55 protein-coding genes and 1 tRNA gene (1 of these 56 only partly in view) are annotated in these 56,673 nt (G+C 70.0%); 36 read left to right on the plus strand and 20 right to left on the minus strand.

Features of this window, described 5'->3' with window-relative positions; all coding sequences use genetic code 11:
* The 6 genes from VGB75_14200 to VGB75_14225 form a co-directional block, all read left to right on the plus strand.
* A partial coding sequence (locus VGB75_14200) for a ring-opening amidohydrolase (GenBank protein ID HEY0168190.1) occupies nucleotides 1-926 on the plus strand: 926 nt, incomplete at its 5' end.
* A gap of 53 nt (nucleotides 927-979) precedes the next feature.
* Complete coding sequence (locus VGB75_14205) at nucleotides 980-1,216, plus strand: type II toxin-antitoxin system prevent-host-death family antitoxin (protein ID HEY0168191.1); 237 nt, start codon at nucleotides 980-982, stop codon at nucleotides 1,214-1,216.
* A complete protein-coding gene (locus tag VGB75_14210) occupies nucleotides 1,213-1,635 on the plus strand; it encodes a type II toxin-antitoxin system VapC family toxin (GenBank protein HEY0168192.1) in 423 nt (140 codons plus the stop codon). The genes VGB75_14205 and VGB75_14210 overlap by 4 nt, the downstream gene beginning before the upstream one ends.
* 249 nt (nucleotides 1,636-1,884) lie before the next feature.
* Nucleotides 1,885-2,154 (plus strand): phosphoribosyl-ATP diphosphatase, encoded by a 270-nt coding sequence (locus VGB75_14215; GenBank protein HEY0168193.1) that lies wholly within the window; start codon nucleotides 1,885-1,887, stop codon nucleotides 2,152-2,154.
* Nucleotides 2,155-2,163: 9 nt separating this feature from the next.
* Complete coding sequence (gene hisG / locus VGB75_14220; GenBank protein ID HEY0168194.1) at nucleotides 2,164-3,036, plus strand: ATP phosphoribosyltransferase; 873 nt, start codon at nucleotides 2,164-2,166, stop codon at nucleotides 3,034-3,036.
* 79 nt (nucleotides 3,037-3,115) lie between these two features.
* Entirely contained in the window at nucleotides 3,116-3,583 is a 468-nt protein-coding gene (locus tag VGB75_14225) for a PH domain-containing protein (GenBank protein ID HEY0168195.1), read from the plus strand.
* Nucleotides 3,584-3,637: 54 nt separating this feature from the next.
* Here the strand turns inward: VGB75_14225 and VGB75_14230 are convergent, their stop codons facing one another.
* Both VGB75_14230 and VGB75_14235 read right to left on the minus strand, forming a co-directional pair.
* Nucleotides 3,638-5,182, minus strand: coding sequence for a C40 family peptidase (locus tag VGB75_14230; GenBank protein HEY0168196.1), 1,545 nt, complete (start codon nucleotides 5,180-5,182; stop codon nucleotides 3,638-3,640).
* A gap of 128 nt (nucleotides 5,183-5,310) precedes the next feature.
* Entirely contained in the window at nucleotides 5,311-5,601 is a 291-nt protein-coding gene (locus tag VGB75_14235; GenBank protein HEY0168197.1) for a DUF1844 domain-containing protein, read from the minus strand.
* A 444-nt stretch (nucleotides 5,602-6,045) separates the two neighbouring features.
* Between VGB75_14235 and infC the strand changes: the two genes are divergently transcribed.
* The 6 genes from infC (at nucleotide 6,046) to pheT (ending at nucleotide 11,848) form a co-directional block, all read left to right on the plus strand.
* Nucleotides 6,046-6,612, plus strand: a complete 567-nt coding sequence (gene infC / locus VGB75_14240; protein ID HEY0168198.1) for a translation initiation factor IF-3 — start codon at nucleotides 6,046-6,048, stop codon at nucleotides 6,610-6,612.
* An 80-nt stretch (nucleotides 6,613-6,692) separates the two neighbouring features.
* Nucleotides 6,693-6,887, plus strand: coding sequence for a 50S ribosomal protein L35 (gene rpmI / locus VGB75_14245; GenBank protein ID HEY0168199.1), 195 nt, complete (start codon nucleotides 6,693-6,695; stop codon nucleotides 6,885-6,887).
* A gap of 81 nt (nucleotides 6,888-6,968) precedes the next feature.
* A complete protein-coding gene (rplT, locus tag VGB75_14250) occupies nucleotides 6,969-7,367 on the plus strand; it encodes a 50S ribosomal protein L20 (protein HEY0168200.1) in 399 nt (132 codons plus the stop codon).
* Between the two features lie 11 nt (nucleotides 7,368-7,378).
* Entirely contained in the window at nucleotides 7,379-8,182 is an 804-nt protein-coding gene (locus VGB75_14255; GenBank protein HEY0168201.1) for an RNA methyltransferase, read from the plus strand.
* A gap of 56 nt (nucleotides 8,183-8,238) precedes the next feature.
* Entirely contained in the window at nucleotides 8,239-9,360 is a 1,122-nt protein-coding gene (gene pheS, locus VGB75_14260; GenBank protein ID HEY0168202.1) for a phenylalanine--tRNA ligase subunit alpha, read from the plus strand.
* Nucleotide 9,361: 1 nt separating this feature from the next.
* Nucleotides 9,362-11,848, plus strand: coding sequence for a phenylalanine--tRNA ligase subunit beta (gene pheT / locus VGB75_14265; protein HEY0168203.1), 2,487 nt, complete (start codon nucleotides 9,362-9,364; stop codon nucleotides 11,846-11,848).
* A gap of 68 nt (nucleotides 11,849-11,916) precedes the next feature.
* Here pheT and VGB75_14270 read toward each other — a convergent pair whose 3' ends face one another.
* The gene (locus VGB75_14270; GenBank protein ID HEY0168204.1) at nucleotides 11,917-12,756 is read right to left on the minus strand and encodes a class II fructose-bisphosphate aldolase; all 840 of its coding nucleotides are present in this window, start codon (nucleotides 12,754-12,756) and stop codon (nucleotides 11,917-11,919) included.
* A 153-nt stretch (nucleotides 12,757-12,909) separates the two neighbouring features.
* Between VGB75_14270 and VGB75_14275 the strand changes: the two genes are divergently transcribed.
* The 3 genes from VGB75_14275 to VGB75_14285 are packed head-to-tail and all read left to right on the plus strand — an operon-like array spanning nucleotide 12,910 to nucleotide 15,980.
* Complete coding sequence (locus VGB75_14275) at nucleotides 12,910-14,250, plus strand: FGGY family carbohydrate kinase (protein ID HEY0168205.1); 1,341 nt, start codon at nucleotides 12,910-12,912, stop codon at nucleotides 14,248-14,250.
* Between the two features lie 3 nt (nucleotides 14,251-14,253).
* Nucleotides 14,254-15,024 (plus strand): DeoR/GlpR family DNA-binding transcription regulator, encoded by a 771-nt coding sequence (locus tag VGB75_14280; protein HEY0168206.1) that lies wholly within the window; start codon nucleotides 14,254-14,256, stop codon nucleotides 15,022-15,024.
* Nucleotides 15,021-15,980: a 1-phosphofructokinase family hexose kinase gene (locus VGB75_14285; protein ID HEY0168207.1), complete on the plus strand. Its 960-nt coding sequence runs from the start codon at nucleotides 15,021-15,023 to the stop codon at nucleotides 15,978-15,980. Before VGB75_14280 ends, VGB75_14285 begins: the two co-directional genes overlap by 4 nt.
* A 13-nt stretch (nucleotides 15,981-15,993) precedes the next feature.
* Here VGB75_14285 and VGB75_14290 read toward each other — a convergent pair whose 3' ends face one another.
* Nucleotides 15,994-16,614: a hypothetical protein gene (locus VGB75_14290; GenBank protein HEY0168208.1), complete on the minus strand. Its 621-nt coding sequence runs from the start codon at nucleotides 16,612-16,614 to the stop codon at nucleotides 15,994-15,996.
* A gap of 257 nt (nucleotides 16,615-16,871) precedes the next feature.
* On the opposite strand from VGB75_14290, the gene VGB75_14295 reads away from it, so the two are divergent.
* The 14 genes from VGB75_14295 (at nucleotide 16,872) to VGB75_14360 (ending at nucleotide 32,546) form a co-directional block, all read left to right on the plus strand.
* Nucleotides 16,872-18,134, plus strand: a complete 1,263-nt coding sequence (locus tag VGB75_14295) for an AGE family epimerase/isomerase (GenBank protein HEY0168209.1) — start codon at nucleotides 16,872-16,874, stop codon at nucleotides 18,132-18,134.
* A 45-nt stretch (nucleotides 18,135-18,179) separates the two neighbouring features.
* The gene (locus VGB75_14300; protein ID HEY0168210.1) at nucleotides 18,180-18,788 is read left to right on the plus strand and encodes an AAA family ATPase; all 609 of its coding nucleotides are present in this window, start codon (nucleotides 18,180-18,182) and stop codon (nucleotides 18,786-18,788) included.
* Nucleotides 18,789-18,970: 182 nt separating this feature from the next.
* The gene (locus tag VGB75_14305) at nucleotides 18,971-19,963 is read left to right on the plus strand and encodes a LacI family DNA-binding transcriptional regulator (GenBank protein HEY0168211.1); all 993 of its coding nucleotides are present in this window, start codon (nucleotides 18,971-18,973) and stop codon (nucleotides 19,961-19,963) included.
* Nucleotides 19,960-21,381: an FGGY family carbohydrate kinase gene (locus VGB75_14310; GenBank protein ID HEY0168212.1), complete on the plus strand. Its 1,422-nt coding sequence runs from the start codon at nucleotides 19,960-19,962 to the stop codon at nucleotides 21,379-21,381. Before VGB75_14305 ends, VGB75_14310 begins: the two co-directional genes overlap by 4 nt.
* A gap of 12 nt (nucleotides 21,382-21,393) precedes the next feature.
* On the plus strand, nucleotides 21,394-22,314 hold the full coding sequence (locus VGB75_14315; GenBank protein ID HEY0168213.1) for a hypothetical protein: 921 nt from the start codon (nucleotides 21,394-21,396) through the stop codon (nucleotides 22,312-22,314).
* Between the two features lie 568 nt (nucleotides 22,315-22,882).
* On the plus strand, nucleotides 22,883-23,905 hold the full coding sequence (locus VGB75_14320) for a zinc-dependent alcohol dehydrogenase family protein (protein HEY0168214.1): 1,023 nt from the start codon (nucleotides 22,883-22,885) through the stop codon (nucleotides 23,903-23,905).
* A 62-nt stretch (nucleotides 23,906-23,967) separates the two neighbouring features.
* Nucleotides 23,968-25,500, plus strand: coding sequence for an FGGY family carbohydrate kinase (locus VGB75_14325; GenBank protein HEY0168215.1), 1,533 nt, complete (start codon nucleotides 23,968-23,970; stop codon nucleotides 25,498-25,500).
* Nucleotides 25,501-25,667: 167 nt separating this feature from the next.
* Nucleotides 25,668-26,438 (plus strand): ATP-binding cassette domain-containing protein, encoded by a 771-nt coding sequence (locus VGB75_14330; GenBank protein ID HEY0168216.1) that lies wholly within the window; start codon nucleotides 25,668-25,670, stop codon nucleotides 26,436-26,438.
* A complete protein-coding gene (locus VGB75_14335) occupies nucleotides 26,435-27,520 on the plus strand; it encodes an ABC transporter permease (protein ID HEY0168217.1) in 1,086 nt (361 codons plus the stop codon). Before VGB75_14330 ends, VGB75_14335 begins: the two co-directional genes overlap by 4 nt.
* Before the next feature lie 11 nt (nucleotides 27,521-27,531).
* Nucleotides 27,532-28,593 (plus strand): ABC transporter substrate-binding protein, encoded by a 1,062-nt coding sequence (locus tag VGB75_14340; GenBank protein ID HEY0168218.1) that lies wholly within the window; start codon nucleotides 27,532-27,534, stop codon nucleotides 28,591-28,593.
* Nucleotides 28,594-28,753: 160 nt separating this feature from the next.
* Complete coding sequence (locus tag VGB75_14345) at nucleotides 28,754-29,803, plus strand: LacI family DNA-binding transcriptional regulator (GenBank protein HEY0168219.1); 1,050 nt, start codon at nucleotides 28,754-28,756, stop codon at nucleotides 29,801-29,803.
* A gap of 60 nt (nucleotides 29,804-29,863) precedes the next feature.
* Entirely contained in the window at nucleotides 29,864-30,598 is a 735-nt protein-coding gene (locus VGB75_14350) for a glucose 1-dehydrogenase (protein ID HEY0168220.1), read from the plus strand.
* A 38-nt stretch (nucleotides 30,599-30,636) separates the two neighbouring features.
* Nucleotides 30,637-31,488, plus strand: coding sequence for a fumarylacetoacetate hydrolase family protein (locus tag VGB75_14355; protein ID HEY0168221.1), 852 nt, complete (start codon nucleotides 30,637-30,639; stop codon nucleotides 31,486-31,488).
* 23 nt (nucleotides 31,489-31,511) lie between these two features.
* Nucleotides 31,512-32,546: a mannonate dehydratase gene (locus tag VGB75_14360; GenBank protein HEY0168222.1), complete on the plus strand. Its 1,035-nt coding sequence runs from the start codon at nucleotides 31,512-31,514 to the stop codon at nucleotides 32,544-32,546.
* A 73-nt stretch (nucleotides 32,547-32,619) separates the two neighbouring features.
* On the opposite strand, the gene VGB75_14365 is transcribed toward VGB75_14360, so the two are convergent.
* Together VGB75_14365 and VGB75_14370 are read right to left on the minus strand one after the other, a co-directional pair.
* Complete coding sequence (locus tag VGB75_14365; protein ID HEY0168223.1) at nucleotides 32,620-33,381, minus strand: SDR family oxidoreductase; 762 nt, start codon at nucleotides 33,379-33,381, stop codon at nucleotides 32,620-32,622.
* A gap of 100 nt (nucleotides 33,382-33,481) precedes the next feature.
* The gene (locus VGB75_14370; GenBank protein HEY0168224.1) at nucleotides 33,482-34,453 is read right to left on the minus strand and encodes an MBL fold metallo-hydrolase; all 972 of its coding nucleotides are present in this window, start codon (nucleotides 34,451-34,453) and stop codon (nucleotides 33,482-33,484) included.
* A gap of 194 nt (nucleotides 34,454-34,647) precedes the next feature.
* On the opposite strand from VGB75_14370, the gene VGB75_14375 reads away from it, so the two are divergent.
* On the plus strand, nucleotides 34,648-35,679 hold the full coding sequence (locus VGB75_14375) for a zinc-binding dehydrogenase (GenBank protein ID HEY0168225.1): 1,032 nt from the start codon (nucleotides 34,648-34,650) through the stop codon (nucleotides 35,677-35,679).
* On the opposite strand, the gene VGB75_14380 is transcribed toward VGB75_14375, so the two are convergent.
* The 4 genes from VGB75_14380 to VGB75_14395 all read right to left on the minus strand — a co-directional run bounded on the left by VGB75_14380 (nucleotide 35,668) and on the right by VGB75_14395 (nucleotide 40,143).
* Nucleotides 35,668-36,972 (minus strand): ADP-ribosylglycohydrolase family protein, encoded by a 1,305-nt coding sequence (locus tag VGB75_14380; GenBank protein HEY0168226.1) that lies wholly within the window; start codon nucleotides 36,970-36,972, stop codon nucleotides 35,668-35,670. The genes VGB75_14375 and VGB75_14380 overlap by 12 nt on opposite strands.
* 34 nt (nucleotides 36,973-37,006) lie before the next feature.
* Nucleotides 37,007-37,846, minus strand: a complete 840-nt coding sequence (locus tag VGB75_14385; GenBank protein ID HEY0168227.1) for a carbohydrate ABC transporter permease — start codon at nucleotides 37,844-37,846, stop codon at nucleotides 37,007-37,009.
* Nucleotides 37,843-38,676, minus strand: coding sequence for a sugar ABC transporter permease (locus tag VGB75_14390; GenBank protein ID HEY0168228.1), 834 nt, complete (start codon nucleotides 38,674-38,676; stop codon nucleotides 37,843-37,845). The genes VGB75_14385 and VGB75_14390 overlap by 4 nt, the downstream gene beginning before the upstream one ends.
* Before the next feature lie 186 nt (nucleotides 38,677-38,862).
* Entirely contained in the window at nucleotides 38,863-40,143 is a 1,281-nt protein-coding gene (locus tag VGB75_14395) for an extracellular solute-binding protein (protein HEY0168229.1), read from the minus strand.
* A gap of 282 nt (nucleotides 40,144-40,425) precedes the next feature.
* On the opposite strand from VGB75_14395, the gene VGB75_14400 reads away from it, so the two are divergent.
* From VGB75_14400 to rbsK, 3 genes are all read left to right on the plus strand, one after another.
* Nucleotides 40,426-41,463 carry a zinc-binding alcohol dehydrogenase gene (locus VGB75_14400; GenBank protein HEY0168230.1) on the plus strand — a complete coding sequence of 346 codons (1,038 nt, stop codon included), beginning with the start codon at nucleotides 40,426-40,428 and terminating at the stop codon, nucleotides 41,461-41,463.
* Nucleotides 41,460-42,470, plus strand: coding sequence for a Gfo/Idh/MocA family oxidoreductase (locus tag VGB75_14405; GenBank protein ID HEY0168231.1), 1,011 nt, complete (start codon nucleotides 41,460-41,462; stop codon nucleotides 42,468-42,470). Before VGB75_14400 ends, VGB75_14405 begins: the two co-directional genes overlap by 4 nt.
* Before the next feature lie 84 nt (nucleotides 42,471-42,554).
* Nucleotides 42,555-43,472 (plus strand): ribokinase, encoded by a 918-nt coding sequence (gene rbsK / locus VGB75_14410; GenBank protein ID HEY0168232.1) that lies wholly within the window; start codon nucleotides 42,555-42,557, stop codon nucleotides 43,470-43,472.
* Nucleotides 43,473-43,580: 108 nt separating this feature from the next.
* Here the strand turns inward: rbsK and VGB75_14415 are convergent, their stop codons facing one another.
* Both VGB75_14415 and VGB75_14420 read right to left on the minus strand, forming a co-directional pair.
* Nucleotides 43,581-44,486 carry a universal stress protein gene (locus VGB75_14415; GenBank protein HEY0168233.1) on the minus strand — a complete coding sequence of 302 codons (906 nt, stop codon included), beginning with the start codon at nucleotides 44,484-44,486 and terminating at the stop codon, nucleotides 43,581-43,583.
* Nucleotides 44,473-44,979: a universal stress protein gene (locus tag VGB75_14420; GenBank protein ID HEY0168234.1), complete on the minus strand. Its 507-nt coding sequence runs from the start codon at nucleotides 44,977-44,979 to the stop codon at nucleotides 44,473-44,475. Before VGB75_14420 ends, VGB75_14415 begins: the two co-directional genes overlap by 14 nt.
* A gap of 256 nt (nucleotides 44,980-45,235) precedes the next feature.
* On the opposite strand from VGB75_14420, the gene VGB75_14425 reads away from it, so the two are divergent.
* Nucleotides 45,236-45,532 (plus strand): hypothetical protein, encoded by a 297-nt coding sequence (locus VGB75_14425; protein ID HEY0168235.1) that lies wholly within the window; start codon nucleotides 45,236-45,238, stop codon nucleotides 45,530-45,532.
* A 171-nt stretch (nucleotides 45,533-45,703) separates the two neighbouring features.
* Here the strand turns inward: VGB75_14425 and VGB75_14430 are convergent.
* A tRNA-Leu gene (locus VGB75_14430) sits at nucleotides 45,704-45,788 on the minus strand.
* Nucleotides 45,789-45,855: 67 nt separating this feature from the next.
* On the opposite strand from VGB75_14430, the gene VGB75_14435 reads away from it, so the two are divergent.
* On the plus strand, nucleotides 45,856-47,178 hold the full coding sequence (locus VGB75_14435; GenBank protein ID HEY0168236.1) for a M20/M25/M40 family metallo-hydrolase: 1,323 nt from the start codon (nucleotides 45,856-45,858) through the stop codon (nucleotides 47,176-47,178).
* Between the two features lie 71 nt (nucleotides 47,179-47,249).
* Here the strand turns inward: VGB75_14435 and VGB75_14440 are convergent, their stop codons facing one another.
* The 7 genes from VGB75_14440 to VGB75_14470 form a co-directional block, all read right to left on the minus strand.
* Nucleotides 47,250-47,480: a DUF5703 family protein gene (locus tag VGB75_14440; GenBank protein ID HEY0168237.1), complete on the minus strand. Its 231-nt coding sequence runs from the start codon at nucleotides 47,478-47,480 to the stop codon at nucleotides 47,250-47,252.
* Between the two features lie 45 nt (nucleotides 47,481-47,525).
* Nucleotides 47,526-48,905, minus strand: coding sequence for an ABC transporter substrate-binding protein (locus VGB75_14445; GenBank protein HEY0168238.1), 1,380 nt, complete (start codon nucleotides 48,903-48,905; stop codon nucleotides 47,526-47,528).
* A gap of 59 nt (nucleotides 48,906-48,964) precedes the next feature.
* Nucleotides 48,965-49,852 (minus strand): carbohydrate ABC transporter permease, encoded by an 888-nt coding sequence (locus VGB75_14450; protein ID HEY0168239.1) that lies wholly within the window; start codon nucleotides 49,850-49,852, stop codon nucleotides 48,965-48,967.
* Nucleotides 49,849-50,745: a sugar ABC transporter permease gene (locus tag VGB75_14455; protein HEY0168240.1), complete on the minus strand. Its 897-nt coding sequence runs from the start codon at nucleotides 50,743-50,745 to the stop codon at nucleotides 49,849-49,851. Before VGB75_14455 ends, VGB75_14450 begins: the two co-directional genes overlap by 4 nt.
* A gap of 207 nt (nucleotides 50,746-50,952) precedes the next feature.
* Nucleotides 50,953-52,536, minus strand: a complete 1,584-nt coding sequence (locus VGB75_14460; GenBank protein HEY0168241.1) for a molybdopterin-dependent oxidoreductase — start codon at nucleotides 52,534-52,536, stop codon at nucleotides 50,953-50,955.
* Between the two features lie 61 nt (nucleotides 52,537-52,597).
* Nucleotides 52,598-54,619, minus strand: a complete 2,022-nt coding sequence (locus VGB75_14465; GenBank protein HEY0168242.1) for an AAA family ATPase — start codon at nucleotides 54,617-54,619, stop codon at nucleotides 52,598-52,600.
* Between the two features lie 50 nt (nucleotides 54,620-54,669).
* Nucleotides 54,670-55,638 (minus strand): aldo/keto reductase, encoded by a 969-nt coding sequence (locus VGB75_14470; protein ID HEY0168243.1) that lies wholly within the window; start codon nucleotides 55,636-55,638, stop codon nucleotides 54,670-54,672.
* Between the two features lie 103 nt (nucleotides 55,639-55,741).
* On the opposite strand from VGB75_14470, the gene VGB75_14475 reads away from it, so the two are divergent.
* Nucleotides 55,742-56,673, plus strand: partial view of an LLM class F420-dependent oxidoreductase gene (locus VGB75_14475; protein HEY0168244.1) — the 5' portion only. Its footprint extends 118 nt past the window's final position; 932 of the gene's 1,050 nt are visible here — the first part of the coding sequence; its start codon is at nucleotides 55,742-55,744; the stop codon falls past the right edge of the window.

The following is a 56,673-nucleotide window of genomic DNA, read 5'->3' on the forward strand; positions in this document are numbered from 1 at the left end:
AGGTGCTGCTGGAGAAGGGCACCCGCTCGAAGGAGGACGTCGCCGAGATCCCGATCGTGTGGTCAGGCGGCACCGACGGCGTCATCAGCCCGCACGCGACGATCTTCGCGACGCTGCCCGAGGACACCGTCGAGAAGACCGACGAGCCGCGCCTCACCGTGGGCTACGCGATGAGCGACGTGCTGCTGCCCGAGGACATCGGCCGCCTCGCCATGGTGGAGAAGGTCGCCGACGGCGTGAAGAAGGCGATGGCGGCCGCGGGCATCACCGACCCCGCCGACGTCCACTACGTGCAGACCAAGACCCCGCTGCTGACGATCGACACGATCCGCGACGCCCGCGAGCGCGGGAAGACGACGTACATGCAGGAGCCGCACGGCTCGATGGACCTCTCCAACGGCACGACGGCGCTGGGGATCGCCGTGGCGCTGGGCGAGATCGAGATGCCGACGCAGGAGCAGGTGATGCACGACCTCTCGCTGTACAGCGCGGTCGCCTCGTGCTCGTCGGGCGTGGAGCTCGACCGGGCGCAGATCGTCGTCGTCGGCAACGCCCGTGGGCACGGCGGCAGCTACCGGGTCGGCCACTCGGTGATGAAGGACGCGCTCGACCAGGACGGCATCTGGGACGCCATCCGCCAGGCCGGGCTCGAGCTGCCCGAGCGCCCGCGCGTCAGCGACCTCGGCGGCCGGCTGGTCAACGTGTTCCTCAAGTGCGAGGCCAGCCAGGACGGCGCCGTCCGGGGCCGGCGAAACGCCATGCTCGATGACTCCGACGTGCACTGGCACCGCCAGATCAAGGCGGCGGTGGGCGGGGTGGCCGCCTCGGTCACCGGGGACCCCGCGGTGTTCGTGTCGGTGTCGGCCGCCCATCAGGGGCCGGACGGCGGAGGTCCGGTGGCCGCCATCATCGACGCCGGCGCCTGAAGCCGAGGAATTCCCGACTCCTTCACTTGTATCACCGGTGATACACTTCGGCCATGAAGAGTGTGACCGTTCGGGAACTGCGCAACTCCGGCGCAGCGGTCCTGGACCGGGTAGCACGGGGTGAGGAGTTGATCGTGACTCGGGATGGAGCGGAAGTCGCTGAACTGCGTCCGAGGCGCCGACCTGGTCCGGCGCCAGCCGACCTGATCGAACGCCGCAGGCACTTGCCGAAGGTCGATCCTGATCTGCTGCGACGCGATATCGACGCCGTGCTCGACTCCGCTGTATGAACACCCCTGCCGCTCGGGGAATGCTCGACACCTCGACCGTGATCCTCCTCGGCGAGCTAGACGACCCGAGCCTGCTACCTGATGAGTGCGTGATCAGCGCGGTGACCTTGGCTGAGCTGTCGGTCGGGCCTCACGTTGCGACTACGGCCCGCGAGAGAGCAGCCCGCCAGGCGCATCTGCAGCAAGCCGAAGCCGACTTCGAAGCACTCGCCTTCGACGCCGCATCGGCTCGCGCCTTCGGCCGGGTCGCGGCGTCGCTGCGCCAAGTCGGCCGCGAACCCGCCGCCCGCGCCTACGACGCCTTGATCGCGGCGTCCGCCATCGCCCACAACCTGCCGTTGTACACCTGCAACCCGGCTGATTTCACAGGCATCGACGAGCTATCGGTCCGGTCTGTACCGAATCCTCGCCCTCGCTAGTCTTTGTCACCAGGCTTCGGCCAGTTCCTTGACTCCCCTGAACCCCGGAAAACCTCGCGCTGCTCAAGAAACCCCCGCCGGGCGCCCGAGAGGCTTTTTCGTCGGGGATGCCACAGGCGGGTCGGGGTGGGAGGTCGACTTGGGGTCGGGTGAGGTCGAGAGGGGCGCGCTCCTCACTCACGAAACGGGTTCGGGCCCACTGAGTACCCGGGCCGGGCCATCGGGTCGGGTCATCGGGTCGTAGGCTCGATGGCGATGAAGACCTTCGACCAACTCTTCGCCGAGCTGGCCCAGCGGCAGGCCGACCGGCCGGCCGGCTCGGCGACCGTGACGGCCCTGGACGACGGCATCCACGCCCAGGGCAAGAAGGTGGTGGAGGAGGCGGCCGAGGTCTGGATGGCTGCCGAGCACGAGTCCGCCGACCGAGCCGCCGAGGAGATCAGCCAGCTGCTGTACCGCGTCCAGGTGCTGATGCTGGGCAAGGGCCTCACCCTCGACGACGTCTACCGGCACCTGTAGGACCTATCGATGCCAGCTGACATGAGCGCCACCGAACCGTTGCGGGTCGCCGTTCCGAACAAGGGCTCGCTGTCCGAGCCGGCAAGTGAGATGTTGCGCGAGGCCGGCTACCGCCAGCGCGCCGACACCCGCGAACTGGTGCTGCAGGACCCCGACAACGGCGCCGAGTTCTTCTTCCTCCGGCCTCGCGACATCGCCCTGTACGTCGGCTCGGGCCGGTTGGACGTCGGCATCACCGGCGAGGACCTGCTGCTGGACTCCGGCGCCAAGGCCGAGGTCATCCTGCAGCTGGGTTTCGCCCGCTCGACCTTCCGGTTCGCGGCGAGCACCGGCTCGAGCAAGAGCCTGGAGGACTTGCGCGGGCGCCGGGTCGCCACCGCCTATCCCGGCCTGCTGGCGCACTACCTGGCCGAGCAGGGCATCGAGGCCGAGGTGATCAGGCTCGACGGCGCGGTCGAGACCGCCGTCCGGCTCGGGGTCGCCGACGCGATCGCCGACGTGGTCGAGACCGGGACCACGCTGCGGGGCGCCGGGCTGGAGATCTTCGGCGAGCCGTTGTTCCGGTCCCAGGCGGCGCTGATCCGGCGGTCCGGGGCAGTCGCCTCCGCCGCCGTCGAGCAACTGCTGCGCCGGTTGCAGGGGGTGATGATCGCCCGGCAGTACGTGCTGATGGACTACGACATCGCCGACCACCTGGTGGAACGGGCGGTCGCGGTCACTCCCGGCTTCGAGTCTCCGACCGTCTCTCCGCTGCGCACCGCCGGCTGGTCGGCGGTGCGCTCGATGGTGCCGCGCCGCGACACCAACCGCATCATGGACGAGTTATGGGAAATCGGAGCACGCGCCATCCTGGTCACCGACATCCACGCCTGCCGGTTATGAGCACCGCAGCAGGCAGAGCCGCGCCGTGAGCGAGTCAGCGCCCGCGAGCGAGTCAGCGCCCGTGAGCAAGTCAGCGCCCGTGAGCAAGTCAGCGGCGGCCGATGCCCCGGCGCCCCCGCTGGTCACCGCCCGGCCGGTCCGGGCGGCTTGGATCTCGGCGCTGGCCGCCTTCGTGGTGCTGCTCCTGTTCGGCTTCGCCGCGGTGATCCTGCGTGACGCCTCGGCCGGTGTCAGCTTCACGACCGCTGACCAGTTCGGCATCGCCGGCACCGGGCTGCTGGCCGCGCTGGGCATCCTGTCGGTGACCCGGCCTCGGGTGCGCGCCGACGCCAGGGGCGTGGACTGCCGCGGCTTCTTCGGCGGCTACCGGCATGTGGACTGGGACCTGGTCACCCGGGTGGAGTTCCCGGCCAAGGCGCGGTTCGCCCGGCTGGTGCTGCCCGGCGACGAGCTGATCGCCCTGTACGCGGTCCAGCGCGGCGACGGCGAGCGCAGCGTCGAGGTCATGCGGGGACTGCGCGCGTTGCTCGCCGCCAGCCGCTCCTGAACACCGGCTCCTGGCCACCCACCCTAGAGCGGGCAGGTGGCCAGGGGCGATCGCTCAGCCGTGGGTGAAGCTGCCGTAGGTGACGGTCGAGTCCCAGATCGACTGGGCCCGGACGCCGTTTGCCGGGTTCACTGCGGCGACGGTCATGCCGGGGCCGGTGTAGATCCCGACGTGATACACGTAGCCGGTGTTGTCGTGGTAGAAGACCAGATCGCCAGGCACCGCCCGGACGGCGGGGATCATCCGAGCCGCCTTGAACTGGTCCTGGGCTATCCGCGGAGTGGTGATCGCGGCGCCGACCCGGTAGCTGTACTGCACCAGTCCCGAGCAGTCGAAGCCGGTCGGGCTGGCGCCGCCCCAGACGTAGGGCTTGCCGATGAAGGTCTTGGCCAGGTTGACGACCTTGGTGTTGGCGGCCGGGGTCGCCGGCGCGGGACCGGGCAGCATCGTCACCGCCGGGGTGCTCAGCGACGCGCAGCCGAGGAACTTGTTGTTACCGACTCCGATGTTCATCGCCCACAGGCAGACGTTGTGCGAGCCGGTGCTCGCCGGAATCGAGAAGGAGTAGCCGGCCGCCGGGCCCACCTGCTGGCTGCTGACCAGGTCCGGCCGGGGCACCGAGGCGGTCACGGTGGCCGCCGAGACGCCGTCGAGGTAGGCCACCACCTTGATCGAGGCGGCCCGGTCGTCCGGGTCCGAAGCCCACCCCCGGACGCCGATGCTGGTGGCGCTCTGGGCGCGCCACGCCTCCAGGGCTCCGGACGGGCTGAGCGCGGCGATCTGGGCGGCGGTGTAGCCGACGTACAACTTCAGGCAGCCGCCGAGTTGGCGGTTGACTCCCACGCCGATGTTGACAGCCGCGGCGCACACCAGGTGGTTGCCGGTGCTCAGGTTGATGGTGACCGAGTACCCCTGATTCCCGCCGACATTGCGAGTCAGCGCGATGTCGGGCCTGGACACGGTCTTGGCCGAGGTGACGGTGGCGGGGCTGCCGTCATGGCCGGCCAGGATCTTCAGCGGCTGGGCCAGGTTGTCGGGATCGGCCGCCCAGCCGGTCAGGGTCACGGTGTTGCCGCTGGCGGTGACCTTCTCCAACGCTCCGAACGGGCTGCGTGAGGCGATCTCGGCGGCGGTCGGAGTGCTTCCGATCGGCGCCGGCACCACCACCGTCCGGCAGCCCAGCGAGGTGTTGGCCCCGGCTGAGATGTTGACGGCCGTGACGCAGACGGTGTGACCGCCCGGCTTGGCCGCCAACGTCATCGCGAAGCCGGGGGTGGGCCCGGTGAGATGGGCCTTGACCACGTCCGGACGCGACACCGCGGTGACCACCTGGGCGGCGCTGAGGCCGTCCAGGGTGGCCCGCACGGTCAGCGGCTGCGCGAGGTTGTCGGGGTCGGCGGCCCAGCCTTGGACGATGATGGCGGCGGACCCGCTCACAATCACCTGATCCAGGTAGCCGATCGGATCGCTGGGGGTGGCGGCCAAGGCCATCGACTGGGCCCCGCCGAGCACTGCGAGGCTGGCTGTCACGGTGACGACGGCGGCCTTGCGGGCCAGTCCGGGGGTACGGGCAAGGCGAAGGATGGAGCGTCGGGTCACGTCGAGAACTTCCTGTTGACTAGCTTCACGGCCCCCGCGCGTTAAGGCACAGTAAGCCAATTCTTCGGCGTGGCGCACTCGGTTTGCCGAAATCGGTGATTCAATCCCGCGCTTGGCGCGCTGCCGGCTCAGAAGCCCGACTTCTCGCCCGGGCCCTGGCCCGGCTGATCCGGGTAGGAAGAGGCCTCCCGAAATGCCTCCTGCAGCGCTTTCAACCCGTCCCGCAACGGTTGCCGGTGCACTCCCAGATCGGCCTGAGCCGCGCCCAGCAGGCCGGCATAGGCCTCGATCAGCCGGCGGGCCTCATCGAGGTCGAGGTAGCGCTGGCCGTCCTCGGCCAGGCCCAACTTCTCGGCCGCGGCGCTCATCAGCATCACCGAGGCGCGGGTGATCACCTCCACCGCGGGTATGGTCGCCAATTCCCGGACCTCAGGCGCTTGATCGTCGGGGTGGGCCTGATCATTTGGGTGGGCCTGATCGTTTGGGCGCGCGTCGTTTGGGCGCGCGTCGTTTGGGTGCGCGTCGTTTGGGTGCTCAGTGCTCACGCTGCTACCCTTGCACACGCGACCCGCCGATTCCGCCCGCAAGGGCACGAGCCGGCGTGCAAGCGGAAGCCCCGGTTTCCCACCCGCGCAGCCTCACGGCAGCCGGGTTCGGTCCACGCATCGCCCTTGGGCGGCGCTAGGCAGTACCCGTTGTCCCGGCACATGCCGGACCGTCGGGTGCTGCTCGGATCGCGGAGATCTCCCGGCCCCGACTGCATCGGTTGCAGCGGGGCCGTCGTCATTGTCGGAGTGTCTTCATCCCTCACTCGGCAGCAGTGACGCCAGCCTTCGTCCAGACAGCACAACCTAGGAGGCCCCATCAGCTCTGAACCCCGGATCAACGACCGGATTCGCGTTCCCGAAGTCCGACTCGTCGGGCCCGAGGGCGAGCAGGTCGGCATCGTGCCGATCGGCAAAGCACTCGAACTGGCCGCCGAAGCGGATCTCGACCTGGTCGAGGTGGCGCCGATGGCGCGGCCGCCGGTCTGCAAGCTCATGGATTACGGCAAGTTCAAGTACGAGAGCGCGCAGAAGGCCCGCGAGGCCAGGCGTAATCAGGCATTGACCGTGATCAAGGAGATGAAGCTCCGTCCGAAGATCGACCCGCACGACTACGCGACCAAGAAGGGTCACGTCGAGCGGTTCCTCAAGCAAGGTGACAAGGTCAAGATCACGATCATGTTCCGTGGTCGCGAGCAGTCTCGGCCAGAACTCGGGTTCCGGTTGCTGCAGAAGCTGGCTGAGGACATCACCGAGCTCGGCTTCGTGGAGTCATCGCCCAAGCAGGACGGCCGCAACATGGTCATGGTCGTGGCGCCACATCGCACCACGAAAGCGGCAAGCCGTCCCGCAAAGACCGTCGAGGAGCAAGCACCGCAGGCCTGAGACCACCAGTTCAAGGCCCTCGGCGCCGGTTCCGCTGGCCATCCTCCCTGGTTGGCCAGCACCCACGAAGAAGGATTCCTATGCCCAAGAACAAGACACACTCGGGGATGAAGAAGCGCGTCAAGATCACCGGCAGCGGCAAGTTGCTGACCGAGCGCGCGGGTAAGCGGCACCTGCTGGAGCACAAGGCCTCCAAGCAGACCCGGCGCCTGACCGGCACCTCAGAGATCGCCGCCGTCGACGTCCCGCGCGTCAAGCGCATGCTCGGACGCTGATCCCACCCGCCATACTCCCCGCCGAGCGGGCAACCCGGATCACGGGTGAGCAGCTCGGCCTGATTACCAAGGACTACCAACGTGGCACGCGTCAAGCGGGCGGTAAACGCCCAGAAGAAGCGCAGGACGACCCTCGAAGCGGCCTCGGGATACCGGGGCCAGCGTTCGCGGCTGTACCGCAAGGCCAAGGAGCAGTTGCTGCACTCGGCGACGTACTCCTACCGCGACCGCAAGGCGCGCAAGGGCGACTTCCGCAAGCTCTGGATCACCCGGATCAACGCGGCGGCTCGCGCCAACGACATGACCTACAACCGTTTCATGCAGGGACTGCGGCTGGCCGGCGTCCAGGCCGACCGCAAGGTGCTGGCTGACCTCGCGGTCACCGACGCCCCGGCGTTCGCGGCGCTGGTCGCGGTCGCGAAGAAGGCTGTCGAGGCAGAGGGCATCGGCGGCGCCGCTGCTCAGACGCCCGCCGCGTAATCTCGCGGTCGGTGCTTTCCGACTCCAACGCCCGGCTTGCGGCGGCTCGAGGACTGACCAGTCCGCGAGGCCGCCGCGAGGCCGGGCGCTTTCTTGCCGAGGGCGCGCAGTCGGTCCGCGAGGCGCTGGGCAGACCAGGCACGGTGCTCGAGGTGTTCGCCACAGCCTCGGCTGCTCAGCGCTACGCCGACGTGCTCGCCCACGCCGAGCCCGGGTCGGTGGCACTGATCAGTGACCGGGCCGCGGCCTCGCTCAGCGAGACGGTGCATCCGCAGGGCCTGATCGCGGTGTGCTCCAGCCTCGACGTCAGCCTCGCCGACGCGCTGGGCCGGACTCCGCGGCTGGTGGTGATCCTGGTCGAGGCCAACGACCCGGGCAACGCCGGCGCCATCCTGCGCACGGCTGACGCCGCGGGCGCCGACGCGGTGCTGTTCAGCGCGGACTCGGTGGACCCCTACAACGGCAAGGCCGTCCGGGCCGCCGCCGGCAGCCTGTTCCACCTTGACGTGGTCACCGGCCTGGACCCGGCCGCTGCCATCGCCGAATGCCGGGCGGCCGGACTGCTCACCCTGGCCACCACCGGCGCGGCCAGCCTGGACCTCGACGAGCTGACCGACCAGGGAACGCTGCGCGGGCGCACCGCCTGGATCTTCGGCAACGAGGCCCGCGGGCTGCCGGCCGAGTTGCTGCAGGCAGCCGAGCGGTCGGTGCGGGTGCCGGTGCACGGCCGCGCCGAGAGCCTGAACCTGGCCGCGGCCGCCGCCGTCTGCCTCTACGCCTCGGCACGGGCTAATCGGCTTCAGCCGCTCTCCTAGACTCCTAGTCATCTCCTCTCCGGGGCTAGTGACCCCAGTCGAACTGAAGGACTCCCATGTCTGGCGCCAATGACCCCTATGACCCCAAGCAGGTCGCCGCGCTGAGCCCGGCCGCCCTGGCTGCGGGCGTCGCGGCGGCGAGGGAGGCCTTCGAGCAGGCCGCCGACCTGGACCGGCTGCGCGCCGCTCAGACCGCCCACGTCGGTGACCGGTCCCCGCTGGCGCTGGCCAACCGCGAGATCGCGGCGCTGCCGCCGGCTGCCAAGTCAGACGCCGGCAAGCGGGTCAACGCCGCCCGCACGGAGGTCCGCCAGGCCTATGCCGCCCGGCTCGCCGAACTCGAGGCCGAGCGCGACGCCCGGGTGCTGCTCGAGGAGTCGGTGGACGTGACCCTGCCCTGGGACCGCCGGGTCATCGGCGCCCGGCACCCGCTGACCACGACCCAGGAGCTGGTCGGCGACGTCTTCACCGCGATGGGCTGGGAGGTCGCCGAAGGTCCCGAGGTCGAAGCGGAGTGGTTCAACTTCGACGCGCTCAACATCGGCGTCGATCATCCGGCCCGCTCGCTGATGGACACCTTCTTCGTGGCCGGCCCGGACGGCTCGCCCGACAGCGGCCTGGTGCTGCGAACGCACACCTCGCCGGTGCAGGCCCGGGTGATGCTCACGCGCCAGCCGCCGATCTACATCGTCTGCCCCGGCAAGGTGTTCCGCACCGACGAGCTCGACGCCACCCACTCACCGGTCTTCCACCAGCTCGAAGGCCTGGTGATCGACAAGGGCATCACCATGGCGCATCTCAAGGGCACCCTGGACCACATGGCCCAGGCGTTCTTCGGCCCGGGCATCGTCACCCGGCTGCGCCCGTCCTACTTTCCGTTCACCGAGCCCAGCGCCGAGCCCGACCTGCTGTGCTTCGTCTGCCGGGGTGAGTCGGTGGGCAACCCCAACCGGCCGTGCCGCACCTGTGACAGCGAGGGCTGGATCGAGTGGGGCGGCTGCGGGATGGTCAACCCGCGGGTGCTGCGGGCCTGCGGCATCGACCCCGAGGTCTACTCGGGCTTCGCCTTCGGAATGGGAATCGAGCGCACCATGATGTTCCGCAACAACGCCGCGGACATGCGAGACATCGTCGAGGGCGACCTCCGGTTCACCCAGGCCTTCGGAATGGAGGCCTGAGATGCGCGCGCCGGTTTCCTGGATCGCGGAGTTCACCGCGCTGCCGGCCGGGCTGAGCGGCCCGGCGTTGGGCGAGGCGCTGATCCGGGTCGGGCTGGAGGTCGAGCGGGTCTCCTCGCCGGCCGACGCGGTCAGCGGCCCGTTGCTCATCGGCCGGGTCTCGGAGATCGAGGAGCTCACCGAGTTCAAGAAGCCGATCCGGTTCTGCCTGGTCGACGTCGGCGAGGCAGAGCCGCGCGGGATCGTCTGCGGCGCCCGCAACTTCGCAGAGGGCGACCTGATCGTGGCGGCGCTGCCCGGATCGGTGCTGCCCGGGCCGTTTCCGATCGCGGCTCGCCAGACCTACGGCCGGACCTCGGACGGCATGATCTGCTCGGCTCGGGAGCTGGGCCTGGGCGAGGAGCACTCCGGGATCCTGGTGCTGGCGCCGGACGCGGGGCAGCCCGGTGAGGACGCGCTGGACGTGCTGGGCATGCGCGAGGCGGTGCTCGACATCGCCGTCACCGCCGATCGCGGCTACTGCCTGGCCATCCGAGGGCTGGCCCGAGAGGCGGCCGCGGCGCTGGACGTGGCGTTCACCGACGTCAGCGCGCCCGCCGCTGATCCGGCGGCGGCGCCCGGCTATCCGGTGTCGATCTCAGACCCCGTCGGCTGTGACCGGTTCGCGTTGCGGGAGGTGACCGGGCTGGATGCACGCCGCCCCACGCCGGAGTTCATCGTCCGGCGGCTGCGGGCCTGCGGAATGCGCAGCGTCTCCCTTGCCGTGGACGTCACCAACTACGTGATGCTCGAGACCGGCCAGCCGCTGCACGGCTATGACCGCGCGCTGCTGAGCGGCCCGCTCGGCGTGCGCCGCGCTGAGCCGGGGGAGAAGCTCACCACCCTGGACGGCACGGTGCGCTCCCTCGACGCCGACGACCTGGTGATCACCGACGACCGGGGCCCTATCGGGCTGGCCGGCGTGATGGGCGGCGCGCTCACCGAGCTGTCGTCGGACACCCGCGACGTGCTGCTCGAAGCGGCCCACTTCGACCCCGCATCGATCAGCCGCGCGGTCCGCCGGCACAAGCTGGGATCTGAGGCCGCCAAGCGCTTCGAGCGCGGCGTGGACCCGGCGATGGCGGCAGCGGCGTTGCAACGCTGCGTCGACCTGCTGGTCGAGCACGGCGGCGCCACCGCGGTCGCCGGGGGCGCCGTGGTCGGGGCCGGCCCGGTGCCGGTCCAGATCACCCTGCCGGCCTCCCGGCCCGGTGAGCTGGCCGGGACGCCGATCGCCGCTGAGGCGGTCCGGCGCCGGCTGGAGCAGGTCGGCTGCGGGGTCGCGGTGGCCGAGGACGGCGCCCCCGGCGCCCCGGTGCTGTCGGTGACCCCGCCGTCCTGGCGTCCGGACCTCACCGATCCGGCCGACCTGATCGAGGAGGTGGTGCGGCTGGAGGGCTATGACAAGGTGCCCTCGGTGCTGCCCCGCCCACCCGCCGGTCGCGGCTGGACCGCCGAGCAGCAGCTGCGCCGGTCGGTCTCCCGGGCGATGGCCGAGGCCGGCTACACCGAGGTGATCAATTACCCGTTCGTGTCACCGGCCGTCCATGACGCCTTCGGCCTGGCGCCCGGCGACAGCCGGCGGCAGGCGCTGCGGCTGGCCAACCCGATCTCCGAGGCCGAGCCCGAGCTGCGCACCTCGCTGCTGCCGGGGCTGCTGGCCAACCTGAGCCGCAACCTGGGCCGGGGCAACCGGGCGCTGGCCGCCTTCGAGATGGGCCTGGTGTACCTGCCGGCCGAGAGCGCCGAGCCCGCCCCGCGCCCGGGCGTGCAACACCGGCCGACGGACGCCGAGCTGGCCGCGATCGCGCGGACCGTCCCGGTTCAGCCCCGGTACCTGGCGACCGTGCTGGCCGGCGACCTCGAGCCGCAGGGCTGGTGGGGTCCTGGTCGGGCGGCCAGCTGGGCCGACGCCATCGAGTCCGCGCGGGTGGCCGCCCGGGCAGCTCGGGTGGAGCTTGAGGTGCGCAAGGCCGACGTCGCCCCGTGGCACCCCGGCCGGTGCGCGCAGTTGCTGCTGGACGGAGAGGTGGTGGGCGCCGCCGGCGAGCTGACTCCACGCCTGATCGCGGCCCTGGACCTGCCGGCCCGGACTTCTGCGATGGAGCTGAACCTCGACGCCTTCTCGCCGCCGCCCCCGGCCCAGGCGCCGACCCTGTCCAACTACCCGCCGGTACTGCTCGACCTGGCGCTCGTGGTGGCGCGCGAGACGCCGGCGGCCGAGGTGCTGGCGGCGGTGCGGCACGGCGCCGGTGAGTTGCTGGAATCGGTCCGGCTGTTCGACGTCTACCTCGACGACCAGCGGCTGGGCGCCGGCCTGAAGTCGCTGGCGTTCGCGCTGAGGTTCCGGGCCCTGGACCGGACGTTGACCGGAGACGAGGCGACCGCGGCCCGGGACGCGGCGATCGCCGAGGCCGGATCGCGGCTGGGCGCGGTGCTGCGCGGCTGAGTCGCCGGCTGCGCCGTTGAGTCGCCGGGCTGCGCGCCGAGGGGTCGGGCTGCGCCGTTGAAGAGTCCTCAGGCGGGCCGTGACACCGTCGCGGCCAGGCGGGCCACGACGTCGGCGACGTCGGCGCGGGCCGGGGCGAGGTACTTGCGTGGATCGACCAGAGAGTCATCGGTGAGAGCGCGGCGGATCGCGTCGGTGAACGCGACGTTGAGGATCGTTCCGATGTTGACCTTGACGATGCCGCTGCGCACCGCTGTTCGCAGGTCGGCGTCGGTCACCCCCGAGGAGCCGTGCAGCACCAGCGGAACGGGCACCGCCTCGCCGATCCTGGTGATGAGCTCGAAGTCGAGGGAGGCAGTGCGCTCGGTCATCGCGTGCGAGCTGCCGACCGCGACGGCCAGTGCGTCGACCTCGGTGTCGGCGACGAACCGCGCTGCCTCGTCGGGATCGGTCCGCACCCCTGGTGTGTGCGCGCCACCCTTGCCGCCCACCGCCCCGAGCTCGGCCTCGACATAGAGCCCATGGGCCTGACCCCAGCGTGCGGCGTCGCGGGTGGCGCTGACGTTGTCGGCGAAGTCCAGCTTGGAAGCGTCGTACATCACCGAGCTGAATCCCGCGTCCGCCGCGCGACTCAGCAACTGCTGGTCCTCGACGTGGTCCAGGTGCAATGAGATGTCGACACTGGCCTCGGCGGCGATCGCGACGGACGCCGCGGCGATCGGAAACGCGTTTCCAGAGTGGTAGGCGACGGCGTTCTCGCTGATCTGCAGGATCACCGGCGTGCCGGCTGCCTCCGCGCCGGCGGCGATCGCCTCGGCGTGCTCGAGGGTGATGACGTTGAAGGCGGCGACGCCCCGACCGGCCTTCCGGGCGGCCTCCACGAGCTGGCGGGTCGGTGCTAGCGGCATGTCCGGTCGCCTTTCGGTTGCCTGCCCACACGGGGCCTCACGCTGCGCGCTTCAGCCAGGAGCGCTTGACGAGAACGCATCGAAACGCAACGATACCCAAGAATAAGCAACCGGAGCAACGCCGGCGACGGTCAGGCCACAAGGGTGGGCGGCATGGGTTATCTGGTCGGCCTCGATGTGGGCACCACGTCGAGCAAGGCCGTCGTCCTGGACAGCAGCGGCGCTGAGCTGTCGCAAGGCCGTGCCGCGACCTCGTGGCACGCCTCTGCCGCCGGCGTGCAGACCGATGCGGCGGAGGTCCTGGCCTCGGCCAGACTCGCGGTGGCCCAGGCGTTGCGCACGGCCCCCCGGGGTCCGGTCATCGGTGTGGGCGTCGCGAGCATGGGGGAGTCCGGTGTCCTGCTCGACCGCGGCGGCGACCCGGTCGCCCCGGTCATCGCCTGGCATGACAACCGGGACGCCGAGCAAGCGCGGCGCCTGGGCGAGAGGTTCGGGGCCGAGGACTTCGCCCGCCGGACAGGCCTGCCGCTGCGTTGCCAGTGGAGCCTGACAAAGCACCGTTGGCTCATCGACCATCACGCTCCGAGCCGGGACGCTGTGCGGCGCCTGGGCATCGCCGAATGGGTAGTCCGCCAGCTAGGAGGCGAGGAGGTCAGCGAGGCCTCGCTCGCCTCGCGGACAGGGTGGCTGGAGCTGGAGACCCGAGCCTGGTGGCCCGAGGCGCTGGAATGGTCCGGGATGAGGCCATCGCTGCTGCCTCCGCTGGTCACGGCCGGCGCCGCGGTGGGCCGGGTGCCGTCCACGGTGGGCCTGGACGGCTTGACCGGCGCTGTGCTGACGGTCGCCGGCCACGATCACCAGGCCGCCGCCATCGGCGCGCGGGCCGCGGGCGCCGGCGACGTGCTGGACTCATGCGGCACCGCGGAGGCGCTGATCCGGACGGTGCTGCCGGGACTGGGCACGAATGCGGTTCTGGCCCTGACCGAGGCGGGAATCACCGTCGGATGGCACGTGCTGCCCGGGCACTGGTGCCTGCTCGGCGGCACTCAGGGTGGCCTGGTGCTCCAACGGGTCCTGGGCGCTCTCGGCAAGACCGGGTCAGACCTTGCCAGTCTTGACCTTCAGGCCCTCGCCGCTGATCCGGCAGGCGTGCAGATCACCGGTGACGACCCGGTCGGCATAAGCGGCATCACCGAGGGGACCGGGCCGGCGCAGGTGTGGCGCGCGGCTCTGGACGAGGTCACCCGGCGGGCCGGCGTCCTCGACGCGGCCATGACAGCCGTCAGCGGCCGGGGTGAGAAGTTCATCGTGACCGGCGGCTGGGCACGCAGCCAGGCTCTGCTCGAGATCAAGCGGCGTGCGTTCGGGCGGTTGACCCACACCGACGTGCGCGAGGCCGGAGCCCGCGGCGCGGCGATCCTGGCAGGGGTGGCGGCGGGTGTGTACCGCGACGTCAACCACGCGCAGGCGCTCACGCACGCCTCGGGCGCCTGACCGATGACCCGCAGCCCGTACTCGCCGCAACGGCAGCAGGCGATCATCCACGCGCTGCGGACGTCCGGGCGGGTCGACGCGGCAGACATCGCTCGCAGGTTGAAGGTCACGAGCGAGACCGTCCGCAAGGACATCATCCAGCTCGAACGGCAGGGACTGCTGCGCCGGGTGCACGGGGGAGCGGTGCCGATCGGCGACCTGCACTACGAACCGGCGGTCACCACCCGGGTCGACTACGCCGCGGAGAAGGACCGCATCGCCACAGCGGCGTTGGCGCACCTGCCCTCCTCCGGCTCGATCCTCATCGACGCCGGGTCCACGACCACCCGGCTGGCCGCGCTCCTGCCCGATGACCGTGAGCTCACCGTCTTCACCAATGCCCTGCCCATCGCGCTGACCCTGCTGGCCAGGCCGCACCTGACGGTCTTTCCGATCGGTGGCCGGCTGCGCAGCCAGACGCTGGCCACCGTCGGCGACTGGGCGACCCGGATGCTGGGCGAGATCAACGTCGACGTGGCCTTTCTCGGCACGAACGGCATCTCCACCGACCGTGGCCTGACCACGCCCGATCCCGCGGAGGCGGCGGTCAAGCGGCTCATGCCGCAGGCGGCCCAGCGCAGGGTGCTGCTCGCCGATCACAGCAAGGTCGGGCATCTGAGCGTCTGCAAGCACGCCGACCTCGCCGACATCGACCTCTTCATCACCGACACGGGGTTAGCCTCCGACGACCTGGCAGCCCTGCAAGCCACCGGCCTCACCGTGGAGCTGACGTGATCATCACCCTGACTTCCAATCCGAGCGTCGACCGCACCCTGGAGATCGCGTCCCTGACCCCCGGCGGCGTCCACCGTGCCACCGCCGAGCATGAGGAGCCCAGCGGCAAGGGCGTCAACGTCAGCCGTGCCCTGACCAGCAACGGCATCGCGACGCTGGCGATCCTGCCGGTCGGCGGCTCCGCGGGAGCTCAGTTGCAATCGCTGCTGCGCGCCGAACGGGTCGACTTTCACGCGATTGCGATCTCTGAGGCGGTGCGGGTCAACATCTCCCTCACCGAACCCGACGGCCGCGCTACCAAGATCAATGCCAGCGGGCCGGAGCTGAGCGCCGCCGAGCTGAGGAGTCTCACCGACGCCCTGCTGGACCGGGTCCACGACGGCGACTGGGTGGTGGCGTCGGGAAGCCTGCCCCGGGGCGTCAGCGGCGACTATTACGCCACGGTGTGCGGGCTGGTTCACCGAGCCGGCGGGCGCTTGGCCCTCGACGCCAGCGGGCAGCCGTTGCTCGCGGGCCTGAGCGCAGGACCCGACGTGATCAAACCGAACCTGGAAGAGCTGGAGGAAGCGGTCGGCCGTCCCATCCAGACCCTCGGCGACGCGGTCGCCGCCGCTGGGCAGCTGATCGAACGGGGGGCCCGGTCGGCGCTGGTCAGCATGGGCCGCGACGGCGCGCTGCTGGTCGGCGCGGGCCGGGTGCTGCACGCCTGGGCGCAAGCGTCGAACCCGCGCAGCACCATCGGCGCCGGCGACGCGCTGCTGGCTGGTTCCATCGCCGGGGGCGGGGAGGGTGAGACGGCGCTGCGCGAGGCCGTCGCATGGGCTACCGCCGCGGTGGGAGTGCCAGGAAGCCGCGTGCCCGCCGTCACCGAGCGGGACAGGTCGCTCGTGCGGGTCAGCAGCGAGCCCGCGCATGCCCACCGGCTCCATCGTGACGGCGCCGCAACCCTCGGCTGAGCCGGGTGGCGGATCAGGCCTGGAGCAGGAGCCGGTGGGTGCGGATGATCTCCTGCAGGTCCAGCCGGACCATCACTTCCAGACGCTCGGCGGCATCCTCTGACAGAACACCGAACTCCTGCTCGTGCCGCAGGAAGGTGGCTGCCACCAGCATCGTCGCGGTCACGGAGTTCTTGCCGGGCCGGCTGGTCCGAAGCGCCACCACGAACGGCTCCGGAGTGCCGAAGTCCGGCGCTGACAGGCAGGCGTAGCGATAGCCGGTGACTTCGTCGGGCTCGAGGTCGCCGGGGATGATCTGGCGCAGGGTGGCCACGTTGCGCGGATCGGTGAACAGCATCGACGCGCTGACCGGATTGCCCGTGCTCGCGATGCCTGCCGGACCTCCGCGCAGCGCATGGGAGATGGCGCCGAGCTCGGTGACGGTCAGATCCTCGGGAAGCCCCTTCTCGGCCAGCAGGGCCCAGACAGGCTCGGACTCCGACACCGCGCGAAGGACGTCCTCGGCGACGCGTCCCTGGACTCCGATGTCCCGGCGGCGCAGCAGTTCCAGGTCCTCGGGACTGAGTGCCTCACCGGCGAGCCGCATGGCTGCCTTGCGCATCAGTCCGCCGTCGTTGTAACGGCTCAAGCGCACTCGGAGCTCTTGGGTGTCCTCAGGGCCTGGGCCAGGGAACTCCATGACGTCGTCCCGCCTGTCAGCAATGGTCGCGTCCGCCAGCCTACTCGGAGGGGAGGCGGTCGATCCTCGCGCCGGCGTTCCCGGTCAGTGAGCCAAGCCCGGGCGCAGAACGGACTTCTGGTTGGCAGAGATGGACATCAGGCTCGCCGAGGCCGCCGCAGCCGCGCCGGGTCCACGTGTCAGCGAGCGCCGGGCAGGTGCACAGTGTTCCTATGAAGAACACGGTTCCTATCAAGGACACCCAGATCGCGGGACCGAACTGGGCGAGCTTGCCCTCGCACCGCGCATGGCTGGCCGAGGAGTGCGTTCGGCTGCTGGACTTCGCCGCGGCCTCGGCACACCCCGACGGGGGTTTCGCCTGGCTTGACGACAATGGCGTCGCGCTGCTCGATCAGCCTGTGCACACCTACATCACCAGCCGTATGACTCACGTGTTCTCCCTCGGCCAGCTGCTGGGCCTGCCGGGCATGGGCCGGCTCGCCGACCACGGGGTCGCGGCGCTGTCCGGGCGTCTACGCGACGGCGAGCACGGCGGATGGTTCACCGCGGTCGGGCCGCAGGGCCCTACCGCAGGGCAGAAGCGGGCCTATGAGCACGTGTTCGTCGTGCTCGCGGCCTCCAGCGCGGCGGCTGCCGGCCGCGAGGGCGCCGCGCGGTTGCTCACCGACGCCTTGGCGGTGGTGGAGGAGCGGTTCTGGGTCGAAGGGGACGGCCTGCTAGCCGACGAGTGGGACGAGCAGTTCCGAACGCTCGATCCCTATCGAGGGGTCAACGCCAATATGCACGCCGTCGAAGCCTTTCTCGCCGCGGCGGACGTGACGGGTCTGGCGCTGTGGCGGGAACGGGCGCTGCGCATCGTCGAGCGCGTCGTGCACGGCTTCGCCCGCTCGAACAGCTGGAGCCTGCCGGAGCATTTCGACTCCACCTGGCAGGCCCTGCCGGACTACAACACCGCCGATCGCGCTCACCAGTTCCGTCCGTACGGGGTCACCATCGGGCACCTGATGGAGTGGGCTCGCTTGGCGCTGCACCTGCGCGCCGCCCTCGGGCCGGACGCCCCGGACTGGTTGCTCGCCGACGCCGAGTCGCTGTTCCAGGCGGCGGTGCGCCTGGGCTGGTCCGTCGACGGGGCAGAGGGATTCGTCTACACCGTCGACTGGGACGGGACTCCCGTGGTGCGGGACCGGCTGCACTGGGTTCTCACCGAGGCGCTGGGAGCGGCGGCGGCCCTGGGCAGGGTCACCGACGACCCGCGGTACGAGCACTGGTACCGCCTCTGGTGGGATCACGCGGCCGCGCTCTTCCTCGACCGGGTCGGCGGGTCGTGGCGGCATGAGCTGGACCCTCAGAATCGGCCGGCTGCCACCGTCTGGAGCGGAAAGCCCGATGTCTATCACGCCTTGCAGGCCACGATCATCCCGGTGCTGCCGCTGGCGCCCACGTTCGCGACCGCGCTGGCCAGGGGTGAGGAGTGAACGCCGACGCGCCGCGCCCTGCGGCCAGTCGGTGAGGCCGGCGCCGTGAGGCCCCCCGTGATCCTGGTGACCGGAGCCCCTGCGACCGGCAAGAGCACCCTGGCGCTCGCGCTGGCCGCGAGGGTGACCGGCGCGCTGATCGACCAGGACGTGGCCACCGGCGCACTCGTCGAGGTCATCGGCTCGCTCATCGACGTCCACGACCTGGACGACCCACGGCTTGCCGCGCTCACCCGACACGCGCGGTACGAGACGATTGTCCAGCTGGCCGAGGACAACCTGCGCTGCGGGCTGGCCGTCGTGCTGGTGGCCCCGTTCACCACCGAACGGCGTCAGCTCGGCGCGTGGCAGCGACTGCGACACCGGCTGGAGGCAGCCGGGGGAGTGCCGACTCTGGTGTGGCTGCAGCTGGAGCCGCACCAGATCCTCGCGCGGATGCGAGCGCGGGCGGCGCTGCGAGACCTCGACAAGCTCCGCGACGAGCCGGGCCTGCTAGCTCGACTGGACCTCGATCCGCCGGTGGGCCCGCACCTTCGGCTCGACGCCGAGGCGCCGGCCGAGGACTTGGTCGACCTGGTGCTGACGCAGCTCCGCTCCAGCAGCTCCAGTGCTGGCGGGAAGGGGTTTGCCATCGATGGCAGAGGCGTGTCATAGTGATGTCAGCTCTTCTTGCCATCGATGGCACAGGCTGGGAAACCACGGTTGAACCGATCGACGAGAGGTCGATGTCGCTCCATGTCGAATCACCCACCGCAGCGATCCGGGCGGCTTGAGCGCCTGCAGACCGCCGCGGCGCGTCGGCCGGTCGAGGCCGAAGAAGGCGCCGGGGTGACGCAGTGAACGGCAGGACCATCCTGCGCGATGTCGCCGAGGCAGCGGGCGTGAGCCTGCGCACCGCCTCCCGGGTGCTCAACGATGACCACCGGGTGGCTTCGGCCACCAGGCAGCGCGTGCAGCAGGCGATGCGCGAACTCCAATTCCAACCGGACGCGATGGCCCGCTCGCTGCGCGCCGGCACCGACACCACGATCGGCCTGATCGTTGAGTCCGTCGCCGATCCGTTCTTCTCGGCGCTGACCGAGGCAGTCGAGGCGGCCCTCACCGTGGACGGCAAGTCGGTCCTGGTCGCCAGCACCCACCGCGACAGCGCCGCCGAGCGCCGCATCGTCGACCGGATGCTGCAACGGCGGGTCGGCGGCCTGCTGATCTCGCCGACCGGTGACGACCACAGCTGGCTCGCGCACACCCCGGCGCCCGTCGTGTTCGTCGACCGCGCCGCCTACGGCCTGGAGGCTGACCTGGTCGGGATCGATGACCATCGAGCCGCTGTCGAAGCGGTCACTCACCTCATGGCGCACGGCCACCGCCGGATCGCCTTTGTCGGTGACAGCCCTCAGATCACGACCTCCGCGGCACGCTTGGCCGGCTACCGCGATGCCCTTGCCAGCCGAGGGCTGAAGGTCCAGGAGCAGCTGGTCCGCTCCGACTGCGCGACAGCGCCGGACGCCGCGGCGGCGACGGCGGCGTTGCTGGAGCTGGAGAATCCTCCCACCGCTGTCTTCAGCGCCGGCACCCGCTGCTCACTCGGCGTCGTGCCCACCCTGCACGCGCACGGCCGCGCCGACATCGCGCTCGTCGGATTCGGCGACTTCGCCATGGCCGACACGCTGCGACCGGCGATCACCGTGATCGACCACTCCGCACACGCGGTCGGCCGCGCCGCGGCGGCTCGCCTCCTGGCTCGAATCGCCGATCCAGGTCTGCAGGTCGAACACCTCCAGCTACCGGTACGCCTGATCCAACGCGGTTCGGGGGAGCAGCGCCCGTGACAGCTTCCTCCGACGTCTTTCTCGGCCTCGACCTGGGAACCACGACGTCCAAGGCGCTGGTGCGCACCGGCGACCACCGCGACATCGCCCTCGTCGAGGCGCCGACGCCGTGGCGCCGCCACCCCGACGGGCGCACCGAGACCAGCCCGGAAATCCTGCTGGACCTGGCGACTCGGCTGATTCACCAGGCGACCTCCCTCGCCGAGTCCGCCGTCGGGCCGGTTCGCGTTCGGGGCATCGCGGTGGCGGGCCTGGCTGAAAGCGGCGTGCTGCTGGACCCCGCCGGACGCCCGGCGGCTCCCGTCCTCGCGTGGTTCGACCGCCGCGGTCACCAGCAGGTCGATCGGCTCACCGCAGCCAACCCCGGATTCGCCGAGCTGTTCGCCGCCAAAACCGGCCTCCCCTGGGACTGCCAGGCGAGCATCGCCAAACTGATGTGGCTGCGAGACAACGGCCAGAGCATCGGGCCGGGCGCTCGATGGCTCAGCGTCCCCGAGTGGATCGTCCACCAGCTCGGCGGTGACCAGGTCCGCGAGCCGTCGCTGGCATCGCGAACCGGTTTGATCGATCAGAACACCGGCGATCCCTGGCTGGACGGGCTCAGCGCCGCGGGACTGCCCGCGGGGCTGCTGCCGCCAGAGCTGGCCGCGGGACAGTGCGCCGGGCGGCTCCGCCCGGAGCTGGCGCCCATCGGCAGCGCCGGCGCCGCGCAGGCAGCGCTGACCGTGGCCGGCCACGATCACCCCGTCGCAGCCCTCGGCAGCGGCGCTGTCGGGCCCGACGAGCTGTTCAACTCCAGCGGCACAGCCGACGTGGTGGCCCGGTCGCTACCCGGCCGCCTGGACGACCGGCAGCGCGCAGCCGTGGTCGGCTCCGGATGGTCGGCAGGCAGCCACATCCTGCCCGACACGACACTCATCCTCGCCGGCGTGCGCGGTGGGCTGCTGCTGCGCCGCGTCCTGACCTCGCTCGGCGCCGACTCGCCAGAGGGCCGTGCCGCCCTGGACCGGGCAAGCCTGGCCGTGGACTCGTTGCCGCCGGGCCTGGAGGTCTCCGGCGCGGGTCCCACCGGCAACGACGTCGCCATCCGATTCGGCGACGACGCGACCCCCGCGGCGATCTGGGCGGCTGCCACTCGATACACCGCCGCTGAGATCAGAACGCTGTTGGCCAACATCGAACGAGTGGTCGGCCCTCACCGCCGAGGGGTGGCCTCCGGTGGCTGGACGCGAATGGAAAGCGTTCGGGCCGCGAAGGCCTCGGCGATCGACAACCTGCGCTTCTCACCTATCACCCAGCCGGGCGTCACAGGCGCTGCCCTGCTGGCCATGCACGCCGTCTCCGACGGCTCGACCGCGCTCGCCGACTTCATCGTCCAGGCAAGCCGCGACACCGACCCCATCGCACTTCACCACTAAGGAATAGACAAGATGACCACAACGACCACCAAGCCCGTCAAGACCCTCGATGACATCGCGGCGGACAACGGCGTGTTCTCCATCATCGCGATGGATCAGCGAAACACGTTGCGTCGCATGTTCACAGCCGTCGGCCTCGATGCCAGCGACGAAGATCTGCGCACCGCGAAGGCCGACGTCGCCCGCGTGCTCACGCCCGGCGCCAGCGGCATCCTCTTCGATCCCACCTACGGCGTCCCGGCGGTGACGCAGGCCGGCGCGCTCGCGGCGAACTGCGGCTTGCTCGTCGCGGCCGAGCCGTCCGAGCGTCAGACGTTCAACGGCGAGCCCCGGACCCACCGTGATCCGGCGCTGAACGCCCAGTGGGTGCTCGATCAGGGCGGCGACGCCGTGAAGTTCTTCGTGCAACTGCGCGCCGACCGGCCCGCTCCTGCCGCCGGCGCCCCGGACCTGGTCGCCGAGGTCCTGGACGTCTGCCGTGAGGTGATCGCCGACTGCCGCGCCGAGGGCGTGCCGTCGGTGATCGAAAACCTGGTGTACCCGTTGCCCGGTGAGGACCTGAGCGGCAAGGCCCGTGAGAACGCCATCATCGAGTCCGCGCAGGCGCTCAACGAGCTCGACATCGACCTGCTCAAGCTGGAGTACCCGGGCTCTCCGGAAGGGTGCCGCCGGCTGGCGGCCGTCCTTGACCGGCCGTGGGCCGTCCTGTCGGCCGGCGTGCCGTTCGAGGAGTTCAGCGAGGTGCTGAAAGTCGCCTTCGACGACGGTGGCGCTTCGGGCTTCATCGCGGGCCGCTCGGTGTGGCGCGAAGTCCTGCCGCTCACCGGCTCGGCGCGCCAGGAGTTCCTCGAGACCGTGGCGCGACCTCGTCTCGACGCGCTGGTGAGCGTGGCCGCGGGACGGGCCGTGCCGTGGACTGAGGCGCGCCGCTGAGCGTGGCCGCGTCAGGGGCGTCTGGCCCTTTGCCGGGACGTCTGGCCCCTTGCCGGACTGCGTCTGCCTTTGCCGGGACGTCTGTCTTTGCCGGGGCGGTTCGCCCTTGCCGGGGCGGCGGCGCTGCAGGACTGCGTCCTGATCGGCGCTGGTCGGATCGCATCCTGATCGGATTGCGTCCTGACCGGCTAATCGCGAACCTCTAGCGTCACAAAGGTGATTCAGGCGGAGCACCGGTAGGAAACCGTGCCGGTGTGGTCTGAACGCGGCGATCTGACACCGGTGACAGGTGTGCGGCCCAGGCGCTGATGACACCGGTGACAGGTGAATAGCGCAATGTTGTATGACACCGGTGACAACGCCGTTGCCGTGTGCTTTAGTGGTGTGGCACACATCTCGATGACTTGAGGCGCCGGCCGACAGTGCCCGGGCTGCCGCAGGTCGAGGCGAGACCCATGACTCGGCGCGCCCCGGCCGCTTCTGAGGGCGATCCTCCTGCCGCAGCGCACCCTTCACTCCGTCCACCGGTCTCTTCGGGCACCCCGAGAGCCGTGAGAGGAAGACCCGAATGAAAGCCGTCGTGTACGACGCTCCCCGCAGTTATGACATCAAGGAGGTCCCGACACCGACGGCTGGGCCCGGGCAGGTGCGGATCAAGGTGGATCAGGTCGGCGTCTGCGGAACCGATCTGCACATCCACCATGGTGACTTCAACGCGGTCTTCCCCTTGATCCCAGGCCACGAGCTCGTCGGCGTGATCGATGAGCTGGGTGAGGGCGTGACGCGCTTCCGGGTAGGCGAGCAGGTGAGCGTCAATCCCAATGTCTACTGCGGCCACTGCGACTACTGCCTGTCCGGGCGCTTGATCCTGTGCTCCAACGCCAAGGGCTTGGGCAGCAACTATCCCGGCTTCTTCGCCGAGTACGTGGCCGTCTCGCACTTGCTCGTCTTCAGCGTGGAGGGCCTGGACCGTGACACGGCTGTCTTCACCGAGCCTGCCGCCTGCGCGATGCACGGGCTTGAGACCCTTGCCCCGCGCCCGGGGGGCAAGGCGCTGGTCTTCGGCGCCGGGCCCACCGGTCTGCTGCTGGCTCAGCTGATCGCCACTGGCGGCGCGGCGTCGGTGACCGTCGCCGGTCCCACCCAGTTCAAGTTGGACCGCGCTGCGGCGTTGGGCCTGGAGCACCAGGTCCAGATCAAGCGCGACGATCCAGAAAGCATCCTGGCCACCCTGCTGGAAGCCTCCGGAGGCGATGGCTACGACGTCGTGGTGGAAGCCACCGGCTCCACGGTCATCGGCGACGTGTGCGTTCCGCTCACCCGCAACGGCGGCACCGTGCTGGTGTACGGAGTCACCCGCGCGGACGAAGTCGTTCAGTTCCACCCGTTCGACGTCTTCCGCCGTGAGATCACCATCAAGGGGTCCTTCGCCGAGATGACCTCGTTCGGCGCCGCGATAGCCGCTCTGCGAAGCGGCCGGGCGAAGACCGACGGGATCATCACACATCGTTTCAGCTTGGACGACTACGGAAAAGCCCTGGACGCGGTGGCATCGGACCCGTCGGCGCACAAGGTGGTCATCGAGGTCTGACAGCCCACGAGGCCAGGACCGAATCGTCAGTCAGGGGAGGGGGACCAGTGACATCCAGGGCAGTGGCACAGCCTGCGTTGCTGGGCATCGACCTTGGCACCAGCTCGGTCAAGGTGGTCCTCACAGACCTTGAGGGCGCGGTGATGGCAGAGGCGGCCGAAGAGTACCCGGTCCTCAACCAGCAGCCCGGCTGGGCAGAGACCGATCCTGCCGACTGGCTGGCGGCCACCGTGTCGAGCGTGCGGAAGTGCCTGGAGAAGGCTGACGCCGACCCGCAGGCGATAGGGCTGTCGGGACAGATGCATGGCGTGGTGCCGGCAGACGCGGCGGGGCGGCCCGTTCGGCGCGCGATGCTGTGGTCCGACGCGCGAGCCGTCCAGGAGCTGGGCAAGTACGAGAACCTGCCGGACAAGGCGCGGGCCCGCCTTGCCAATCCTCTCACGCCGGGAATGGCCGGCCCGATGCTGGCATGGTTGGCCGCCCACGAGCCCGCCACCCACGCGCGGACGCGGTGGGCGCTGCAACCCAAGGACTGGCTTCGCGCGCAGTTGACCGGCTGCTTCGCGACCGAGCCCAGCGATGCCTCGGCCACGTTGTTGTACGACCTTCATGGTGACGCCTGGGACACCGAGGTCATCGAGTTCCTCGGCCTGGACGCCGCGATCCTGCCTGATGTCCTGTCAGACGCGGGCCAGCGCGCCGGGGAGCTGAGGCCGCACGCGGCCGAGCTCCTCGGGTTAGGCGCCGGCATCCCGGTCGCTGCCGGCGCCGCGGACACCGCGGCGGCCGCCCTCGGGTCAGGGCTGGTCCAACCGGGCACAGCGCAGCTGACCATCGGCACCGGCGCGCAGGTCGTCACGCCCCTCATGGCGCTGCCTGTCGAGTCGAGCGTGGACCCGGTGACCCACCTCTACCGAGCGGCGACCGAGCGCGGCTGGTACGCGATGGCGGCCGTGCTCAACGGCGGTTTGACGCTGGCGTGGGTGCGGCAGGTTCTCGGCATGTCCTGGCAGGAGCTCTACGATGCGGCCCTGGTCGAGCCAGCGGCGGACGATCCGTTCTTCCTGCCGCATCTCAACGGGGAGCGCACCCCGCACATGGACCCAGGCATGCGGGGAGCGTGGACGAATCTGGCTCCGCGCCACGACCGGCAGCGGCTGGCGCGAGCGGCGTTGGAGGGTGTCGCCTTCGCGATCGGCGATGCGGTCAGCTGCCTGCTGGCTCCGGCAGACGGTGTCGATCACCTTCGCCTGGCCGGTGGTGGCAGCAGGCACCCCGCCTGGCGCCAGCTGCTCGCCGATGTCCTGAACTACCCGCTGCACTCGGTCGATGTCGCCGCCGCGTCCGGGCGGGGAGCCGCCGCGCTCGGCGCCAAGGCGGCCGGTCTCGCCGATGAGCCCGCGTTGCTCAAACGGCTGGCCCCGGTGACGAGTTCGGCGGCGCGACCTCAGGCCGGCCGGTCGGACTGGTATGGCGTCCGCCATCAGGCATTCGCGCGCAAACTCCACGCCCTGCGCGCCACCGACCCTGACGCGATGGGACCTGGCGGCGCGGTTGACCACAGCCTTGTCCGGCTTGGCGGGGTGTCGCAGTGAGGAGCCAGGTGGAGCCGGCTCGCCAGTCTGGCGCTCGCGACTCAGGCACGCGTCGAGCTCATCGGGTGCGTTGTGCCCGGAGCCGAAGGCAAGTGACCGATCAGGTGATCCTGGCGGCAGAGATCGAGGGGCGCAAGCCCCCCATGTAGTGAGGTGGTGGTAATACCGTGGTGACACCGATTCTCGAGGCCCGGGGCATCTCCCGGAGCTTCGGACATGTGCGTGCTTTGCAAGACGCCGACTTCGACATCATGCCGGGGGAGGTGGTGGCACTCATCGGTGACAACGGCGCCGGCAAGTCAACGATGGTCAAGGCGTTGACCGGCAACCTCGAACTCGACTCCGGGCAGCTGTTCTTCGACGGTGAGCCGATCAAGATCACCACCCCGCAACAGGCAGCCAACCTGGGTATGGAGGTCGTCTACCAGGACCTCGCGCTGGCGCCGCATCTCAACCCCTTCCAGAACATGTTCCTGGGCCGCGAGATCCCACGGCGGGGACTCCTGGGAAAGCTGGGGTTCATGGACGACAAGGCGATGAAGGCCAAGGCTCAGGCCGGCTTCGCCGACCTGGGGGGCACGGTGCGGTCGCTGACGGCGCCGGTGGGCTCGATGTCCGGCGGGCAGCGCCAGCAGATCGCCATCGTGCGGGCGATCGCGTGGGCCGGCAAGGTCGTCTTCCTCGACGAGCCCACCGCCGCCCTGGGCGTGGTGCAGACCAAGAACGTCCTGGACACCATCAAACGTGTCCGCGACAGGGGTATCGCGGTGGTGCTGATCTCGCACTCGATGCCGCATGTGCTTGAGGTCGCCGATCGGGTCCAGGTGATGCGGCTGGGCACCCGGGTGGCGACGTTGCCCGCGAAGGGCACCACCGTCGAGCAGCTCGTCGGCGCCATGACCGGTGCGCTGGAGTTGGCAGGAAGGGCAAAGTCATGAGCGTTCTCACCACGACGCCTCCCGAGCGGGGAGATGTCGCCGTCCCGGATCCGACCGAGCAGCACCCTTCGGTGGTCAAGCGGATCCTCAGTCTTCAGTCGGTCTGGATCCTCGGTGTCCTGCTCGTCATCGTGGCCTATTTCTCGATAGCCGCGGGCAACAAGTTCCTCTCCACCAGCAACTTCTCGTTGATCTCGCAGAATGTCGCCGTCTGGGCGGTGCTGGGCGTCGGGATGACCTTCATCATCATCACCTCCGGCATCGACCTGTCCATCGGGTCGGTGCTGGTGTTCTCCTCGGTGATCGCGGCCAAGGTGATGGAGCGCGTCGGCGGCGACGGATGGGCGGTGGCCACTATCGGGATCCTCGCAGCGGTCATCGCGGGAACGGCGTGGGGAACGCTGAACGGCGCCTTGGTCGCCAAGTCGAAGATCCCGCCCCTCATCGTGACGCTGGGAACGCTGTCGGTGGCCCTGGGCCTGGCTCAGGTGATCACCAAGGGCATCGACATCCGCGCGGTCCCCATGGCGATGACGGACTTCAACACCTACATCAAGGTGCTCGGCATCCCGTCGCTGCCCTTCGTCGCGCTGATCGTGGTGGTCATCGGCGGGATCATCCTGCACAAGACCAAGTTCGGGCGATACACCTACGCCATCGGGTCCAACGAGGAAGCCGCACGCCGGGTCGGGATCAAGGTCGACCGGCATCTGATCATGATCTACGCCATGTCCGGGCTGCTGGCGGGCTTCGCCTCGTGCCTGTCCCTGGCCCAGTTCGGCACCACCACGATCGCCGGCCAGTCCCTGACCAATCTCAATGTCATCGCCGCGGTGGTGATCGGCGGCACCTCCATCTTCGGCGGTGAGGGATCGATCTTCGGCACTGTGGTGGGCCTGTTCATCCCGGCGGTCCTGCAGGCCGGCTTCGTCATCATCGGTGTCGAGGCCTTCTGGCAGGGCGTCGCCGTCGGCACGGTGCTCGTGGCGGCCGTCTACGTCGACCAGTCCCGGCGCAGGGCAGCCCTGCGCGGCGCCGGACGCAAGAACCCGATTCTCGCCCTACTGACCCGGACCAAGTAGAAGGAGCAGCTGTGACCTCGTCCAGAATTCCTAGGATCACGATCGGCCTGGCGTGCCTGGCCTTGCCGCTGGCTGCCTGCACGAACTCCAAGCCTGCTCCGACCGTCACGGTCACGGCCGGCGCGGCGGGCGGCTCGAGTTCAGCCGGCGCCGCCCAGGCGACGGCGACGTCGGTGACCGCGCCTGCCAAGGCCAGCAAGAATTACAACCTGACCTTCATCCAGGGCGTCGCCGGTGACGAGTTCTACATCACCATGCAATGCGGCATCCAGGCCGAGGCAAGCAAGCTGGGCGTGTCGGTGAGGGTCCAGGGCCCGCAGAAGTTCGACCCCACCCTCCAGAGGCCGATCGTGGACTCCGTCGTCTCCTCCAAGCCGGACGCGATCCTGATCGCGCCGACCGACGTCAGCGCGATGCAAGCGCCCTTGCAGTCGGCGGCGCAGGCCGGCATCGACGTGGTGCTGGTCGACACCACGGTGAAGGACCCGTCCTTCGCCACCTCGCAGATCGCCTCGGACAACATCGGCGGCGGCAAGGCGGCGTTCGAGGCCATCAAGACGCTGGCGCCCGAGGGCGGCAAGGTGATGATCATGTCGGTCGATCCCGGCATCTCCACCACCGACGCGCGCGCGAAGGGATTCGAGGACGCGGTCAAGGCTGACTCCAAGTACCAGTACCTCGGCATCCAGTACTCGCACAATGACCCTGCCACCGCGTCCAACCTGATCAGCTCCGCGCTGCAGAAGGACCCTGACATCGTCGGGGTGTTCGCCGCCAACCTGTTCTCCGCCGAGGGAACGGCGACCGGTGTGCGGCAGGCCGGCAAGCAGAACCAGGTCAGGATCGTGGGCTTCGACGCGGGCCCGAACCAGGTCAAGGCGCTCAGGGACGGAACCGTGCAGGCTCTGGTCGCCCAGCAGCCGGCCGCGATCGGCCAGTACGGCGTCGACGCCGCGGTCGCCAAGCTGGAGGGCCAGCAGCCGCCCGCGAAGGTCCAGACCGGCTTCACCGTCATCACCAAGGACAACGTCGACGGCGAGGGTGCGCAGGCCATCTACAAGTCCGACTGCTGACCCGCCGGGGGGACCGGGCCTCTACCCGGTCCCCCCGCTGGCTCGGCCCGCCACGATCCCGGCGTTCGGGCGACCGCCTGCGGCGTCAGTAAGCTGGCCGAGGTGCGCGAGAGGTTCGTTAAGGACAAGGCTCGCGGATGAGACGTCGGGGAGGTATGCGATGACAACGATGCGCGATGTGGCTCTGCGCTGCGGAGTGAGTGTCAAGACGGTGTCTCGCGTCTTCAACGAAGACCCCTACGTCAGCGCCGAAACCCGGGAGCGGGTGCTGCGGGCGATGCGCGAGTCGAACTACGTGCCGAACCTGCTCGCTCGCACGTTTCGCAGCGGACGTGACACGGCGATCGCCATCGCGGTGCCCGACCTGTCCGATCCCTTCTTCGCCACCCTGACGCATGCCGTGGAGCAGGTGGCCCACCAGAGGGGCGTCGCGGTGGTGATCGCGAGCATGGGTTATGAGCCCGAGGACGAGCAGCCGGCGATGGAGGCGTTGCTTCACCGCATGGTCGTCGGCGCGATCGCCACCCCCATCTCAGACGACCAGTCCTATCTCAAACGCTGGCAGCACAAGACACCCCTCGTCTTCGTCGATCGGACCCCCACGGGAATCGTGGCCGACAGCATCGTCTCCGACGATCATGGCGGCGGTGTGGCCGCCACGCGGCATCTGCTCGCTCACGGGCACACGAGCCTCGCCTTCGTCGGTGACACCCTGAACGTGCAAACCACCCGGCGCCGGCTGCAGGCCTACCAGTCCGTCCTGCTCGGCGCCGGCATGAGCGAGTCTGCGAACTCGGTCGTGCTCGGGGGCACGTCGAGTTCTGAGATGGCTCGTTCCTTCGTGGCGTTCCTGCGGGAGTCCCACGAGCCCACGGCGATCTTCTCCTCCAACGCGCGGTGCACGATCGGGCTCATACCGGTGCTGCAAAGCCTCGGGCGTAGCGACATGGCACTCGTGGGCTTCGGGGACTTCCCGCTTTCGGGCAGCGTCAAGCCGGCTATCTCGTTCATCGAGCAGGACCCGGTCAGGCTCGGTCGCGCGGCGGCGCTTCGATTGTTCCAGCGGCTTGACACCCCCAACCGGCGACTGAAGCGACAGGTCATGCTGGACGTCGAGTTGGTCGCCTGCGGCTCCGGCGAGCAGCCACCGGCTCGACGGTCGGCCAAGGCAAGGCGCCGGTACACCGCGGTCGACCTCGAGCCGGCGTAGTGCCTGCCGGCGCGAGGGTGTCCTACAGTCGAGATGTGACCACTTCACAGGGCGGTTGAGATGAGCCGGTTCGACGGTCGCAGCGTGCTGGTGACAGGGGCGGGTTCGGGCATCGGCTGGGAGATGGCCGCCGCGTTCCTGGCTGAAGGCGCGACGGTGTACGCCGCCGACATCGCACCCGCCGGCTGCCCGGACGGCACGAACGCCGTGCCGCTCGACGTCAGCGACGAGGCGGCGTTCGGCAGCATCGTCCAGCGCATTCTCAGCGACACCGGCAGGCTTGACGTGCTGTGCAACAACGCCGGCGTCGGCTCCACGGCCGACCCGTTGACCTGCACCGTCGAGGAATGGGATCGGGTGTTCGCCGTCAACGCCCGGGGCGCCTTTCTGGGCATCCGGCAGGCGCTGCCGCCCATGCTGGCCCAGGGCAGCGGCGCGATCGTGAACACGGCGTCGGTGGCCGGCCTCGTCGGGCTGCGCGATCGCACTGCCTACTGCGCCAGCAAGGGGGCGGTCATCGCGCTCACCAGGCAGGTGGCCATCCAGTACGCCGGCACCGGCGTCCGGTGCAACTGCATCTGCCCCGGCACCGTCGACTCGCCGTGGGTCGGGCGACTGCTGGACCAGGCGCCGGACCCCTCCCAGGCACGGCAGGCGCTGATCGACCGCCAACCCATGGGCCGGCTGGGACAGCCGCGGGAGGTGGCGCTGGCGGCCCTGTACCTCGCCTGCGATGACGCCGCTTTCATCACCGGAACCGAACTGGTCATCGACGGCGGCCTCCTCGCCGGTTGAGCGGGGGGCTGGGGCGCCGATCATCGAAGGAGGCGGACATGCGGCTGATGCGGGTCGGCGAGCCCGGCATGGAGCGCCCGGTGCTGCTCGGCGCCAACGGCGTGCACCGAGACCTCAGCGGGGTGACCGGCGACATCGACGGGCAATTCCTCAGCGACGGCGGCCTGGACCGGGTCCGGCAGGCGCTGGAGCGCGGGGACCTGCCAGAGATCGACGTGGCAGGCCAGCGGATCGGCGCCCCGGTCGCCCGGCCGTCGGTGGTGTTGTGCATCGGGATGAACTACGCCGCGCATGCCGCCGAGTCCGGCTCGCCGCCTCCCGACGTGCCGGTGATGTTCTACAAGGCTCCCAACACCGTCGTCGGGCCCGACGACGACGTCCTCATCCCTCGGGGGTCTGCCAAGACCGACTGGGAGGTCGAGCTGGCGGTGATCATCGGCCGCCGAGCGCGCTACCTCGACTCACCCGCGCAGGCGCTGCGTTTCGTGGCCGGATACGCCATCAGCAACGATGTCTCCGAGCGTGGGTTCCAGCTGGAGAGCAGCGGAGGCCAATGGTCGAAAGGCAAAAGCTGCGAGACCTTCAATCCGCTGGGGCCGTGGCTGGTCACGGCCGAGGAGATAGCCGATCCGCAGTCGCTTGGGCTGCGCTCCTGGGTGAATGGGGACCCGCGGCAGGACTCGACCACGGCCGACATGGTGTTCAGCGTCGCGGAGTTGATCTGGCAGCTGAGCCAGGTCACGGTGCTCGAGCCCGGCGACGTCCTCAACACCGGCACACCGGCGGGAGTGGCGCTGTCCGGGAGGTTTGCCTACCTGAGTCCGGGTGACGTCGTGCGGCTTCGGATCGATGGGCTCGGCAGCCAGACCCAGCGCCTGCGGTCGGCCTGACCGGCACGAAAGGGTAGACAATCATGGGCATTCGCCTCTCACTCGGGCACATCGACTCCTACGACGACGCGGTGGCGGCCTTCGCCCACCAACTGGGACTGCCCAGCGTGCAGCTGCACACGCCGACCGCGCTGCCGGGTGCGGACGGTCACTGGAGCCTCGGCGAGCTGCAGGCCTTACGCGATCGGTGCGACCGCGACGGCCTGACCATCGACGGCCTGGAGAACGTGCCGGCGGCGCACTTCTTCAAGATCCAGCGCGGCCTGGCGGGACGGGACGAGCAGATCGAGAACTATCACCGGACCATCCGCAACATGGCCCGGGTGGGCATCGACCTGCTCGGGTACAACTTCATCGCCACCTACGTGTGGCGCACCGAGATGGGCGCATCCGGTCGCGGCGGCGCCAAGGTCACCGGGTTCGACCTGGCACGTGCCGGCGAGGGCAACGCGCTGGCCTCCTACAAGCTGACGCCCGACGAGCCGATCACCGAGCCGATCACCGCCGAGCAGATGTGGGACAACTACCAGTACTTCCTGGACGCGGTGCTTCCGGTGGCCGAAGAGGTCGGCGTTCGGCTTGCCCTGCACCCTGACGACCCGCCGGTGGACCAGCCGCTGGGGCAGGCGGCGCGGATCTTCACCTCGTCGGCGGCCATCGCCGAGGGCTACCGGCGTGCCAACGGCAGTCCTGCCTGGGGGCTGAACTTCTGCCTCGGCACCGTCTCGGAGATGGCGGGGGAGGACTCGGTCAACGAGGTGATCGACCAGTTGGGAGCGCTGGGCCGGATCTTCTACGTCCACTTCCGCGACGTGCGGGGCACCGTCCCGCGGTTCACCGAATGCTTTCTGGGCGAGGGCAACCTCAATCCCGCGCGGGTCATCCGCCGGTTGCACGCCGTGGGTTTCGACGGGTTCTTGATCGATGACCACGTGCCGGCGATGATCGGGGACTTGGACACCTGGGGTGACACCTCCTCCGAGGCGTACTGCAGTCGCGGCCGGGCGCATGCGATCGGTTATCTGCAGGGGGTGCTCAACGCGCTGGGACTGGACTGAGGCAGGCCGCGGGCGTCAGTAGGAGGCCAGCAGGTCGCGGGCGCGTCAGTAGGAGCCCAGCAGGTCGCGGGCGTCAGTAGGAGGCCAGCAGGCCGCCGTCGACGACCCAGGTGGCGCCGGTGACGAACGAGGCGCCTTCAGAGAGCAGGAAGGCAACCACGCTGGCGACCTCCTCCGGCCGGCCGATCCGCTTGAGCGCGTGCATGTCCGCCCAGGCACGCAGTGCCTCGCCGGCGTCGTGCGGCGTCAGCTCCGCCGCGTTCTGCCGCACCAGCGGGGTGTCGATGGTTCCCGGAGCGACGGCGTTGACCCGGATGCCCTGCTCGGCATGGTCCAGCGCCATGGCGCGCACCAGGCCCAGGGCGCCCGCCTTCGCCGCCGCATAGGCGGCCACCGACTTCTGGGTCGCCATGCCCTGGACCGATGACACGACGACGATCGCGCCACCGCCTGCTTCAGCCATCAGCGGGATGGCGGCTTGAGCGGCGAGGTAGGCGCCCTTGAGGTTCACCGCCTGCGTGAGATCCCAGGTGCTCTCGTCGGTGGTGAGGACCGAGCCGTGCCGTTCGATGCCGGCCGAGTACACCAGCGCGCCGAGTGGGGCGCGCTGGTGCGCCTGCGACATCAGCCGGGAGAGATCCTGCGCGGAGGTCGCGTCCGCCTCCAGCCGCAGGATCCGGTCTGCCGCTGGGTCTGCCGCCGGGTCAGCCGCCTCATCCGCGAAGGCGATGTCACCGACGCTGACCAGCCATCCCTGCTCGTCCAGCAGTTCGGCGCAGGCCTTGCCGATTCCCGAGCCGCCGCCGAGGACCACCGCGGATCGGTTGCCGTCCATCGCACCTGCCTCGCTGGAGCCGAACCCGGCGGCCGGACCCGAGGGCCGGCCATGGGCGTCGCAACCGGGGAATCACTGATCCGCACTGGGTGATCCTGACCTACAGAGGCGATGCCGCCGGTCGACCATCTGATCGTAACGCCACGTACAGGTCGGGCCCCACACACCGTGCGCGCCCTGCGGCGACCGCCTCGCGCAGATGCGCCTGCACCATCGCAAGCCCGCGGAACTCCTCGATCCGACCCATCTGGGCGCACGTGCGCCGCCACACCTCGGTCAGCGACCGCGGTGTGGCGTCCAGGGCGCCCTCCACCGTGTCGGTGACCTGATCGAGGTAGCGCTCGACCTCGATGAGCAGGTCGAGGAACTCGGCTGCCGTTCGACTGGCGTAGTGCGCCAGGCACACCAGCCGCACGCCCTCGTCCAGGGTCAGCGCCCGTAGCCGGCGCAGGGAGCGGCGCAGCTGCAGTGGCAGCAGGTGCCCGTGGAAGAAGCTCCACGACGTGCCGGTCACGATGTCGCCGAGCAGCAGCGTGCGCGAGGACCGCTCCAGCCAGCCGAGCTCGCCCTCGACGTGGCCGGGTAGCCGCACCGCTTCCAGCACCACTGGACCGCCCAGACGCACGGCGCCTCCGTCGGTGATCGTCACGTCGACGTGGCAGGGCCTGCCGAAGGTCGGGGCCAACTCGGCTCGCAATTGGGGGGAGTCGGCGATGATGTCCGGACGATGCAGGGCGAACTCCCGCAAGTTGACCTCGAGATCCTCGATCCAGCGCACCGCTGCCGGGTCGGCCACGACGCGAGCGCCAGTGCGCGCGCGCAACTCGGCGAAAGCGCCGATGTGGTCGTGATGGGCGTGGGTGTTGAGCAGGAAACGCAGGTCGTCCTCGCCCACACCGGCCGCCGCCATCAGCCGCTCGATCCAGGGCAGGCTGAACGGCAGGCCGCCGTCCACCAGCGCCGCACCCTCTGGACCCACGACCAGATGCAGGTAGAGCGGCACCTCCTCGCTCAACTGCTGCCGGATCTGCCACACGCCGGGAACGAGCTCGACAGGGTCATCGCAGGCCATCTGCCTATCATCACCGCCGCTGGCCAGGAGCGGCCACTGAGCTGCTCGTGACCGCGCCCTCCCTGAGCCGGGCAGCCCGTCCGTCAGGCGACGGCGCCCGATCCAGACACCGCTATTCCCACCGGAGCGACAAGACAGCAGCATGTAGGTCATCGCTGCCGTCGCTAGACCTCAGACCAGATCGGAATCCACGCATGCGCGGTGTATTTCTGCCAGGCGACTCCACCGTCGACCTCCGAGAGCTGCCCGACCCCGAGCCCGGACCCGGGCAGGTGCTGCTGGCCATGCGCGCCTCGACCATCTGCGGCTCCGATATCCGGGCCATCTACCGCGAGCACGTCCAGGGTGACCCAGCCGAGATGTACCAGGGCGTGGTCGCCGGCCACGAGCCCGCCGGCGAGGTCGTGGCCCTCGGCCCGGGCGCGATCCGCCTGCGGGTCGGAGACCGGGTCTGCGTCTACCACATCAGCGGTTGCGGCCAGTGCGACGACTGCGTCCGGGGCTACCAGATCAGCTGCACCTCACCCCAACGCGCCGCCTACGGGTGGCAGCGCGACGGCGGTCACGCCGACCTGATCCTGGCCCAGGAGCGAGACTGCGTCGTCCTTCCCGACTTCGTCACCTACCTCGACGGCGCCTGCGTGGCCTGCGGCTTCGGCACGGCCTACGAGGGCCTGATACGCGCTCAGGTCAGCGGGCGGGACGCCCTGGCCGTGGTCGGTCTCGGACCCGTCGGGCTGGCCGCGGGGTTACTGGGCGGCAAGCTGGGCGCCGTCCCCAGGGTGGGCCTTGATCCCAGCCCGGAGCGTCGGGAGCTGGCCGTCCGGCTCGGCGCGGTCGATGCGGCCTTCGCCCCTGACGAGGTCGACGCCGCCCGTGCCGCAGTCGACGGCGGGGCGCACGTGGCCATCGACTGCTCGGGCAGCGAGTCCGGCCGCGGCGCCGCGATCGCCCTGGTCCGCGAGCGTGGGCGGGTCGTCCTCGTGGGCGAGGGCAACGGCCTGCGGGTGCCCGAGGTGAGCCCCACCCTGATCCACCCCTCGATCACCATCCTGGGCTCCTGGGTCACCAGTCTCGAGCACATGCGCGAACTGGTCTCCCGCCTGCCCGTCTGGAACCTGCACCCCGAGGTGATCGTCTCCGACACGTTCGCAATCGCCGAGGCCGGCGCGGCCTACCAGCTGGCCGACGCCGGCCGTTCGGGCAAGATCGCCCTAGTTCCGTAGCTCACTGCGCGCAAGACGGAGTGTGCGTGCGGCGAGCTCGTCGATGCTGATGCCGTCGAAGCCATGCACCGCGCTGCGGACCCGCACGTGTGTTGTGCCGACGAGCTCGGCGGGGACGGCGTCGGCCGAGTGCAAGGCCCCGAAGACACTGCCCACGGTCGCACCGTTGGAGTCGGTGTCACGTCCGCCCGAGATGGTGATCCCGAGGGCGTCGAGGAAGTCGGCGCCCCACAGCAGTCCGATGGCGATGAGGGCGGCGTTGTTGACGGTGTGCACCCAGGGGTAGAAGCCGAGTGCCTCATCGACCCAGTCGAGCGCGGCGGTGTGACTTGCGCCGTCGCGGTGCATCGCCAGAACGGCGTCGAGCGCCTGCGCCAGGCGCGACCGGGGCGGCAGCACCGCGTGGGCGAGCGTGAGCGCTTCGCGGGCGCTCGACACCGCCAGTGCTGACGCGACGAGCGCGGCTGCCCACATCTCACCGTATTTGCCGTTCGCGGTGTGGCTCAGGCGGGCGTCCACGAGCGCCATGCCTGCGGCTGCGGCTGGATCGCCTGGAGACACGTAGCCGTAGGCGTCGCCGCGGATGAGCGCGCCGATCCATTCCCGATAGGGATTGTTGTGCGTCGCCGTCGCGGGCGGACGAAGCCCGTGGATCAGGTTGCGGTACGCCGCCCGCTCGGCGGTGTGGGTCTGCGTGAACGGCACGCAGTCCAGCCAGGCGGCTGCCATCTGCTCGGTGGTGAACTCGCGGCCGTGCACCTCGAGGACGTGCAGGGCCAGGATCGTCCAGTCGAGGTCGTCGTCGCGTGGGACGTCGACGAACTGGCCGGCGCATGCCTCCGGCGCACAGGGATGCAGTGCGGGCACTCCCGCGGGTAGCGGGTCGAGCAGCGGGAGGTAGCCCCGTAGCGGCCAATGGCCCGCAGCTCGCAGGTAGGTCTCCACCTGCGAGCGCGTCAGGCCCTCGATGGGCTTTCCCAATGTGTTCCCGACCGCCCTGCCAAGCCACGCCCCGCGCAATCGGCCGGGCAGCTCCTCCGCCGTGAAGGCGACAGACCGGGCGCTGCCGGCGATCTGCAGTAAAGCTCGGTCGTCCTCGGGCTCTTCGTAGCCCCAGTCCGCTGCGCGCTGCAGCTCGCCCAAGCGCGTGGACACCGCTGCCAAGCGGGGAAAGTCCTTCGCGGTCGCCGCGTCGCGCGCGTCAGATCGCAGGGCGCCCAGGGGATAGCCGCTGTGCGCGAGCTGCTCGGCCTCGTCGGGGATCAGGTCGCAAGGATCGAGTACGTCGTGCACTGACCATCCTGACGTCGGCGTAGCGGTGCGGTGCTCAACCCTTTACCGCACCGGAGAGGAAGCCTTGCGTCACATGCTTCTGGAGAGCGACGTACAGCACCATGACGGGCAGAATCGTGATCAACGTCCCCGCCGCGAGTGGCCCGATGTCGACCGAACGCCCGCCGAGGAAGAGGTAGAGCCCTGTCGTGAGCGGGCGGTACTGCGCGGTCGGCAGGTAGAGCAGGGGGACCAGGAAGTTGTTCCAGTTCTGCAGAAACGTGAAGACCGTTAAGGCGCCGACGCCGGGCGTGACGAGGGGCAGCATCACCCGCACAAAGATCTGCAGCTCGGAAGCCCCGTCCAGACGCGCCGCTTGGTCGAGCTCATTGGGCAGGTCGAGGAAGAAGGCGCGCATGAAGAACGTGCCGAACGACAGCCCAGTGCTGGCAAGCACGAGATTCACCCCGAGCAGGGTGTCCAGCAGGCGCATCGACCGCAGCTGGAAGTACAGCGGGATCATGTAGGTGAAGAATGGGACCAGCAGCCCGAGAAGCACGAGGTAGAAGGCGATGCCCCGCCCACGGAAGGGCAGCCGTGCGAACGCGTAGCCGCCCATCGTCGAGAGCAAGACCACCAGGGCCGTGCTCGGCACGGTGAGCAGTAGCGAGTTCAGGGCGTACTTGCCGAAGTCTCCCACCGTCCAGGCCGTGACGAAGTTCTCGGTGGAAAAGGACGAGAACAGCCCGAAGGGGTTGAACTTGACGTCCCGGCTGGTCTTGAAAGCAGTGGAGACCGTCAGGACGAGCGGGAAGAGCACCAACAGCGAGATCGCGATGAGCAGCGCATGCTTGCCCGCGAGCCGCGACCTGCGCGCTGCCTGTCCAGGTCTCATGCGCCCATCCCCTGTAGTGAGAGCTTGCGCTGCAGCCTGTTCATCACGATCGCGAAGGGCACGGCCATCACGGTGATGATCAGCGCGAGTGTGGTCCCGTAGCTGATGCGGTTCAGCTGGAACGCGCTCTTGTAGGCGTAGGTCCCGAGTACGTCCGTGGCGCCAGCCGGGCCGCCGCCGGTCATGACGAAGATGATGTCGAAGACGCTGAAACCGCCGATCAGCGTGAGGGTCGCGACCATGATGAACACCGGCATGATCTGCGGCAGGATCACGTAGCGCAGCCGCTGCCCGGCGTTCGCGCCGTCGAGGCGAGAGGCGTCGACGAGGTCGGCGTTCACGTTGCGCAGGGCGGCCAGGATGATCACGAAGACGAATCCCATGGCAGCCCAGATCGCCGTGCCGAGGACGGCGTAGAGAGCGGTCGAGGGGTTGCCGAGCCAGCCGGTCGTCCACGAGCCGAGCCCGACTGCCTCCAGCACGCGGTTGAGCCATCCGCGCGAGGGTTCATAGATCCAGCTCCACACGACGCCGATCGCCACGGGTGGCAGCACGTACGGGAGGAAGAACGCCATGCGGTACCACACGCTCCCACGCTCGAGCTTCCACACCAGCAGGGCGAGCCCGAGCCCCAGGACGAGCGGAGCGATGGTCCCGACGACGATCCAGATCACGTTGTTCTTGAAAGCCGCCCACACGTCCGGGTCTGCTGCGAGCTCGGTGAAGTTCGAAAAGCCGACCCAGGGCGGGCTGGGGTCGAGACCGTCGAACTCGACGAACACGTAGTACACCGCGTTCATCATCGGAAACAGCAGGAAGACGGCCACCATCACCAGCAACGGCGTCACCAGGGCGATCCCCAGGCGCGCCTGAGCCTTGCGGGTGGCTGGCGGCGCCTCGGATCGAATCGCGGACCGCCGCCACCGCCGGCGTCGCATCCCAGGAGGAGGTGCGACGGCCGGCGCGCCGATGGGTGTTTGCGTGGTCACGTCGAGATCTCCCCCGTCGGCCCGACGTTACTTCTTCGCCGCCTTCTCCATCGCGGCCGCCGCTTCCTCCGGCGTGCGCTGACCGGTCATCACGCCCTGCATGCCGTCGTACATCGCCTTGTTGACGGCGTCGCTCACCATCACGTCGATGTTGTGGCCGAAGTCCCCGCCTTCGGAGAACTTCGCGGTGTCCTGCAACACCTGGGCGGACAACGGGGAGATCTTCAGCCCCTCGGTCTTAATCGGCTGAGCGGGGATCGTGTGGAGGTTCTCGACCGTCCACCGGCCGTGCTCTTCGGAGGCGAGGAAGTTCAGGAACTGGATCGCCGCGTCCTTCTTCTTGGTCGTCGCCGAGATGAACGGGCCCGAACCCAGACCGCCGGTGAAGATTCCCGGGCCGTCGGGCGCGGGGAAGGGGATGTAGCCGCTCTCGAACTTGGCGTCGTCGTCGATCTCACCGACCAGCCAGCTGCCGGTCGGAATCATCGCGGCCTTGCCGGAGAAGTACAGCGACGTGGAGTTGTCGTAGTCAACGGAGGTCGGCGACTTCGGCAGCAGGCCCTTGTCGTTGAAGTCCTTCCACAGCCGGAACGCCGACACGACCTCGGGCGAGTTCCACGACTTCTCGCCGCTGAACATCGACTCCACGGCGTCGGACCCGATGTCACTGGCCAGCGCCATGCTCAGCAGGTGACCGCCCTCCCAGCCCTCCTTGTCGCCGACCGCCAGGGGAACCATGCCGTTCGCGCGCACCTTCTCAGCCGCCGCACGCAGGTCGTCCAGGCTCTTCGGCTCCTGGATACCGAGCTTTGTGAAGACGTCCTTGTTGTAGAACAGCCCGATGGTCTCCATCTCGCCAGGGATGCCGTACACCTTGCCGTCCACGGTCACCTGCTCCTTGGCGAAGTCGAAGATCTTCCACCCGTGCTTGTCGTAGGCCTCGGTGATGTCGGCGACGAGCCCGGCTTTGATCAGCGCGCCGCCGAAGCTGGGGCCCGAGCCCCAGTTGAAGACGTCGGGCCCTTCGCCCGAGCGCAGCTGCGTCTGCAGCACGGTCCGCATCGTGTCGAACGGCAGGGTGGACGTCTCGACCTTGATCCCGGACTGCTTCTCAAAGGTCGCGACGTGGTCCTTCAGCGCCTTGAGCGCGGCCGCGTCCTCGGGCTCCTCGATCAGCCAGCGGATCGACGTCGCCTTGCCCGCTGACGCGTCTGACTTGTCCTGATTCGGTTCGATCGTCTGGCCGGTGCAGGCCGTGAGGAGCACACACGCGGCCGCGGCCACGATGTTGGACGGTGACAGACGCATGGCCGGTTCCTTCGCTCGCGGGGCGCACGTGCTGGCCACGTGACGCGCTCACTTTAGACATGAGTGTCAATACATGGGACGGAGGCGCGACGGGAACTGACTCTGGCTCGCCGCGACGGCCGCGCCCTGTCCCACTCGGTGAAGTCCTACTCGGGCATGATGACAGATCATGACGGTGACGACGACCCACGACACATCGGCCGTGGCGCTGACCGGAGATTCGACGTCGGTCGCGGTCGACGTCGCCACCGACTCGCGGAGGTAGTGAGAACCATGGCGCGGATGGTTCGGTTTCCGGCGCCGGGCAAGGCCGAGGTCGTCGAGTTCGCCGACCCCGAGCCCGGTCCCGGCGAGGTGCTGCTTGAGACGACCTATTCCGGCATCTCGGCCGGCACTGAGCTCACCGCCTACCGCGGCAGCAATCCCTATCTCGAAAAGCTTTGGGATGCCGAACGGCTGCTCTTCGTGCCGGGGGACTCCTCGCTGGCCTACCCCGTCGACGGCTGGGGCTACGAGGAGGTCGGCCGGGTCGTCGCCGTCGGGTCCGACGGTGACGCCGATCTGGTCGGGCGCTGGGTGTGGGGGGCGTGGGGCCACCGGTCACTGGCGGTGCGCTCGGCCGAGCACGCGCGTGCGCGGCTGCTGCCGGGGGACTCGGAGCCGATCGCAGCGGTCTTCGCCAAGATCGGCGCGATCGCGATGAACGCCGTTCTCGATGCCGACATCCACGTCGGCGAGACGGTCGTGGTGTTCGGCGCCGGCGTTCCCGGCCAGATCGTCGCCCAGCTCTCCCGGCTCAACGGCGCTCGCGTGACAGTAGTCGACCCCGTGGCGTCGCGCCGAACGCTTGCCGACCGGCTCGGCGCCGCTGCGACGCTCGACCCGCGCAGCGACGACGTGGCAGCCGTGGTGCGAGCGGCTACCGGCAACCGCGGCGCGGACGTCGTCATCGAGATGAGCGGGAGCCACGAGGCGCTCAGCGAGGCCATCCGCACGGTCGGCTACAGCTCCCGCGTGGTGGCGTCGGGGTTCTTCCAAGGGCCCGCGACGGCGCTGCGCCTCGGCGAGGAGTTCCATCACAACCGAGTGAACATCGTCGGTTCGCAGATCTACGGCGTCGCGCCGCACCTGCGACACCGGTGGGACGAGCTGCGGATGTCGAGGACAGTCCTGACTCTGGAAGGCGCAGGGGACTTGAAGCTGACCGAGCTCGTGTCGCATGTCGTGCCAGACAGTGACGCGCCCGCCGCGTTCGAGCTGCTCGACTCCGCACCGCAGGACGCGCTGCAGATAGTGCTCGACTACGGCGCGTCGTCGTGACGCCACCGCAACCGGCGCCGGTGTCCGACGGCAGCATCCGGTGGGGGATCCTGGCCACCGGCGGCATCGCTCGGGCGTTCACCCGCGATCTGCTAGCGCACGGCCATCGCGTCACGGCTGTCGGCTCGCGGTCCGCCGACAGCGCCACCGCTTTCGCCGGCGAGTTCGGCATCGACCGCGCGCACCCGTCATACGAGGACCTCGTAGGCGACCCCGACGTCGACGTCGTGTACGTCGCGACGCCGCACAATCTCCACGCCGCCAACGCGCTCGCCGCGCTCGAGGCCGGCAAGCACGTGCTGGTGGAGAAAGCGTTCGCCGTCAACGCCCGCGAGGCACGCAGTGTCGTCGAAGCCGCCCGCGGCCACGGGCTCCTGGTTATGGAAGCCATGTGGACGCGTTTCCTGCCGCACATGGCGTTCGTGCGGTCGGTCATCGGCAGCGGTCGACTGGGGGAGGTTCACTCCCTGCACGCCGACCACACCCAGCGGCTGCCGGCCGATCCCGCGCACCGGCTGAACAACCCGCACCTCGCCGGCGGCGCGCTGTTGGACCTCGGCGTCTACCCGTTGTCCTTCGCCCACGACATACTCGGCCCGCCCGTCGAGGTCACCGCTCGCGGCACGCTGAAGGAGACGGGTGTCGACGCGTCGGTCGCGACCGTCCTGCGCCACGAGGGCTCCGCGCTCTCCACGTCGTACTCCTCGAGCCAGACGCTCGGGCCCAACACCGCGGTGGTGCTCGGCGCCGAGGGGCGCATCGACATAGACGCGATCTGGTACGCGCCGGCAGCGGTGACGGTGCGCGATGCCGATGGCGAGGTCGTGGAGCGATTCGAGCAACCGGTCAGCGGCCGGGGGATGCAGTACCAGGCGGCGGAAGTCGAGCGACTGCTGTCATCGGGGCAGACAGCCAGCCCGCTCATGACGCCGGAGGACTCGGTGGCGGTGATGGCGACCATGGACGCCGTGCGCGCCGCGATCGGCGTCCGCTACCCCGGCGAGTAGCACGCAGGCTGAGAGCGTGACCGGCAGCAAGTGCGCGACGTAGCGCGTGATGGCGCGCTGGTGGAGAGTGTTGTGAGGAGCAGGATGTCGTCAGCTGGCGGTGCGCTCGGCCGAGTCGCGGTGATCGGCTCGGCGAACTTCGACCTGGTGCTGGGGGTCGCGCATCGCCCGGCGCCCGGCGAGACGGTTCTGGCCGCGTCGACGGAGAGTCACCCTGGCGGCAAGGGCGCGAACCAAGCCGTCGCCGCGGCGCGGCTCGGCGCGAGCGTCAGCTTCATCGGGTGCGTCGGAGGCGACAGCTTCGGCGACGTCGTGACCGCCTCCCTCGTCCGCAGCGGCGTCGACGTGTCCGGCGTGCGCAGGGTCGCCGCACCGACGGCTACTGCCGTCATCCTGCTCACCCCGGACGGCGAGAACTCCATCGTCGTCTCGGCCGGCGCGAATGCCTGGGCGACCACCGCGCTCGTCGACGAGGTCTCGGACGTGTGGTCCGGCGCGGCGGTGCTCGTGCTGCAACTCGAGCTCCCCGTGGAGACCGTCGCGTACGCCGCCTCGGCGGCCCTCGCTCGGGGTGTGCGGGTCATCCTCAACGCCGCGCCCGCTGCGGCCCTGCCTGCAGAGGTCCTTGCCGCGGCCGACCCGCTCGTCGTCAACGAGAACGAAGCCGCGACACTCCTGGGCGGCTACCCGGCTGAGCGTGATGGCGCCGAGGTCGCTGCCGAGCTGCTGAGCCTGGGTGCGCGGTCGGTCGTGCTCACCCTCGGCGCGCGCGGCGCGGTGCTCGCCGAGGCGGGCGGCCTGCCCGAGCACGTCTGCGGGCGTGCCGTGCCGGTCGTGGACACGACGGGCGCGGGGGACGCCTTCGTCGGCGCTCTGGCCGACCGGATCGCCCACGGTGACGCGCTGTCGGACGCTGTGCGGTTCGCCAACGACGCGGCAGCGTTCTCCGTGGGGCGCCGCGGCACCCAGGACTCATACCCGCGACGCGAGGACCTCGCATGAGCGACACCATCGCGGGTGTGCCGCTCGGCCCTGGCCTGCTCGGCTCAGGGGCAGTGGCGTTGCGATACGAGCCGAGAAGGTAGCCATCGGGCTTGAGAGCCTGCTCCCTCAGCTGACCGGCTGCGTGAGCTGGTCCAGTCGCTCATAGGCCAACCATGCCTGCGAGGCCGATGACGGGATGAGCAGCGTCGGCGCCTGTCTCACCTGCAGCGCGATGTCCACCACCACGTCCAGGCCTGGCTCCGGCACGTCTGCGGCAGGACCGTTTGCCATGACGAGTAGGGGAGTGTCGGCTGCGTGCTGGTGCACAACCGAGCGAGCATCGCCGATCCGCAACTGGATGGACACGCCTACCGTGGGAAACCGGGGCGTCCAGGCGGATAGGAGCAGCTGCAGAGCCAGCTGTTCCTCGGCTTCGGCACTGGCGAGGCCGGCCCTGGATCGCGGCTGCCATGCTCGCAGTGCGATCAGCCCGCTACGCCGCTCAGCTGCCGCCTCGAACCCGGCTTCAAGCGCTGCTTCGTCGTTGGGCAGGTCTCGCAGCATGACCGTCACCGGCGCGTGCTCCGGCCCGACCGGTGGCGGTTGATCGCCGATGACCAGCACCGGGCATCGTGAACGCCACGCCAACTGGCGCAGAGCAGAGCGGCTGCCGGATCGGTGTGGTGAGCCGACCACGACGAGGTCCGCCTCGCTGGCTGCGGCAGGAAGCGCACGGGTCGAGGGACACCGTGAGATCTCGGCGTCGACCGTGAGGTCGGGTCGCTTCCTGCGCAGTGCCAATGCGGCGTAGGCGGCGTGGCGGGCCGAGGCCGCGTAGAGCAGGTCGTCGTCATCGATGGGCAGTTGCCAGTCCACGGCGGCGTAGGGCAAGGAGTCATAGGCGTGCACGAGATGCACGACGTCTCCACGATGGGCCACCACCGCGACCCAATCCAAGAGCTGCATCGCGCCCTGGTCGCCGATCCCGACGGTTATCGTTCGTCTCTGCCGTGTCATGTCACTCGTCCGCATCGCTAGGTCGTGCCGGACGTGAGGGTGGCGAAGTCACGCCGTGAATGACGAGGACGGGGCAGCTGGCATGCTCGGCGCAGGCGGTGCTGACCGACCCGAGCAGGAGGCCGGCGAAGCCGCCATGGCCACGACTACCGACCACCAGCGTCTGAGCCCCGTTGCTGATGTCGATCAGCGCAGGCGCCGCGCCACCACCTTCACGCACCGTCAGGACCAGGCCCTCAGGCTTGGTCGGACCGAACACCTCGTCCACTGCGCTGGTCAGCACTCGGAGAGCCTCCTCCGCGGGATTCCAGTCCGAGGGAACCGCTGCCCAGCCCATGGTGCCCCAGTTGTAGGCCGAAACCGGTTGCCAGACCATGACCGCTTCCAAGGTGCTGCCGGTCGCTTCGGCCATGAACCTTGCCCAACGCAACGCCTCCTGCGAAGGCTTGGAGCCGTCTACCCCGACAACGACCCGGTTACTCTCCCGCAGGCTCTGTTCAACGCTCATCGATCTCTCCCTTTGTCATGGTCAGTCCAGGCGTGCCCCGGCCCGGTGTGGGTCAGCCGGCGGCAGGTTCACGTGCAGCCCATTCGGGTATGAGTCAACGCCGAACGCCATCGCAGAAGCAGGGCCGAACGTCCCCATCGTCACGGTGAGAGCGTCGGAGGCAGGTCGAGAGGCACGTGGAGGAGCGGACAAAGCACACCCAACCCGTGGGTGTCGCCCGGCTGAGAAGGCGGCTGTCCTGCGATAGCCTCCGTCCGTGGATGGAGCGACCGTCAGCCAGGCGGTTGCCCTGTGGCTGGGCTGGAAGCAGACGTCGTGGCCGCAGCCGGATGAGCAGCGCGTCGTTGGACGGCTCGGCGCAGATGAGGCAGCCGCCGTCATGCCGCTGGTCTTGGCTTGGCACCGCGACTTCTACGAGTCGGACCCCTTCTCGGCGGGAAGCCTCGTCGAGATGGGTGACCAGGCATCCGCTCGCTTTCGAGCACTCCACCCCGAGGCGACCGACGAGGCAGTGCACGCCCTGGCGTGGGCATTCACGTGGGACTACAAGTGAGAGCTGTGCTCTGGGCAGCGCATGGGGCCAGGCTTGCGTGGACTCGCCGCTCATCGTCCATTCGCCGCGCTGCCAGCGGACACAGCCCAGACAAATGCTCGCGAGAGCACGACAAAGGGCCTGCCACCGCCCTTACGGGGGTAGCAGGCCCTAAGGCTGTCTCAACCAGCGTGTCCGAGGGGGGACTTGAACCCCCACGCCCGTTAAAGGGCACTAGCACCTCAAGCTAGCGCGTCTGCCATTCCGCCACTCGGACGAGTGTTGAAGCAGGCCGAAGTCTAGCCGACCTCGATTCGCGCGGAGCGCACTGGTAGGAACTACTCATGACCTCCGCAACTGGGCAGGGCCCGTCGAGCACCGTGACCGCCGCCGACGAGGTGGCGACGCTGTTGTCCGAACTCATCCGGATCAACACCTCCAACCCCACGCACCCCGAACGGCCGGCGGCGGAGTGGGTGGCCCAGAAGCTGGACGAGGTCGGCATCTCCTCGACCATCATCGAGGCCGCGCCCGGCCGCGCCTCGACGATCGCCCGGATCACCGGGACCAACCCCGACCGGCCGCCGCTGCTGATCCACGGCCACCTCGACGTCGTTCCGGCCGAGGCCTCGGAGTGGTCGGTCGACCCGTTCGGCGGCGAGATCAAGGATGACTACGTCTGGGGCCGCGGCGCGGTGGACATGAAGGACATGGACGCCATGACCCTGGCGGTGATCCGCGAGTGGACCCGGACCGGTGTGCGGCCCCCGCGCGACATCGTGCTGGCCTTCCTCTCCGACGAGGAGGCCGGCAGCAGGCAGGGCGCGCACTGGCTGGTCGACCACCACCCCGACTACTTCGCCGACTGCACCGAGGCGATCAGCGAGGTCGGCGGCTTCTCGGTCACCGTGGCAGACGATCTGCGCATCTACCCGGTGCAGACCGCGGAGAAGGGCATCGGTTGGTTGAAGCTGCGCGCCGAGGGCCCCGCCGGGCACGGCTCGATGGTCCACGACCACAACGCGGTCACCGAGCTGGCCAAGGCGGTCAGCCGGATCGGTCAGCACCAGTTCCCGATCCACGTCACCCCGACCGTCCGGAGGTTCCTGGAGACGCTCGCCGAGGTCACCGGCCTGCCGCTGGACCCCGATGACCCGGAGCCCTCGCTCAAGCAGCTCGGCGGGCTGGCGCGCATGATCGGGGCCAGCCTGCGCAACACCGCCAACCCGACCATGCTGGAAGCCGGCTACAAGGCCAACGTGATCCCGTCCCACGCCGAGGCCGTCATCGACACCCGGTTCCTGCCCGGCTACGAGTCCGAGATGTACGACACCATCGACGAGCTGATCGGCGAGCACGTCAGCCGGGAGTTCATCGCCCACGACATCGCGGTGGAGACCGACTTCGACGGCGCGGTGGTGGACGCGATGGCCGCCGCGCTCAGGGCCGAGGACCCCAGCGGCGTGCCGCTGCCCTACATGATGTCCGGCGGCACCGACGCCAAGTCCTTCTCGCTGCTCGGCATCCGCAACTACGGGTTCTCACCGCTGCTGCTGCCGGCCGAGCTGGACTTCACCGCGCTGTTCCACGGCGTCGACGAGCGGGTGCCGATCAGCGCGCTGCAATTCGGCACGCGGGTGCTGGACCGGTTCCTGCGCAGCTGCTGAGGGGCCGCGCCGGGCTGACCGCGCCTCGGCTAAGAGACGCTGAAGGCCCGCCAGCTCATGCTGGCGGGCCTTCAGTCGCTGAGGCCTGGCATCGGCACCGGCTCGACCGCCCGGCGCTTGCGCCTGAGCAGGATCTGACGGGTGCCGTCGGAGTACTTGCGCACACGGGCGAGCTCCCAGCCGCCGTACTCGGCGTGCAATGCGAGCCGCACCGCTGCGTTCACCCTCGTGACATCCGAGGGGATCCGCAGCGGTGCGTACTCCCAGTCTGGGTCAGCGTCCGCCATGGTCTGGGTCGGCATGGCTCAATTGTGCCCCCTGCCGAGCCGCCCAGCGCCTAGCGAGGGCTACTTGACCGCCGAGTTGTACTTCTCGATCAGCGCCTTGGCCTGGCTGGCAGCCTCGTCCAGGGCCGCCTTCGGGTCCTTGTCCGAGGTCAGCACCGACTCCATGGCGACCTCGACCAGGGCCCGGACCTGCGGCAGGACGCCCAGCAGGCAGCCCTGGGTCGGCACGCCCTCAGGAGTCGCGGCCAACTGGTCGATCGCGGTCTTGAACTGCGGCTTCTCGGCCACCCACTTCTTGTCGATCTCCTCGTTCAGAGCCGACTTGGTGATCGGGAAGTAACCGGTCGCGGTGTGCCAGTACGCGGCGTTGGCGGGCTTGAGCACGAACTGGCCGAACTCCCAGGACGCGCGCTGCTCGGCGGCCGAGTGGCCCTCCTTGCCGATCCACAGCGACGCGCCGCCGATGATCGGCCCGCCGGTGTCAGAGGCCTGCGTCTTCGGGAACGGCGCGGTGGCCACCTCGAACTTGCCGGCAGCCGCCTTGACGTAGCCGCCGAGCGCGCCGGTGGACTCAAGGTGCATCGCGACCGTGCCGGACTTGAACGCCGCCTGCGCGTCGTCGGTCTTGCGGCCGGTGTTGGTGGCCAGGCCGTCGTCGACCATGCCCTTCCACCAGGTCAGCACCTTCACCTGCGCCGGGTCGTCGAAGGTGACCGCGGTGGCCCGGGTGGTGCGGCCGTTGTCGTTGTTGCAGTAGGTCTTGCCCGCCTGGGCGGTGAGCTGCTCGAAGAACCAGCCGTAGATCGCCGCGCCGAAGCCGAACTTCGCCGCTCCGCTGGCCTTGATCTTCTCGGCGGCGGTGCGGATGTCGTCCAGGTTCGTCGGCGGCTTGGCCGGGTCCAGGCCGGCCTTGGTGAACGCGGTCTTGTTGATGTAGAGAAGCGGCATCGAGGAGTTGAACGGCATGCTCTGCAGCTTGCCGCCGCGCGAGTAGTAGCCCTTGATCGCCGGCTGCACGTCGGCCATGTCGACCTTGTCGACGTCGGCGAAGGCCTGCGCCGGAATGGTCTGGCCCGAGTCGGCCATGAAGCCGGAGCCGACGTCATAGATCTGCACCAGGGACGGCGTCTGCTTGGCCTGCACCGCGGCCTTGTACTTGGTGATGGTGTCGTCGTAGCTGCCCTGGAAGGTGGGCTTGACCGTGATCTTGCCCGAGTGCTCGGCGTTGAACTTGGCCACCAGCGTGTTCAGCGCCTCGGCGTTGGCGCCCTTCATGGCGTGCCAGAACGACACCGTCACCGGGCCTGCGGACTTCAGGACGTCCGCGCCGGGGGCGGTGTCGGAGCCGCCGGGGGAGTCCGTGGACTCCGAGGAGCTGCCGCACCCCACCGTCAGCGTCAGCGCAAGCGCCACCGCCCCGGACGACAACGTCCTGCTCAAGCGATATCTCATCGTGTGCCTTTCGGATAAAGGTCGGGCTCGAAACGGTGGGACGGTCCTCAGCGGACCGCACCGGCGGTGAGCCCGCGAACCAGGAACCGCTGGCCGAAGGCGACCAGCAGGGCGGTGGGGATCAGCGCCATGCTGACTCCCGCCAGGATCAAACCGGGATTGGCCTGCTCGGCGTCGTTGAGCGACGACAGGCCGATCTGCAGGGTCTGCATCTTCGGGGAGTCGGTGATCAGCAACGGCCAGAAGAACTGGTTCCAGGCCGAGAGGAACACGAAGATGGCGACGCTGGCCAGCGCCGGGCGCGACAGCGGTAACAGGATCTGCAGCAGGAACCGGGTGTGGCCGGCGCCGTCCAGGGTCGCGGCGTCGCGCAGCTCGATCGGAAAGCTGCGAAAGGCCTGCCGCAGCAGGAAGGTGCCGAAGCCGCCGGCCAGGAACGGCAGCATCAGCGCCAGGTAGCTGTTGCGCAGCTGGTGCTCGGCCATGAACAGGTAGTTCGGGATGATGATCGCTTCCCACGGCACCATCAGGGTCAGCATGAACAGCGCGAAGAGCGCCCGCTTGAACGGAACCGCCAGGAAGACGAAGGCGTAGGCCGACAGCACCGCGCAGACCAGCTGGGCGACGGTGATGGTCAGCGCCACCAGGGTGGAGTTGAAGTACTGGCGCCCCAGCGGAATGGCGGAGAAGACGTCGCGGTAGTTGGCGAAGGTCAGGCTGTGCGGGAACAGCGACGGGGGCGAGGCGGCGATGTCGCCGGGTCCCATCACGCTGCCGACTACGGTGTAATAGACCGGGAACAACACCGTCACCGCCAGCAGGGCGAGGGCGATGATCCGGCCCAGCCGGCCTGCGGACCACTTACGCCGGGGTCGGGCGGCGGCGGGCCGGTCAGCGGCTCGCGTCGCCGGCCGCCCCTCGGTTGCGACGCTCATCGGTAGAACACCTTCCGTTCGAGCACCCCGAACTGGATCACGGTGACGACGATGACGACCGCCAGCAGCACGATGGCCTGCGCCGAGCCGGTGCCGTAGTCAGAGGCGCCGTTGGCGAAGGCGGTGTGGTAGATCCAGTAGACGAGTGTGGTGGTGTGCCCGGTCGGACCGCCCTTGGTCAACAGGTGGATCTGGCCGAAGCTCTGCAGCGCGTGGATGGTGTCGACGACGATCAGGAAGAACAGCGTCGGCGTGATCATCGGCATCGTGATCGACCAGGCGATCCGCAACGTGCCGGCGCCGTCGAGCCTGGCTGCCTCGTACAACTGCTCGTCCACGCCGCCGATGCCGGCCAGCAGCACCAGCATGTTGTAACCCAGGCTCATCCAGATGGTGGTGATCGAGATGCTGAGCAAGGCGGTGCCCGGCCGGGTCAGCCAGTCCACCGGCGCGAAACCCAGTGACGTCACCAGGTAGTTCGCGATACCGATGGCCGGGTTGAACAGGGCCGCGAACACCACCGATGCGGCGGCCACCGAGTAGGCGAACGGCATCGCGAAGGCCGAGCGCATGATGCGAAGGCCACGGATCGGGTGCTGCAGCAGCAGGGCCAGCACCAGCGCCAGCAGGATGCTCGGAATCACCGTCAACAGCACGTAGCCGGCGGTGACACCGAGCACCCTGCCGAACTCCGGATCATCGAACACGGCCCGGAAGTTGGCCAGGCCCACTGAGCGGTTGGCGCGGCCGAACAGGTCCTGGCCGGTGGTGCTCAGTTGGAACGTCCTGACCAGCGGCCAGAACAGGAACAGCACGAACACCACCAGGGACGGCAGCAGCAGAGCCAGGCTCAGGACGCGTTCACGCCCCAGCTTGGGCTTGCTCGTGCTCACCGCTGTCGCCAAGCCGCCCCCTCAGTGGATCTTCAACCGGCCATGGCTGACCGCATCGCAACGCCGATCGCCTCGGCGAGAGGAAAAGCTCGCCGAAGCAGGATGTTCGGATGCTAACCCGGCTGGCGCCAAACCAAGCAAAGCAGGGCGGGTGACGGCCGGATTGAGATGAAATCCCCGCAGGTGGCGCTGCTTGGCGCAGTGGCGTCAGCGCACCCGGACGGTCACGGTGTGCAGCCCGGTCGCCCCCGAGGGAAACGGGTCGGCGTTCGCCTCGGTCTGCGGGTTGCCGTCCCGGTCGAAGGCGCGGACCCGCAACCGGTGCTGCCCGGCCGACTCCGGCGTCCAGAGGTAGACCCACTGGCGCCAGGTGTCGGCCGAGGGAACCGGGGCCAGCCTGGCCTGCCGCCAGGGGCCGTCATCGACCTGCAGCTCGACCCGGGAGACCCCGACGTGCTGGTCCCAGGCCACCCCGGCGACCGGCGTCGTCGACCCGACCGTGAGAACCCCCGGCGGCGCCGGCCGGTCGATCCGGGAGGCCAGCTTGATCGGGCCGCGGGCCGCCCAGCCGCCCCGCACCCAGTAGGCCTGGTCATCGGCGAAGGTGGTGGCACGCAGCTCGGTGATCCACTTGCAGGCCGAGACGTAGCCGTAGAGGCCCGGCACCACCATCCGGACCGGAAAACCGTGCTCGGGGGTCAGCGGCTCGCCGTTCATGCCCAGGGCCAGCATCGCGTCCCGGCCGTCCATCACCACCGCGGTCGGCGAGCCGATCGTCATGCCGTCGCTGGAATAGGCCAGCAGCTGATCGGCCCGCGGCGAGATGCCGGCCTCGCGGAGCAGGCCGGCCAGCGGCACGCCCCGAAAGGCGGCGTTGCCGACCAGGTCACCGCCCACCTCGTTGGAGACGCAGGCCAGCGTGATCCAGCGCTCCACCAGCGGCCTGGCCAGCAGGTCGGCGAAGCTGAGCGTGAGCGGCCGCTCGACCATGCCGGAGATGCGCAGCCGCCAGGTGTCGGGATTGAGCTGCGGCACCGTCAGCGCGGTGTCGATCCGGTAGAAGCGGGCCGTCGGCGTCTGGAACGGCAGCCCACTCTTGCCCAGGTCGAAGTTGTTCGCGCCCGCGGCGCCGCCGGCGGCCTGGGCCGAGGCCGAGGGCAGCGCACCGGGGCCCGACACCGGTTCGGGCAGCCGGATCGCCGCCCGGGCCGCCGCGGCGTCGTAGCGGCGGTGCTGCAGCGCCCGGCCGCCGAACCCGCCGAGCAGCGCCAGCCCGGCGCCGGCCAGCCCGCCCCACAGGAACCGCCGCCGGTCGGCCAGCAGCGCCCCTGGCGCCCGGGGCTCGAACGCGGTCCCGACGACGGCGCGCACGAGCCCGGCCAGCGCGGCCATCCCGGCCAGCGCGCCGAGGACCGAGGGCACGGCGTCGCTGGCGCGGGCGGCGTTGGCGGTCAGCGCGCAGTAGCCGCCCACCGCGCCGAGCAGCGCGACGCCGGCCAGCCCCAGCCGCAGCGAGCGCGTCGCCAGCCAGCCGGCCAGCACCGCCAGCACGCCCAGCGTCAGGTAGATCCCGCCCAGCAGGACCGCCTTGTCGGCAGTGCCGAACTGCCGGATCGCCCACCTCTTCACCGGCTCGGGCGTGAGCAGGATGAACCGGTTGCCCACCGCGATCACCGGTGAGGCGGCTGGCCGGAGCAGGGCGGCGACCAGTTCACCGACGCCGATCGCCACCCCGGCGGCCAGCAGGCCGACCGCCGCGTCGAGGCCGAGCCGGCGCAGGGGAGGGGTCATCGGTCCATCATGACCAGCCGCGCCAACCACGCCGTCGCCCAGCGTTGTCAGGCCTCACTGTTCAGCGCTCGGAGGCTGAGCGCAGGCTGGCCGCCAGCATGGTGCGGCGGGGTTTGGCGCCGATGTCGCGGACGGCGCGGACCAGCGCGGGGCCGCTGCCGTGCACCACCGACAGGTGCGCCCGGGCCCGGGTCAGGGCGGTGTAGACCAGCGGCCGCGACAGCATCCTGGAGGCCTCCGGCGGCAGCACCACGATCACGCCACGGAACTCCGAGCCCTGCGCCCGGTGCACCGTGATCGCCCAGCCATGGCTGATGTCGGCCAGCGCCTTGCCCGACACCTCGGCCAGCGCCGGCGACGTGGTGCCGAAGTCGATGGTGACGACCTTGTCGCGGACCGCGGTGACCGTGCCGACCTCGCCGTTGGCGAAACCCGTCGGGCTGGCCTCGAGGTGATTGGCGGTGGCCACCACCCGGTCGCCGGGGTCGAAGCGGTTGGCGCCCTTGCGAAAAGGCGAGGGGTTGAGCCGGGCCTTGAGGGCGGCATTGAGCTCGATGGTGCCGGCCGGGCCGCGGTGCACCGGGGTGACGACCTGGATCTGGTCGGCCTCGATGCCCAGCGCCCGCGGGATCGAGTCGGTCATCAACTGCACCACCCGGTGCGCGCAGTCGGCGGACCCGCGGGCCGGGACGATCACCACCTCGCGGTCGGGGGAGTCGACCGCGGGCAGCTGGCCGGCCCGCACCGCCGTGGCCAACCGGGCGATCGCGCCACCGGCTTCCTGGCGGTACAAGGTGGTCAGCTCCACCACCGGGACGGCCTGCGAGGCGATCAGGTCAGCCAGCACCTGACCCGGCCCGATCGAGGGCAACTGCGCCGAATCACCCACGATCATCAGGTGGGTGCCGTCGGCGCAGGCCCGCAGCAACGCCGCGGCCAACTCCACGTCCAGCATCGAGGCCTCGTCGACGACCACCAGGTCCTCATCCAGCGGCCAGTCCGCGCCCCGGGCGAACCCGGCGCTGAAATCGATCTCGCCGCTGTCGTTGGAGCGCGGCTGAACGCCCAGCATCCGGTGGATCGTCATCGCCTCGGCGTCACAGAGCTCGGCCAGCCGCTTGGCGGCCCGGCCGGTGGGCGCGGCCAGCGCCACCGACTTGCCCACCCGGCCGGCCTCGCGCACCACGGTGGCCACAGTCCGGCTCTTACCGGTGCCGGGGCCGCCGGTCAGCACGCTGACCCCGTGGGTCAGGGCGTTGAGGACCGCGCTGCGCTGCACGTCGTCCAGGCCGTCGGGGTCAGCCTTCTCAGCCCCGGCCTGCTTCGCGGCGGCGATCTCGCCGGCGCCTTTCTTGGACCGGCCGGCCTTCTTCGCCGGCCGAGTCAGCGGCGAGGCCGAGTCGACCAGCCGGCGGACCGACTCGGCGATCTGGGCCTCGGCCGCCGCGTACCGGGTCAGCGCGAGCATCGGCTCGGCGGCTGCCGGCGTGAAGTCGGCAGTCGCAGGGGCGGAGTCGGCAGTCGCAGGGGTGGAGTCAGCCTCGTCCACCGGCGGGCCGGTCACCGCCTGGACCGCCTCACCGGCGCAGGCGTCGGCGATCGCCCGGTCGGGGTCCGGAATCCGGTACAGCTCCAGGTCGTGGCGCACCTGCGACACCGGCCACACGGTGTGGCCCTCGCGCGAGGCCCGAGCCAACACGAAACCCACCAGCGCCCGGGACCGGCGCGGATCGGACAGCCCGACGCCTGCGATCGCAGCCCGGGCCAGCGCGTCGGCGTCGGGCACGTCCACCCCGGGCAGCTGCAGCAGGCGCCACGGGTCATCGCGCAACAGCCGGTGCGCCCCCGCGCCGAAGACCTCCACCGCCCGCCCGGCCAGCCTGACCGGCAGGTCCGCGGCCAGCAACAGCTGGACCACCTCGTAGGCCGGCTGAGCAGCCAGGTACGCCGAGAACAGCCGGCCGGCCCGGAGCCGGCCCACCCTGGGCAGCCGGCTCAGCGCCTCGACGCTGACATCGGCCGGGCTGCCGATGCCCGCCTGCGCGAGTTCGGCGGCCAGCGTGCTGCCCAGCCCCGGCCACAACCCGGCCGAGCAGAAAGCGGCGAACGCCTGATCGGCCGGGTCCGGTCCGGTCAGCGGACATCCTCGGGATAGCCCGACCAGGGCGCGGACACGTCGTCCAGGGCCAGTTGGATCTCCAGCGGCAGCTCGACGGCCAGCGACTGCACCGCCGCGGTCAGCTGGCCCAGGGTGCGGGCGCCGACGATCGCGGCCGCCACTCCGGGCCGGTTACGAAGCCACGACAGCGCGACCGTGATCGGCGAGGTCGCCAGCCCGTCAGCGGCGGTGGCCACCGCCTCGACGATGCCCACCTGGCGGCTGTCGGAGTAGCTGGCCAGGCTGCGGCCCTGCGCAGCGCCCCGGGAGTCCGAGGGCACCCCGTGCCGGTACTTGCCGGTCAGCACGCCGCCGCCCAGCGGCGAGTACGCCAGAATGCCCAGGCCCAGCTCGGCGCAGGCCGGCAGCACCTCGCGCTCGACCCCGCGCTCCAGCAGCGAGTAGCGCACCTGGTTGGAGACCAGCGGCGTCCGGCCGGGCACCGCGCGCTGCCACGTCGCGGCCTGCGCGGTACGCCAGCCGGGATAGTTCGACAGCCCCGCATAGCGCACCTTGCCGGAGCTGACCGCGGCGTCCAGCGCTGCCAGCGTCTCTTCGGCCGGCACGCTGTGGTCGACGGTGTGCACCTGCCACAAGTCCAGGTGATCGACGCCGAGGTTGGTCAGCGACTCCTCCAGCGCGTTCAGCAGCGCGCCGCGCGAGGTGTTCACCGACCGCTGGTCGCCGTCCCAGCTGAGGCCTGCCTTGGAGGCCAGCAGCAGTTCCGAGCGGGGCACCACGTCGGCGATCAGGGCGCCGAGGATGCGCTCGGAATCGCCCTGGGCGTAGGAGACCGCCGTGTCGACCAGGGTGCCGCCGGCGTCGTGGAAGGCGACCAGGATGGCCGCGGCCTCGTCCGGGTCGGTGCCGGCGCCCCAGGTCATGGTGCCCAGCCCCAGCCGGGACACCTTGAGGCCGCTCCGTCCCAGCGCGCGCAGTTCCACGGGGCAGAACCTAGTGCACCGGCCGGGCGTGAGGCGGGACGCGCCCCGCCGCCGCCTGCCCTACCGGCGGGTAGCCGCCGCCGGCTGTCGTATCGTGACCGACGTGAAACTCGGACTGAACCTCGGCTACTGGGGCATGGGTAACGATGCCGATAACCTGGCTCTGGCCCGGGAAGCCGATGTTCTCGGCTACTCCTGTGCCTGGGCGGCCGAGGCCTACGGCTCTGACGCCCCCACGGTGCTGGCCTGGGTCGGCGCGCAGACCGAGCAGATCGGGCTGGGCAGCTCGATCCTGCAGATCCCGGCCCGCAGCCCGGCGATGACCGCGATGACCGCGGCGACCCTGGACACCCTCTCCGGCGGCCGGTTCCGGCTGGGGCTCGGGGTGTCGGGCCCGCAGGTCTCCGAAGGCTGGCACGGCGTCCGGTTCTCCCAGCCGCTGGCCCGCACCCGGGAGTACGTCGACATCGTCAACCTGGCGCTGACCCGCAACCGGGTGCGCTACGAGGGCCAGCACTACACGTTGCCGCTGCCCGACGGCCCCGGCAAGGCGTTGCAACTCACCGTCCACCCGGTCCGCGAGCACATCCCCATCTACCTGGCCTCGGTCGGTCCCAAGAACCTCGAGCTGACCGGCGAGATCGCCGACGGCTGGCTGGCGATCTTCCTGTCCACCGACTACGTCGGCGAGCAGCTCGCGCTGATCTCAGCCGGGCGCGCCAAAGCCGGCAAGGACCTCGCCGGCTTCGACGTGGTGGCCAGCGTGCCGCTGTTGATCGGGGAGGACATCCGCGCGCTGGCGGAGCCGGTTCGGGGCTACGCCGCCCTCTACATCGGCGGCATGGGCAGCAAGGACGTCAACTTCTACAACCAGCTCGCCGTGCGGATGGGCTACCAGGCCGAGGCCGCTGAGATCCAGAGCCGGTTCCTGGCCCGGGAGTACGAGGCCGCCGCGGCCGCGGTGCCCTTCGAGTTCATCGACTCCACCTCGCTGCTGGGACCACCGACCAGGATCGCCGAGCGGATGGCCGAGTT

This window comes from Jatrophihabitans sp. (assembly GCA_036399055.1).
Taxonomy (GTDB): domain Bacteria; phylum Actinomycetota; class Actinomycetes; order Mycobacteriales; family Jatrophihabitantaceae; genus Jatrophihabitans_A.

Bases quoted from the DNA above. Each gene is read 5' to 3' on its own strand.
- VGB75_14205 (HEY0168191.1), top strand. From the start codon at position 980: ATGAAGAGTGTGACCGTTCGGGAACTGCGCAACTCCGGCGCAGCGGTC.
- VGB75_14210 (HEY0168192.1), top strand. From the start codon at position 1,213: ATGAACACCCCTGCCGCTCGGGGAATGCTCGACACCTCGACCGTGATC.
- VGB75_14215 (HEY0168193.1), top strand. From the start codon at position 1,885: ATGGCGATGAAGACCTTCGACCAACTCTTCGCCGAGCTGGCCCAGCGG.
- hisG (HEY0168194.1), top strand. From the start codon at position 2,164: ATGCCAGCTGACATGAGCGCCACCGAACCGTTGCGGGTCGCCGTTCCG.
- rpmI (HEY0168199.1), top strand. From the start codon at position 6,693: ATGCCCAAGAACAAGACACACTCGGGGATGAAGAAGCGCGTCAAGATC.
- pheS (HEY0168202.1), top strand. From the start codon at position 8,239: ATGTCTGGCGCCAATGACCCCTATGACCCCAAGCAGGTCGCCGCGCTG.
- pheT (HEY0168203.1), top strand. From the start codon at position 9,362: ATGCGCGCGCCGGTTTCCTGGATCGCGGAGTTCACCGCGCTGCCGGCC.
- VGB75_14270 (HEY0168204.1), bottom strand. From the start codon at position 12,756: ATGCCGCTAGCACCGACCCGCCAGCTCGTGGAGGCCGCCCGGAAGGCC.
- VGB75_14275 (HEY0168205.1), top strand. From the start codon at position 12,910: ATGGGTTATCTGGTCGGCCTCGATGTGGGCACCACGTCGAGCAAGGCC.
- VGB75_14280 (HEY0168206.1), top strand. From the start codon at position 14,254: ATGACCCGCAGCCCGTACTCGCCGCAACGGCAGCAGGCGATCATCCAC.
- VGB75_14295 (HEY0168209.1), top strand. From the start codon at position 16,872: ATGAAGAACACGGTTCCTATCAAGGACACCCAGATCGCGGGACCGAAC.
- VGB75_14315 (HEY0168213.1), top strand. From the start codon at position 21,394: ATGACCACAACGACCACCAAGCCCGTCAAGACCCTCGATGACATCGCG.
- VGB75_14320 (HEY0168214.1), top strand. From the start codon at position 22,883: ATGAAAGCCGTCGTGTACGACGCTCCCCGCAGTTATGACATCAAGGAG.
- VGB75_14335 (HEY0168217.1), top strand. From the start codon at position 26,435: ATGAGCGTTCTCACCACGACGCCTCCCGAGCGGGGAGATGTCGCCGTC.
- VGB75_14345 (HEY0168219.1), top strand. From the start codon at position 28,754: ATGACAACGATGCGCGATGTGGCTCTGCGCTGCGGAGTGAGTGTCAAG.
- VGB75_14350 (HEY0168220.1), top strand. From the start codon at position 29,864: ATGAGCCGGTTCGACGGTCGCAGCGTGCTGGTGACAGGGGCGGGTTCG.
- VGB75_14355 (HEY0168221.1), top strand. From the start codon at position 30,637: ATGCGGCTGATGCGGGTCGGCGAGCCCGGCATGGAGCGCCCGGTGCTG.
- VGB75_14360 (HEY0168222.1), top strand. From the start codon at position 31,512: ATGGGCATTCGCCTCTCACTCGGGCACATCGACTCCTACGACGACGCG.
- VGB75_14365 (HEY0168223.1), bottom strand. From the start codon at position 33,381: ATGGACGGCAACCGATCCGCGGTGGTCCTCGGCGGCGGCTCGGGAATC.
- VGB75_14370 (HEY0168224.1), bottom strand. From the start codon at position 34,453: ATGGCCTGCGATGACCCTGTCGAGCTCGTTCCCGGCGTGTGGCAGATC.
- VGB75_14375 (HEY0168225.1), top strand. From the start codon at position 34,648: ATGCGCGGTGTATTTCTGCCAGGCGACTCCACCGTCGACCTCCGAGAG.
- VGB75_14385 (HEY0168227.1), bottom strand. From the start codon at position 37,846: ATGAGACCTGGACAGGCAGCGCGCAGGTCGCGGCTCGCGGGCAAGCAT.
- VGB75_14390 (HEY0168228.1), bottom strand. From the start codon at position 38,676: ATGGTGGCCGTCTTCCTGCTGTTTCCGATGATGAACGCGGTGTACTAC.
- VGB75_14395 (HEY0168229.1), bottom strand. From the start codon at position 40,143: ATGCGTCTGTCACCGTCCAACATCGTGGCCGCGGCCGCGTGTGTGCTC.
- VGB75_14400 (HEY0168230.1), top strand. From the start codon at position 40,426: ATGGTTCGGTTTCCGGCGCCGGGCAAGGCCGAGGTCGTCGAGTTCGCC.
- rbsK (HEY0168232.1), top strand. From the start codon at position 42,555: ATGTCGTCAGCTGGCGGTGCGCTCGGCCGAGTCGCGGTGATCGGCTCG.
- VGB75_14415 (HEY0168233.1), bottom strand. From the start codon at position 44,486: ATGCGGACGAGTGACATGACACGGCAGAGACGAACGATAACCGTCGGG.
- VGB75_14420 (HEY0168234.1), bottom strand. From the start codon at position 44,979: ATGAGCGTTGAACAGAGCCTGCGGGAGAGTAACCGGGTCGTTGTCGGG.
- VGB75_14435 (HEY0168236.1), top strand. From the start codon at position 45,856: ATGACCTCCGCAACTGGGCAGGGCCCGTCGAGCACCGTGACCGCCGCC.
- VGB75_14440 (HEY0168237.1), bottom strand. From the start codon at position 47,480: ATGCCGACCCAGACCATGGCGGACGCTGACCCAGACTGGGAGTACGCA.
- VGB75_14450 (HEY0168239.1), bottom strand. From the start codon at position 49,852: ATGAGCGTCGCAACCGAGGGGCGGCCGGCGACGCGAGCCGCTGACCGG.
- VGB75_14460 (HEY0168241.1), bottom strand. From the start codon at position 52,536: ATGACCCCTCCCCTGCGCCGGCTCGGCCTCGACGCGGCGGTCGGCCTG.